This window comes from Sphingomonas sp. DBB INV C78, from assembly GCF_042693015.1.
Lineage (GTDB): Bacteria > Pseudomonadota > Alphaproteobacteria > Sphingomonadales > Sphingomonadaceae > Sphingomonas_E.
In genome coordinates this window covers 2616865-2673122 of record NZ_CP170544.1, presented here as the reverse complement: position 1 = coordinate 2673122, position 56258 = coordinate 2616865, and the positions used below count along the sequence as shown (strand labels likewise).

The 56258-nt window shown below is 64.2% G+C and carries 50 protein-coding genes, 1 tRNA gene and 2 pseudogenes (2 of these 53 only partly in view); 33 read left to right on the top strand and 20 right to left on the bottom strand.

What is annotated here, in order from left to right:
* Both ACFB49_RS12610 and ACFB49_RS12605 read left to right on the top strand, forming a co-directional pair.
* Positions 1-223, top strand: partial view of an SDR family oxidoreductase gene (locus tag ACFB49_RS12610; protein WP_380871507.1) — the 3' portion only. It extends 626 nt beyond the left edge of the window; only the last 223 of its 849 coding nucleotides appear in the window; its start codon lies beyond the left edge, outside the window; the stop codon is at positions 221-223.
* Positions 224-315: 92 nt separating this feature from the next.
* On the top strand, positions 316-1053 hold the full coding sequence (locus ACFB49_RS12605; RefSeq protein ID WP_380871505.1) for a 3'(2'),5'-bisphosphate nucleotidase CysQ: 738 nt from the start codon (positions 316-318) through the stop codon (positions 1051-1053).
* Positions 1054-1294: 241 nt separating this feature from the next.
* Here the strand turns inward: ACFB49_RS12605 and ACFB49_RS12600 are convergent, their stop codons facing one another.
* Complete coding sequence (locus tag ACFB49_RS12600; RefSeq protein WP_380871503.1) at positions 1295-1705, bottom strand: helix-turn-helix domain-containing protein; 411 nt, start codon at positions 1703-1705, stop codon at positions 1295-1297.
* A 67-nt stretch (positions 1706-1772) separates the two neighbouring features.
* On the opposite strand from ACFB49_RS12600, the gene ACFB49_RS12595 reads away from it, so the two are divergent.
* The 4 genes and pseudogenes from ACFB49_RS12595 to ACFB49_RS12580 all read left to right on the top strand — a co-directional run bounded on the left by ACFB49_RS12595 (position 1773) and on the right by ACFB49_RS12580 (position 3580).
* On the top strand, positions 1773-2420 hold the full coding sequence (locus tag ACFB49_RS12595) for a cation transporter (RefSeq protein WP_380871500.1): 648 nt from the start codon (positions 1773-1775) through the stop codon (positions 2418-2420).
* A pseudogene (locus ACFB49_RS12590) lies at positions 2413-2826 on the top strand (TolC family protein); the annotation flags it as partial. The gene ACFB49_RS12595 and the pseudogene ACFB49_RS12590, both read left to right, overlap by 8 nt.
* Positions 2827-2867: 41 nt before the next feature.
* Positions 2868-3401 carry a HEPN domain-containing protein gene (locus ACFB49_RS12585; protein ID WP_380871498.1) on the top strand — a complete coding sequence of 178 codons (534 nt, stop codon included), beginning with the start codon at positions 2868-2870 and terminating at the stop codon, positions 3399-3401.
* Positions 3402-3412: 11 nt separating this feature from the next.
* Positions 3413-3580: a hypothetical protein gene (locus tag ACFB49_RS12580; protein WP_380871496.1), complete on the top strand. Its 168-nt coding sequence runs from the start codon at positions 3413-3415 to the stop codon at positions 3578-3580.
* A gap of 282 nt (positions 3581-3862) precedes the next feature.
* Here ACFB49_RS12580 and ACFB49_RS12575 read toward each other — a convergent pair whose 3' ends face one another.
* The 5 genes and pseudogenes from ACFB49_RS12575 to ACFB49_RS12555 form a co-directional block, all read right to left on the bottom strand.
* The gene (locus ACFB49_RS12575) at positions 3863-4975 is read right to left on the bottom strand and encodes an S-(hydroxymethyl)glutathione dehydrogenase/class III alcohol dehydrogenase (RefSeq protein WP_380871493.1); all 1113 of its coding nucleotides are present in this window, start codon (positions 4973-4975) and stop codon (positions 3863-3865) included.
* Positions 4976-5187: 212 nt separating this feature from the next.
* A pseudogene (locus ACFB49_RS12570) lies at positions 5188-5508 on the bottom strand (GIY-YIG nuclease family protein).
* Positions 5509-5703: 195 nt separating this feature from the next.
* Entirely contained in the window at positions 5704-6561 is an 858-nt protein-coding gene (locus tag ACFB49_RS12565; protein WP_380871491.1) for an SMP-30/gluconolactonase/LRE family protein, read from the bottom strand.
* Between the two features lie 22 nt (positions 6562-6583).
* Positions 6584-8380 carry an IlvD/Edd family dehydratase gene (locus tag ACFB49_RS12560; RefSeq protein WP_380871489.1) on the bottom strand — a complete coding sequence of 599 codons (1797 nt, stop codon included), beginning with the start codon at positions 8378-8380 and terminating at the stop codon, positions 6584-6586.
* Between the two features lie 11 nt (positions 8381-8391).
* Positions 8392-9534: an aldose epimerase family protein gene (locus tag ACFB49_RS12555; RefSeq protein WP_380879954.1), complete on the bottom strand. Its 1143-nt coding sequence runs from the start codon at positions 9532-9534 to the stop codon at positions 8392-8394.
* 131 nt (positions 9535-9665) lie between these two features.
* On the opposite strand from ACFB49_RS12555, the gene ACFB49_RS12550 reads away from it, so the two are divergent.
* The gene (locus ACFB49_RS12550; RefSeq protein ID WP_380871487.1) at positions 9666-10976 is read left to right on the top strand and encodes a sugar MFS transporter; all 1311 of its coding nucleotides are present in this window, start codon (positions 9666-9668) and stop codon (positions 10974-10976) included.
* A gap of 89 nt (positions 10977-11065) precedes the next feature.
* Here ACFB49_RS12550 and ACFB49_RS12545 read toward each other — a convergent pair whose 3' ends face one another.
* On the bottom strand, positions 11066-11833 hold the full coding sequence (locus ACFB49_RS12545) for a FadR/GntR family transcriptional regulator (protein WP_380871485.1): 768 nt from the start codon (positions 11831-11833) through the stop codon (positions 11066-11068).
* Positions 11834-11938: 105 nt separating this feature from the next.
* On the opposite strand from ACFB49_RS12545, the gene ACFB49_RS12540 reads away from it, so the two are divergent.
* From ACFB49_RS12540 to ACFB49_RS12490, 11 genes are all read left to right on the top strand, one after another.
* Positions 11939-13501, top strand: a complete 1563-nt coding sequence (locus ACFB49_RS12540; protein ID WP_380871482.1) for an aldehyde dehydrogenase (NADP(+)) — start codon at positions 11939-11941, stop codon at positions 13499-13501.
* An 86-nt stretch (positions 13502-13587) separates the two neighbouring features.
* Positions 13588-14580 carry an AraD1 family protein gene (araD1, locus tag ACFB49_RS12535; RefSeq protein WP_380871480.1) on the top strand — a complete coding sequence of 331 codons (993 nt, stop codon included), beginning with the start codon at positions 13588-13590 and terminating at the stop codon, positions 14578-14580.
* Positions 14581-14582: 2 nt separating this feature from the next.
* Positions 14583-15509, top strand: coding sequence for a Gfo/Idh/MocA family protein (locus tag ACFB49_RS12530; protein WP_380871479.1), 927 nt, complete (start codon positions 14583-14585; stop codon positions 15507-15509).
* A gap of 19 nt (positions 15510-15528) precedes the next feature.
* Entirely contained in the window at positions 15529-17097 is a 1569-nt protein-coding gene (locus ACFB49_RS12525; protein ID WP_380871477.1) for an alpha-N-arabinofuranosidase, read from the top strand.
* Positions 17097-17984, top strand: coding sequence for a 2-dehydro-3-deoxygalactonokinase (locus tag ACFB49_RS12520; RefSeq protein WP_380871475.1), 888 nt, complete (start codon positions 17097-17099; stop codon positions 17982-17984). The genes ACFB49_RS12525 and ACFB49_RS12520 overlap by 1 nt, the downstream gene beginning before the upstream one ends.
* Positions 17981-18610 (top strand): 2-dehydro-3-deoxy-6-phosphogalactonate aldolase, encoded by a 630-nt coding sequence (locus ACFB49_RS12515; protein WP_380871473.1) that lies wholly within the window; start codon positions 17981-17983, stop codon positions 18608-18610. The genes ACFB49_RS12520 and ACFB49_RS12515 overlap by 4 nt, the downstream gene beginning before the upstream one ends.
* Positions 18611-18635: 25 nt before the next feature.
* Positions 18636-19673: an arabinan endo-1,5-alpha-L-arabinosidase gene (locus ACFB49_RS12510; protein WP_380871471.1), complete on the top strand. Its 1038-nt coding sequence runs from the start codon at positions 18636-18638 to the stop codon at positions 19671-19673.
* Between the two features lie 53 nt (positions 19674-19726).
* The gene (locus ACFB49_RS12505) at positions 19727-21148 is read left to right on the top strand and encodes a family 43 glycosylhydrolase (RefSeq protein WP_380871469.1); all 1422 of its coding nucleotides are present in this window, start codon (positions 19727-19729) and stop codon (positions 21146-21148) included.
* Positions 21149-21465: 317 nt separating this feature from the next.
* Complete coding sequence (locus ACFB49_RS12500; RefSeq protein WP_380871468.1) at positions 21466-24315, top strand: TonB-dependent receptor; 2850 nt, start codon at positions 21466-21468, stop codon at positions 24313-24315.
* 124 nt (positions 24316-24439) lie between these two features.
* Positions 24440-26482: a glycosyl hydrolase family 65 protein gene (locus ACFB49_RS12495; protein WP_380871466.1), complete on the top strand. Its 2043-nt coding sequence runs from the start codon at positions 24440-24442 to the stop codon at positions 26480-26482.
* A 193-nt stretch (positions 26483-26675) separates the two neighbouring features.
* Positions 26676-27095, top strand: a complete 420-nt coding sequence (locus ACFB49_RS12490; RefSeq protein ID WP_380871464.1) for an endonuclease domain-containing protein — start codon at positions 26676-26678, stop codon at positions 27093-27095.
* Positions 27096-27108: 13 nt separating this feature from the next.
* Here ACFB49_RS12490 and ACFB49_RS12485 read toward each other — a convergent pair whose 3' ends face one another.
* A complete protein-coding gene (locus ACFB49_RS12485; RefSeq protein ID WP_380871461.1) occupies positions 27109-27450 on the bottom strand; it encodes a hypothetical protein in 342 nt (113 codons plus the stop codon).
* A 42-nt stretch (positions 27451-27492) separates the two neighbouring features.
* A complete protein-coding gene (locus ACFB49_RS12480) occupies positions 27493-28056 on the bottom strand; it encodes a TIGR02281 family clan AA aspartic protease (RefSeq protein ID WP_380871459.1) in 564 nt (187 codons plus the stop codon).
* A gap of 248 nt (positions 28057-28304) precedes the next feature.
* Here ACFB49_RS12480 and ACFB49_RS12475 point away from each other — a divergent pair, with 248 nt between their 5' ends.
* Positions 28305-30359 (top strand): prolyl oligopeptidase family serine peptidase, encoded by a 2055-nt coding sequence (locus ACFB49_RS12475; RefSeq protein WP_380871457.1) that lies wholly within the window; start codon positions 28305-28307, stop codon positions 30357-30359.
* 10 nt (positions 30360-30369) lie between these two features.
* Entirely contained in the window at positions 30370-33213 is a 2844-nt protein-coding gene (locus tag ACFB49_RS12470; protein ID WP_380871455.1) for a valine--tRNA ligase, read from the top strand.
* Between the two features lie 11 nt (positions 33214-33224).
* Here ACFB49_RS12470 and ACFB49_RS12465 read toward each other — a convergent pair whose 3' ends face one another.
* Positions 33225-33830, bottom strand: coding sequence for a DUF938 domain-containing protein (locus tag ACFB49_RS12465; RefSeq protein ID WP_380871453.1), 606 nt, complete (start codon positions 33828-33830; stop codon positions 33225-33227).
* 124 nt (positions 33831-33954) lie between these two features.
* Between ACFB49_RS12465 and ACFB49_RS12460 the strand changes: the two genes are divergently transcribed.
* The 3 genes from ACFB49_RS12460 (at position 33955) to ACFB49_RS12450 (ending at position 37456) form a co-directional block, all read left to right on the top strand.
* Complete coding sequence (locus ACFB49_RS12460) at positions 33955-34980, top strand: sulfate ABC transporter substrate-binding protein (protein ID WP_380871451.1); 1026 nt, start codon at positions 33955-33957, stop codon at positions 34978-34980.
* Positions 34981-35137: 157 nt separating this feature from the next.
* Positions 35138-36640, top strand: a complete 1503-nt coding sequence (locus tag ACFB49_RS12455) for a porin (RefSeq protein ID WP_380871449.1) — start codon at positions 35138-35140, stop codon at positions 36638-36640.
* A gap of 75 nt (positions 36641-36715) precedes the next feature.
* The gene (locus tag ACFB49_RS12450) at positions 36716-37456 is read left to right on the top strand and encodes an esterase/lipase family protein (RefSeq protein WP_380871447.1); all 741 of its coding nucleotides are present in this window, start codon (positions 36716-36718) and stop codon (positions 37454-37456) included.
* On the opposite strand, the gene ACFB49_RS12445 is transcribed toward ACFB49_RS12450, so the two are convergent.
* Together ACFB49_RS12445 and ACFB49_RS12440 are read right to left on the bottom strand one after the other, a co-directional pair.
* On the bottom strand, positions 37453-37842 hold the full coding sequence (locus ACFB49_RS12445) for an acyl-CoA thioesterase (protein ID WP_380871445.1): 390 nt from the start codon (positions 37840-37842) through the stop codon (positions 37453-37455). The genes ACFB49_RS12450 and ACFB49_RS12445 overlap by 4 nt on opposite strands.
* The gene (locus tag ACFB49_RS12440; RefSeq protein WP_380871443.1) at positions 37842-39890 is read right to left on the bottom strand and encodes a S9 family peptidase; all 2049 of its coding nucleotides are present in this window, start codon (positions 39888-39890) and stop codon (positions 37842-37844) included. The genes ACFB49_RS12445 and ACFB49_RS12440 overlap by 1 nt, the downstream gene beginning before the upstream one ends.
* 74 nt (positions 39891-39964) lie before the next feature.
* On the opposite strand from ACFB49_RS12440, the gene ACFB49_RS12435 reads away from it, so the two are divergent.
* Both ACFB49_RS12435 and ACFB49_RS12430 read left to right on the top strand, forming a co-directional pair.
* Positions 39965-41746, top strand: a complete 1782-nt coding sequence (locus ACFB49_RS12435; protein WP_380871440.1) for an aminopeptidase P family protein — start codon at positions 39965-39967, stop codon at positions 41744-41746.
* A gap of 17 nt (positions 41747-41763) precedes the next feature.
* The gene (locus ACFB49_RS12430) at positions 41764-42372 is read left to right on the top strand and encodes a glutathione peroxidase (protein WP_380871438.1); all 609 of its coding nucleotides are present in this window, start codon (positions 41764-41766) and stop codon (positions 42370-42372) included.
* 10 nt (positions 42373-42382) lie between these two features.
* Here the strand turns inward: ACFB49_RS12430 and ACFB49_RS12425 are convergent, their stop codons facing one another.
* The gene (locus tag ACFB49_RS12425; protein WP_380871435.1) at positions 42383-42517 is read right to left on the bottom strand and encodes a hypothetical protein; all 135 of its coding nucleotides are present in this window, start codon (positions 42515-42517) and stop codon (positions 42383-42385) included.
* 96 nt (positions 42518-42613) lie between these two features.
* On the opposite strand from ACFB49_RS12425, the gene ACFB49_RS12420 reads away from it, so the two are divergent.
* The 3 genes from ACFB49_RS12420 to ACFB49_RS12410 all read left to right on the top strand — a co-directional run bounded on the left by ACFB49_RS12420 (position 42614) and on the right by ACFB49_RS12410 (position 43902).
* Positions 42614-42688 (top strand) — tRNA-Thr (locus ACFB49_RS12420).
* Positions 42689-42951: 263 nt separating this feature from the next.
* Entirely contained in the window at positions 42952-43605 is a 654-nt protein-coding gene (locus ACFB49_RS12415; protein WP_380871433.1) for a peptidylprolyl isomerase, read from the top strand.
* Between the two features lie 21 nt (positions 43606-43626).
* On the top strand, positions 43627-43902 hold the full coding sequence (locus ACFB49_RS12410; RefSeq protein ID WP_380871431.1) for an acylphosphatase: 276 nt from the start codon (positions 43627-43629) through the stop codon (positions 43900-43902).
* Positions 43903-44268: 366 nt separating this feature from the next.
* Here ACFB49_RS12410 and ACFB49_RS12405 read toward each other — a convergent pair whose 3' ends face one another.
* The 3 genes from ACFB49_RS12405 to ACFB49_RS12395 all read right to left on the bottom strand — a co-directional run bounded on the left by ACFB49_RS12405 (position 44269) and on the right by ACFB49_RS12395 (position 45799).
* Entirely contained in the window at positions 44269-44667 is a 399-nt protein-coding gene (locus tag ACFB49_RS12405; protein WP_380871429.1) for a PRC-barrel domain-containing protein, read from the bottom strand.
* Between the two features lie 2 nt (positions 44668-44669).
* Positions 44670-44966 carry a hypothetical protein gene (locus ACFB49_RS12400; protein ID WP_380871427.1) on the bottom strand — a complete coding sequence of 99 codons (297 nt, stop codon included), beginning with the start codon at positions 44964-44966 and terminating at the stop codon, positions 44670-44672.
* A 221-nt stretch (positions 44967-45187) separates the two neighbouring features.
* A complete protein-coding gene (locus ACFB49_RS12395) occupies positions 45188-45799 on the bottom strand; it encodes a TetR/AcrR family transcriptional regulator (RefSeq protein WP_380871425.1) in 612 nt (203 codons plus the stop codon).
* Positions 45800-45923: 124 nt separating this feature from the next.
* On the opposite strand from ACFB49_RS12395, the gene ACFB49_RS12390 reads away from it, so the two are divergent.
* The gene (locus ACFB49_RS12390) at positions 45924-46670 is read left to right on the top strand and encodes an SDR family oxidoreductase (RefSeq protein ID WP_380871423.1); all 747 of its coding nucleotides are present in this window, start codon (positions 45924-45926) and stop codon (positions 46668-46670) included.
* A 45-nt stretch (positions 46671-46715) separates the two neighbouring features.
* Here ACFB49_RS12390 and ACFB49_RS12385 read toward each other — a convergent pair whose 3' ends face one another.
* The 3 genes from ACFB49_RS12385 to ACFB49_RS12375 all read right to left on the bottom strand — a co-directional run bounded on the left by ACFB49_RS12385 (position 46716) and on the right by ACFB49_RS12375 (position 51915).
* Positions 46716-49082 (bottom strand): TonB-dependent receptor, encoded by a 2367-nt coding sequence (locus tag ACFB49_RS12385; RefSeq protein WP_380871421.1) that lies wholly within the window; start codon positions 49080-49082, stop codon positions 46716-46718.
* Positions 49083-49174: 92 nt separating this feature from the next.
* The gene (locus ACFB49_RS12380) at positions 49175-50203 is read right to left on the bottom strand and encodes a metallophosphoesterase family protein (RefSeq protein WP_380879952.1); all 1029 of its coding nucleotides are present in this window, start codon (positions 50201-50203) and stop codon (positions 49175-49177) included.
* A 251-nt stretch (positions 50204-50454) separates the two neighbouring features.
* On the bottom strand, positions 50455-51915 hold the full coding sequence (locus tag ACFB49_RS12375) for a flavin-containing monooxygenase (protein WP_380871419.1): 1461 nt from the start codon (positions 51913-51915) through the stop codon (positions 50455-50457).
* Between the two features lie 171 nt (positions 51916-52086).
* Here ACFB49_RS12375 and ACFB49_RS12370 point away from each other — a divergent pair, with 171 nt between their 5' ends.
* The 4 genes from ACFB49_RS12370 to ACFB49_RS12355 all read left to right on the top strand — a co-directional run bounded on the left by ACFB49_RS12370 (position 52087) and on the right by ACFB49_RS12355 (position 56176).
* Positions 52087-53013 carry a 3-keto-5-aminohexanoate cleavage protein gene (locus ACFB49_RS12370; RefSeq protein WP_380871417.1) on the top strand — a complete coding sequence of 309 codons (927 nt, stop codon included), beginning with the start codon at positions 52087-52089 and terminating at the stop codon, positions 53011-53013.
* Positions 53000-53890 (top strand): HpcH/HpaI aldolase/citrate lyase family protein, encoded by an 891-nt coding sequence (locus ACFB49_RS12365; RefSeq protein ID WP_380871415.1) that lies wholly within the window; start codon positions 53000-53002, stop codon positions 53888-53890. The genes ACFB49_RS12370 and ACFB49_RS12365 overlap by 14 nt, the downstream gene beginning before the upstream one ends.
* Positions 53887-55161, top strand: coding sequence for an acetyl-CoA hydrolase/transferase family protein (locus tag ACFB49_RS12360; RefSeq protein WP_380871414.1), 1275 nt, complete (start codon positions 53887-53889; stop codon positions 55159-55161). The genes ACFB49_RS12365 and ACFB49_RS12360 overlap by 4 nt, the downstream gene beginning before the upstream one ends.
* Positions 55162-55408: 247 nt before the next feature.
* Positions 55409-56176, top strand: a complete 768-nt coding sequence (locus ACFB49_RS12355) for an enoyl-CoA hydratase/isomerase family protein (RefSeq protein ID WP_380871412.1) — start codon at positions 55409-55411, stop codon at positions 56174-56176.
* 10 nt (positions 56177-56186) lie between these two features.
* Here ACFB49_RS12355 and ACFB49_RS12350 read toward each other — a convergent pair whose 3' ends face one another.
* Positions 56187-56258: the end of an outer membrane beta-barrel protein gene (locus tag ACFB49_RS12350; RefSeq protein WP_380871409.1), read on the bottom strand. Its footprint extends 759 nt past the window's final position; only the last 72 of its 831 coding nucleotides appear in the window; its start codon lies beyond the right edge, outside the window; it ends in the stop codon at positions 56187-56189.

Here is a 56258-nt window from a genome sequence, read left to right as displayed (position 1 = left end):
AATGCGGGACTTTACCGAGCAAACCGGAATGGACCCGGATGACTTCGCGCGCTGGGCATTCGCGGGGATCGACGACGGCCAATTCTGGCTGATCATGCAACCGGAGATCTATGGGGCGGCCATCGCCGACCGGACGCGTCGGGCTCTCGAAGGCATCAACCCGCTCCCGGCCCATTATGGGAGCGCGATGGCGGATCCCGATACAAGCAAGGAGGGTCGGTAGATGGGCGTACCCATTCACATAAATTATCGCATCGACACGACGAAGATGACGCCCGAACAGGCGGCCGAACTCATCGTCGAGGAGTTGCTGAAGTGACGGACGTCGAACTCGCCCGCCACATCGCGGAAACCGCCGGCCAGATCCTCGTCACGCTCCAGAAGTCGGGCCTTTTCGAAGGCAAGGCGCTGGGCAAGGCGGGGGACCGCGTCGCCAACGCGTTCATCATGGCGGCGCTGGCCGAACAGCGCCCCGATGATGCCGTGCTTTCGGAAGAGGAGAAGGATAGTTCCGATCGCCTCAGCCGGGAGCGCGTGTGGATCGTCGATCCGCTCGATGGCACCCGCGAATTTGGTGAGGAGCGCACCGATTGGGCGGTCCACATCGCGCTCGCCATCAACGGCAAGGCGGAAATCGGTGCGGTTGCGCTGCCGGGCATTCCGCTGACGCTCTGCACTGAGCGCAAGCTTGATGCGGCTGCGGCGGAAGGCAAATTGCGGATGCTCGTCAGCCGCACCCGTCCCGCCGCGGAGGCGGTGGCGGTCGCGGAAAAGCTGGGCGCTGAGCTGGTCCCGATGGGATCGGCCGGCGCCAAGGCGATGGCGGTCGTCCGCGGCGAAGCGGAGATCTATCTCCACTCCGGCGGCCAATATGAGTGGGATAGCTGCGCGCCGGTCGCGGTGGCGCAGGCGGCGGGCTTCCACGTCAGCCGGATCGACGGCAGCGCGCTCGTCTACAACCAGGCCGACGTCTATCTGCCCGATCTGCTGATCTGCCCGCCACACTATGCGGAGCAGGTGCTCACCCACATTCGGGAGCTACCCGCCGTTTGATGCCGGAAAGGTCATTTGGAATGTCTGCTAGGCGCGGGCGAGGGGCTGAACCTAGGCTATTGGATCCGCAGCCGGGCCAAGCCGCGTTAAGGAAGGCGCGGCTCTCAACTTCGGGCTGCGGCGCCCACTGCCTGCTGCCGCCGCCAAAGCGGACAAATCGCCCGACTTTTGAACTTCCCAATTCCTGCCATCTGTTCATGTGGGACAAGTAGGGAACACCAACTGAAGTTGGGCGCCTGGGTCAGCGCTCCGTGCGCGGCGCTAGCGCTTCCAGAATTCGGCATTCCGAGATCGTCCCGCCCTGACAGGACGAGATTAGCGCCCCGAGTTCACGCCTCAGGGCTGTCAGGTCGGCCAGCTTGCGGTCGATCTCGGCGAGATGTTCGAGCGCCATCACGTCGACCGACCCGCAATCACGCTGCTTCTGGCCGGCGAGGTTCAGAAGGTCGCGCACCTGATCGATCGAGAAGCCAAGATCTCGCGCACGGCGGATGAAGCTCAGCCGGGAAAGCGCATCGGCCCCGTAAGCCCGGTAGTTGCCCTGGGTCCGGCCCGGCGCCTCGAGGAGCCCGATGCGCTCATAATACCGGACCGTCTCAACCTTGGTCTCGGCCGCCTTGGCGAGATGTCCGATCGTTAAGCCTGTCGCCATCGCTTGACCCTGTAGTTGCTACAGGGTGCATATGGCTGTCCGACTCGGAGATTGTCGAGAGGACGATATGGCCTGCACCAGTTGCGCCAGTGACAAGAAGCAGGCGAACAACGATCCGCGATGGCGGCGCGTCCTGTGGATCGCGCTTGCCGTCAACGCCGCAATGTTCGTTGCCGAACTGGCCGCCGGCATTGCTGGCGGATCGAAAGCATTGCAGGCCGATGCGCTCGACTTCCTGGGTGACTCCGCAAACTATGCGATCAGCCTTGGTGTCGCCGGAATGGCGTTGGCGTGGCGTGCCCGCGCGGCATTGCTGAAGGGCGGGACGATCTTCCTGTTCGGGCTCGGTGTGCTGGTCGCGGCGCTCTGGAGCGTCTTTCATGGGACGGTGCCGCATGCGGAAGTCATGGGCTCGGTCGGCTTTGTGGCGTTGCTCGCAAATCTCGCTGTCGCAGCCCTGCTCTATCGCTACCGCATGGGCGACGCGAACATGCGGTCGGTCTGGATCTGCTCACGCAACGACGCGATCGGCAATGTCGCGGTGATGCTTGCCGCGCTCGGTGTGTTCGGCACGGGCAGTGCCTGGCCCGATCTCACCGTCGCCGCGATCATGGCCGGGCTCGGCCTGTGGGGTGGCACCCAGATCATCGCCCAGGCCCGCGCCGAGTTGCGCTCCGCTTCCGCCCCGACGACGGCTCGTGCGCAACATGGGTAAGCGCCGGCTGATCACAGGGCTGTTGGCAGGTTGCGCGATGTTCGTCGCGACACCAGCCGTCGCGCAAGTCGCGCCGGCGTTCCCGGAATTGCTGCGCCGTGCAACTGAATCTGCCCCGCGCCTGTCGGCCAGCGCAGCGGAGATCGATGTGGCGCGCGGCCAGGCCCGGCAAGCCAGAGCGCGACCCAACCCCACCATCAACACCGAAGTCGAAAACTTCGCCGGTGGCAGGCCCTATGATAATTTCGAGCAGGCCGAGACGACGGTTTCGCTGCAGCAACCGATCGAGCTGGGCGGCAAGCGCTCTGCCCGCACCGCGGTCGCGGACGCCGAGGTCCGGACTGCCGACGCGAGAGCCCAACAAAGCCGCGCCGACTTCGCCCGTGACCTGGCGGTGGCCTATGCGACGGCAGAGGCAATGGCCGCCCGCGTGGCCGCTATTTCTTCATGGACATCATGCGCGACGGGATCAGCCTATCTGGCGTGCCCGGCGTCGCTTTCCTCAAGCCCGCGCCGCTGTCGCCCGAACAGGCGCTCAAGGAGACGCAGGACTATTTCGAGGAGTGGTTCGAAAGCGCGGACGAGTTCTACGACGATTTCAGAAGCAATCTCGAGAAAGGGCGATTCAAAAAGGCGGCGTTTGAGCTGCATCAGGCCACCGAACGCTACTATCACTGCCTGTTTCTGGTTCGCACGCTCTACAGCCCCAAAACCCATAATCTGAACCGGCTACGTCAGCAGGCTGAAGGGCTGGAACCGTCGTTGAAGGCGGTGTGGCCGACCGAAACCAAGTTCCAGAAGCGCTGCTATGAGTTGCTGCGCGCGGCCTATGTAACCTCGATCAGCGCAGAAGTGCCGCAGTTCTGCAATGTGGAGGCCGTAAGGGTCGAGTTCCGAACGAGATGTCGCGTTTTCAGTCGCCTCCGCATCTTGTTCGGTGACCTGAACAGACCGGGCAAGACAATGTCCGGCGTTCCTTAGGAAGGCATGCCATGTTTGACGAAATTGACCGGGCGTATTTCCGGTTGAGGGCCGATGAGGAGCGCCGCCGGGCATCTCAGGCAACGAACCAGACCGAAGCACGACGATATCAACAACGAGCAAGCGAGTTTGAAAGCCAGGCAATCGGCCTTGGATATGCGCCACCTTGCGCGCCATGAAGGCTGCGAAAGGTCACAAAGGCAAATCGAACCTGTCGCGCTTGCTCCACCAAGAGTCAGGCAGTAGCCTCATGCTTGAATGGTCGCCGAGCAAATCATGCTCCGAACCCGATTACCAAATAGGATTGGGGGCCGAATTGGGGGCCTTTTCAATGGTTCAAGCTGGATAAATTCGGCATAATCAGTTGATTAGGCTTATCTTTTCGATTCCCGCTACCGCTCCAATTCTCTGATATCTGCAAAGTATGACCCCGGCCGAAACCGGGGCCTGTCGCGCTTTCGTCAATAAACGACGACCGAGCGGATCGACTTGCCCTCGTGCATAAGGTCGAAGCCCTTGTTGATCTCTTCGAGCGTCAGGACGTGGGTGATCATCGGGTCGATCTGGATCTTCTGGTTCATGTACCAGTCGATGATCTTGGGCACATCGGTCCGGCCCTTGGCGCCACCGAAGGCGGTGCCCTTCCAGACGCGGCCGGTGACGAGTTGGAAGGGGCGGGTGGCGATCTCCTTGCCCGCTTCGGCCACGCCGATGATGATGCTCTCGCCCCAGCCGCGGTGGCAGCATTCGAGCGCGGTGCGCATCACCTCGGTATTGCCGGTCGCATCGAAGCTGTAGTCGGCGCCGCCGTCGGTCAGTTCGAGGATCTTCGCGATCGTCTCCTCGCGCGACAGGCCCTTCGAGTTGACGAAATGGGTCATGCCGAACTTGCGGCCCCATTCCTCGCGGTCAGAGTTCAAATCGACGCCGATGATCTTGTCGGCGCCCACCATCCGGGCGCCCTGGATGACGTTGAGGCCGATGCCGCCGAGGCCGAAGACGACGACATTCTCGCCCGCCTGCACCTTGGCGGTGTTGACCACCGCGCCGACGCCGGTGGTGACGCCGCAGCCGACATAGCAGCTCGACTGGAAGGGCGCGTCCTCACGGATCTTGGCGACCGCGATCTCGGGCAGCACGGTGAAGTTCGAGAAGGTCGAGCAGCCCATATAATGGAAGATCGGCTGGCCCTTGTAGCTGAAGCGCGTGGTGCCGTCGGGCATCAGCCCTTTGCCCTGGGTCGCGCGGATCGCGGTACAGAGATTGGTCTTGCCCGAGAGGCAGGACTTACACTGGCGGCATTCGGGCGTGTAGAGCGGGATGACATGGTCGCCGGGTTTCACGCTGGTCACGCCCGCGCCAACCTCGCGGACGATGCCGGCGCCCTCATGGCCCAGGATCGAGGGGAAGATGCCCTCGCTGTCGAAGCCGTCGAGCGTGTAGCTGTCGGTGTGGCAGATGCCCGTTGCCATGATCTCGACCAGAACCTCGCCCGCCTTCGGCCCTTCAAGGTCGACCTCGACGATCTCCAGCGGCTTCTTGGCTTCGAATGCGACGGCGGCGCGCGTCTTCATGGGGGAGTCTCCCGAATTGGTTTCGGGGACGCATATTGCCTTGCCGGCACGGCGGCCAGCCTCAAATCGAAAAGATCAGGCAGCGCGGGCAAATTCCGATGGTGAACCATCGTCGGGTTTTGGGAGACCACATCGGGGCGGCGAATGTCGGCCATGTCGGGGGAAGCGGATATCCGCTCTTCGTCACCCCGGACTTGTTCCGGGGTCCACCGTCACGCGGGCGACGCGGCCAGAGGTTCCAACCCGAACGCTACAGCCAGATCATTCCATGAGGGATTGTCCCGTTCGATCAGGCTCCGTTTTCAGTCCCGCCGCCAGCGCTTGATCTGCTTCTCGCGCAGGATCGCAGCCTCCATCGTGCCTGCCGCCTCCCAATAGACCAGGCATTTGGTGCCATATCGCTTGGCGAAGCCGTCAAACATGCCTTCACGATGCTGGGCGACACGGCGAAGGAGATCGGAGGTTACGCCGACATACAGCGTTCCGTTAAAGGCGCTGGCGAGGATGTAGACGCAAGGCTGTCGCTCGATCATCGACATCAATGAGTGCCGCACGGTGGACCCCGGAACACGTCCGGGGTGACGAGGGGAGTTCGTATCGTCGACGACCTCCGCAAGGTCCGCGTGTCCTGACAGACAGCAATTCGACCAAAAATGTGGATAGCCGCCGTTGCCGCAGCGGCTCGATCTGCCCACACCGCCTAAACCGAAAGTGGGTGTGGCCGTTGTTCAGCCGCCAAAATGGTGCGTGGGGAGGCCGCGCACACCGCCGTCCACTTCATAGAGCGCGCCGTCATAATCGGTCGCCTCCAGCCCGATCGTCGCCGACGTCACGAACATCCGATCGAGCCCTTCGCCGGCGAATGTGATGTTCGTCACCTGCCGCGCGGGGAGCGGAATGGAACGGACGCGTTCACCGTCCGGGGAAAAGCGGCTGATCCTGCTGCCGCCCCAATGCGCCACCCACAAATGCCCTTCGGCATCCACGGTCATGCCGTCGGGATAGCCGTCCGCCTCGCTGAAATGGATGAAGGGCGTGCGATCCGCGATGCTGCCATCCTCCGCGCGACGAAAGCGGTAGATCACCCGCCGGCCGGTATCAGCATGGTAGAGCCAGCGGCCACAATCGGAGAAAGCCGGGCCGTTGGGCACGCGATAGCCGCTGTCCATGCTCACGACGCGAAGATCGGGATCGAGGCGGTAGAGCGACCCGCAATCCTGTTCCTCGGCCATGTCCATCGTGCCGCACCAGATGCGGCCCTGCGCATCGGCCTTGCCGTCGTTCATGCGGTTGCCGGGCAGATGCGGCTCGGGATCGACGATCGGCCGGATCGCGAGGGGATCGAGGTCGATCTCGGCAAACCCGCTCTTGAAGCCGCCGATGAAGCCGCCCTTGGCGCGTTCCACGACCCAGCCTAGCGGTTCCGGCATCGGCCAGCGACGGATGTCTCCGTCCGCTAGCGAAAGCCGGTTGAGCGCGGGCGCCAATATGTCGACCCAATAGACGGCATTGTCGCGTGGCGACCACAGGGTCCCTTCGCCCAGCACATCCTGCACGCCGCGTTCGACGATCTTCCACTCGGCCATGGTCGTACTTTACCGCCCGGGATCAGTGGTTGTCGCGCGGCAGGCCCATGGTCTGGGCGATGCGCTGATACTTTTCCGATCCCTCCAGGATCGCGCCGGTATCCATCTGCCCGACGATCGAGCGCTGGATTTCCTGCCACGGGGTCTGCGACGCCGGATAGGCATAACCACCCGCCGCTTCCAGCGCGCTTCGGCGCTCGGCCAGCTCCGCGTCGGAAATCAGCACGTCCACCGTGCCCTTGTTGAGGTCGATCCGCACGCGATCGCCAGTCTGGAGCAGCGCGAGCCCGCCATTGGCTGCGGCCTCGGGGCTGGCGTTCAGGATCGAAGGGCTGCCGCTGGTGCCCGACTGGCGACCGTCGCCGATGCAGGGCAAAGCGGAAACGCCCTCGGTGATCAGGTAAGCCGGCGGTCGCATGTTCACGACCTCGGCCGCGCCCGGATAGCCGATCGGCCCCGCGCCGCGCATGAACATCAGTGTTTTGGCCGTGATGCCCAGCGCCGGATCGTCGATGCGGTGATGATAATCCTCCGGCCCGTCGAACACGATGGCCGGCCCCTCGAACGCATTGGGGTCGTCGGGGTTGGAAAGATAGCGGTTGCGGAATTCCTCGCTGATGACGCTGGTCTTCATGATCGCGGCGTCGAACAGATTGCCGGAAAGCACCAGGAAGCCGGCTTCTTCCTTCAGCGGCTGATCGAAGCGGCGGATCACGCGCTCATCCTCGATCTCGGCGTCGCGGCAATTGTCGCCCATCGTCTTGCCGTTGACCGTCATCGCGCCTTCGCGGATCAGGCCCTGGCCGATGAGCTGCGCGACCACTGCCGGCACGCCGCCCGCGCGATAATAATCCTCACCCAGATATTCGCCGGCCGGCTGCAGGTTGACGAGCAGCGGCACCTTGTGCCCCTCGGTCTCCCAATCCTTCAGCGGCAGTTCGACGCCGACATGGCGGGCGATCGCGGCGAGGTGGATCGGCGCATTTGTCGATCCGCCGATCGCCGAATTGACGACGATCGCGTTGTGGAACGCCTCCAGCGTCAGGATGTCCGAAGGCTTCAGATCCTCCGCCACCATGTCGACGATGCGCTTGCCGGTCAGATAGGCGACCTCCTGCCGATCGCGATAGGGCGCGGGGATCGCGGCGGAGCCCGGCAGCATCATGCCCAGCGCTTCGGCCAGACTGTTCATCGTCGTCGCCGTGCCCATCGTGTTGCAATAGCCGGTGGACGGCGCCGAGGAGGCGACGAGCTTGATGAAGCCGGCATCGTCGATCTGCCCGGCCGCGAGCATTTGCCGCGCCTTCCAGACGATCGTGCCCGATCCGGTGCGCTCCCCCTTGTGCCAGCCGTTCAACATCGGACCGACCGACAAAGCGATCGCCGGGATGTTGACGGTGGCGGCCGCCATCAGCAGCGCCGGGGTCGTCTTGTCGCAACCCGTGGTCAGCACCACGCCGTCGATCGGATAGCCGTAGAGCGCTTCGACGAGGCCGAGATAAGCGAGGTTGCGGTCGAGCCCCGCGGTCGGGCGCTTGCCGGTTTCCTGGATCGGATGGACCGGGAATTCGAGCGCGATGCCGCCCATCTCGCGAATGCCCTCGCGGATGCGTTCGGCCAGCACCAGATGGTGGCGGTTGCAGGGCGAAAGATCGCTGCCCGTCTGGGCGATGCCGATGATCGGCTTGCCTGAACGCAGTTCCTCCAGGCTCAGGCCGAAGTTCAGGTAACGCTCCAGGTAGAGCGCGGTCATGTCGATATTGTCCGGGTTGTCGAACCAGGCGCGCGAACGGAGCTTGGGGTTGGTCTTGACGGTCATCACTTATCCGATCAGCGGGTCGTGGACAGGCGGTAGATCATCACGTGCCGGTACGGCTTGCCGGGATCGACGCGCGCGGAGATGAAGCTCGGCTGGTTCGGGGCATTGGGGAATTTCTGCGGCTCGAGCGCGATGCCGTCGCCCATGCGGTAGAGATGCCCCTGCTTGCCGACGAACGTGCCGTCGAGGAAATTGCCGGTGTAGAATTGCACGCCCGGCTCGGTGCTCAGCACTTCGAGCACGCGGCCCGATGCCGGGTCTTCCAGCCTGGCGGCGAGTTCGGGCGCCTTGGTGAGGCCCTTGTCGAGCGCGAAATTATGGTCGTAGCCCTGGCCGAAGCGCATCTGCTCGTCGCGGCCATCGCGAATGCCGTCGGCGACCCGGCGGGGTGCACGGAAATCGAACACCGTGCCTTCCACGGCACGCAGTTCGCCGGTCGGGATCAGCTTGGCGTCGACCGGCGTATAGGCCTTGGCCGGGATGGTCAGCAGATGGCCGGTGGCGCCCTCGGTCGATCCTTCGCCCGCGAGGTTGAAGATCGCGTGGTTCGTGATGTTGACGATGGTCGGCTTGTCGGTCTTCGCGTCGAAGGCGATCGTCAGCGCGCCCGCTTCGTCGAGCGAGTAGGTGACGGTCGCATCCAGCTTGCCCGGATAGCCCGAATCGCCGTCGGGGCTGGTATGGGCGAGCACCAGCGTCGCGGTCGGCCCGTTCTTGGCCGAGACCACCTTCCACGCGACCTTGTCGAAGCCCTTGCCGCCGCCGTGCAACGAGTTGGTCTTGTCATTGAGCGGCAACTGGTAGCTCTTGCCGTCCAGTTCGAAGCGGCCGCCGGCGATGCGGTTGGCATAGCGGCCGACCGTCACGCCGAAATAATTGGGGTGCTTTTCATAGGAAGCGAGATCGTCATAGCCGAGCACGACATCGGCCGGCTTGCCGCTGCGATCGGGCGCGACCAGCGATTGCAAGGTTGCGCCATAGGTCAGGATCGTCGCCGAAACGCCGCGGCTGTTCTTGAGCGTGATCGATTCGATCGCGGTGCCGTCGCTCAGCGAACCTGCGGGCGTGCGATTGATTTCAGCCGCAAATGCCATGGTGCCAGACGCCATTGCCAATGCAGTGCAGCTTAGCGCCACGCCTGCCTTGATCCACATTTGCATTCTCACCCTCCCGAATTATGAGCGCCATTGACGCTTGCTTGATGCGCATATAGTCCGACAAATTAAATCAGCGCAACCCGTGTCGACAAGGATCGGAAGCGGGGCCAGTTTTGGAGAAGGGTGGCATGGCCGGACCAATAAGCACGACCGTGAACGCGACCGGGGAGCCGGGCCAGCAGGGCGCAAGCTACGGCCCCGCGCTGACTTTGCTGGCCAGCCTCTTCTTCATGTGGGGCTTCATCACGGTCATCAACAACACGCTGCTGCCCCACCTCAGGAGCGTGTTCGACCTTACCTATACCCAGACAACAATGATCGAGTCGGTCTGGTTCATCGCGTATTTCGTCGCCTCGATTCCCGCGGCGAAGCTGATCGAGCGGATCGGCTACAAGAAGTCGCTGGTGGTCGGCCTCGGCATCATGGCCGCGGGCGCGCTAGGCATGATCCCCGCCGCGCGCATCCCGTCCTATGGCGTCACGCTCGTCGCTCTGTTCGTGATCGCGTGCGGCATCACTTTGCTCCAGGTTGCGGCAAACCCCTATGTCGCGGTGGTCGGCAAGCCTGAAACCGCGTCATCGCGCCTCAATCTGGTGCAGGCGTTCAACTCGCTCGGCACCACGCTCGCGCCTTTGTTCGGCGGCTATCTGATCCTCGGCCGTTCCGCCTCGGGCACCGCGGAGGGCGGGGCGACCGTGCTCACCCAGGCTGAACGGCTGGCCGATGCGCAATCCGTGCAGCTTCCCTATCTGATCGTGGCGGGCGTGCTCGTCGTGCTCGCGATCATCATCGCGCGCTTCCCGTTGCCGGCGATGGGCGTCGCCACGCAGCGCGCCGCCAAGGAGGAGCGCAAGCATCAGTCGCTCTGGCAGCACCGCAATCTTGTCTTCGGTGTGCCGGCGATCTTCATCTATCTCATTGCAGAGATTGGCGTTTCCAACCTCTTCATCAATTTCGTGTCGCAGCCGCATATCGGCAATCTGACGCATGAGCAGGCATCGCATTATCTGTTCCTGCTGTGGGGCGGCATGATGGTCGGTCGCTTCGTGGGTAGCTTCGCGATGCGCAACATTGCGCCCGAACGGGCATTGGCCTTCGCCAGTGTCGGCGCATTTGTCGTGATGCTCGTTGCCGCTTCCACAACTGGCCATGTCGCCATGTGGGCGCTGATTTCGGTGGGCCTGTTCCACTCGATCATGTTCCCGACGATCTTCACGCTCGGCATCCGCGGCCTCGGTCCGTTGACCGAGGAGGGGTCGGGCCTGCTGGTCATGGCGATTGCTGGCGGCGCGCTGGTGATCGTCCAGGGCTGGCTGGCCGACCATTATGGCCTGCAGACGTCGTTCCTGCTGACCGCGGCCTGCGAGCTTTACGTGCTCTTCTATGCGCTGTGGGGCTCGCGCCCGACCCACGCATTGCCCGATCAGCAGATCGGTTGAGCCACCCCCCGTCCGGCCTTCGGGCCGGGCAAAAGAAAGGCCCTGTTCCCGCGGCCGGGAGCAGGGCCTTTTTATGTGGGGCGAGATTGTTAGCCCTGCATCGCGCTCCGCGTATCATCGAGCGCGAGATCGACCAGGACGCGCATCGCCTCGCTGGCGCCATCGGCGTCGCCGGCCGCGATCGCGTCATAGACGCGGACATGATCGGGGATCGGGTTGCGGGGAAGGGCGCGGGACCGCTGCTTGAACTGGGTCGTCCAGTTGACCGCGGCGCCGATGCTCGCGGTCAGCGCCATCAGCGCGTCATTATGGGCGGCGCGCAGGATCGCGTTGTGGAAATCGCGGTCGGCGGCGCGGCCGGCATCGGTGGCGAGCGTGTGGCGCCGCATCGCAGCCAGCGCGTCCTTCATCGTCTTGATGTCGGACTTATCCCGCCGCATCGCTGCCAGTCGCGCGGCAGCAGGCTCGACGATCGAGCGCAGTTCGAACAGGTTGCGGACGAACTCCACGTCCGGTTCGCCGGCAAAGGCCCAGGCCAGCACGTCGGGGTCCAGCAGGTTCCAGCGGTTGCGCGGCAACACGCGGGTTCCGGCCTTGGGCCGGCTTTCGACCAGCCCCTTCGCGGTCAGCACCTGGATCGCCTCGCGATAGGCGCTGCGGGAAATTTCCAGTTCTTCGGCAAAGGCTACCTCGCCGGAAAGCGTGTCGCCCGGCGCATATTCGCCTGACAAGATCGCCGTCCCGAGCTTGTGCGCGACGGCGCCATGCAGCCGCCGGCCCGGACCGCGCGTCTTGGCCGGCGCCTGCGCCTGGCTCTCGCCATCGGTCACGTCATTCCCCACTTTGTTGTTCCCCATCAAATCCCTCCGCGCCGACACTTAACAGCGGCAAGCAGATGGCGAAACGACAAACATTGCCATCTACGAAACGCTGTAATATGTCGGAGTAATAAGGAGAAGCAAATGACCGGTGCCGCCATCTCGATCGACCGCAACGTAAGCGGTGGATTCCATTCTGTTACCGCCGAGACGGGGCAGCCCCAGGGTGAAGCCTTCGCCGTGCATGGTGCCGTCGATGTCGCCGGGGCCTGCGCCGCCGCCGACGCCGCGTTTGACGCCTATCGCGCCACGGACCGCGAAACCCGCGCGCTTTTCCTTGAACGAATCGCCGAAGAGATCCTCGCCATCGGCGACGACCTGATTCTCGCCGCGATGCGCGAAAGCGGCCTACCGCGCGCGCGTCTCGAAGGCGAGCGCGGCCGCACCGTCGGCCAGCTTCGGCTGTTCGCCAATGTCGTCCGCGCGGGTGCGTGGCTCGGCCTGCGCGTCGATCCGGCGCTCCCCGATCGCCAGCCGCTGCCGCGCCCCGACCTTCGCCTCCGCATGATTCCGCTGGGTCCGGTCGCCGTGTTTGGCGCGTCCAACTTCCCGCTCGCTTTCTCCACCGCCGGCGGCGACACCGCCTCGGCACTCGCTGCGGGCTGCCCGGTGGTGGTGAAGGGCCATCCCGCCCATCCGCAGACGGGCGCGCTGGTCGCCGATGCCATCCGCCGCGCGGTCGCGGCTTGCGACTTGCCGGAAGGCGTCTTCTCGCACCTCGTCGGCCCCGGCAATGATCTCGGCGGTGCGCTGGTGCAGGATCCGCGCATCGCCGCTGTCGGCTTCACCGGCTCGCGCGGTGGCGGCCTCGCGCTGCTCAGGCTCGCCCAGACGCGGCCGGTGCCGATCCCCGTCTATGCCGAAATGTCGAGCATCAACCCGGTGCTGCTGATGCCCGAAGCGTTGAAGGCGCGGGGCGCTGCGCTGGGCCAGGCTTTTGCCGGATCGCTCACTATGGGCGCGGGGCAGTTCTGCACCAATCCCGGCCTGGTCCTCGCAGTCGAAGGCGAAGGGCTCGACGCTTTCATCGCTGCTGCCTCCAGTGCGGTCGGCGAGGCAGACGCGCAGGTGATGCTCACCACGGGCATCCACGACGCCTATGAAAAAGGCGCGGCCGCGCTCGTCGGCAGCGCCAATGTCGAAACGCTGGCGCGCGGCAAGGAAGGCAATGGCTGCACCCGCGGCCAGGCCGCCTTGTTCCAGACGACGGCGGAAGCTTTTCTGGCGGACAAGGCGCTCGGCCACGAAGTGTTCGGCGCATCGTCGATCATCGTCCGCTGCCGTGATGAGGATGAGTTGCGTAGCGTTATCGCGGGGCTGGAAGGTCAGTTGACCGCCACGCTCCACATGGACGGCGGCGACGAGGCGATAGCGGGCCGGCTGTTGCCGCTGCTTGAGCGCAAGGTTGGTCGCATCCTCGCCAATGGTTGGCCGACCGGCGTCGAGGTCTGCCACGCGATGGTCCATGGCGGCCCGTTCCCGGCAACCTCGGACGCGCGGACCACTTCGGTCGGCAGCCTCGCGATCGATCGCTTCCTGCGGCCGGTCTCCTACCAGAACCTGTCGGCCGCGTTGCTGCCGGTCGAGCTGCGTGACGAAGCTGGCGGCGCGCCGCGCCTCCTCGACGGCGTGCTCACCATCAACTGATCGACCATGCGGGCCGGCCCGGCTGCCGGCCCGTCGCAATAGTGTGACGGCGCGCGCAACGGCGGCGCCCTGTAGGGAGAGATTTCATGGCATTTCGTCTGCTGCAGCATCGCAGCGCTGAAGGCGTGCGCGCGGTGATTGCCGCCAATGGCGACAGCGCCGCCTTCGTCCCCGGTGTGGCCAGCATTCGCGAGCTTGCCCTGCGTGCCATCGACGAGGGCAAGAGCCTGGCCGACATCGTGGCCGCCGCGGGCAAGGGCGATGCCGTGAACATCGCGGAGGAACTGGCGGCCGGCCGTCTCCTCGCGCCGATGGATCATGATGATGATGCGCACCTGATCCTGAGCGGCACCGGCCTCACCCATCTCGGTTCGGCCGAAGGGCGCGACAAGATGCACCGCGAGGCCGCCGCTGCCGCCACCAAGACCGATTCCATGCGGATGTTCCTGGAAGGGCTGGAAGGCGGCAAGCCCGCCGCCGGCGAGACCGGTCAGCAGCCCGAATGGTTCTACAAGGGCGATGGTTCGCAGCTTGTCGATCCGGGCGCGCCGCTCACCATGCCCGCCTTCGCGCAGGATGGCGGCGAGGAGCCGGAACTGGCCGGCATCTACATCATCGGCCCGGATGGCACGCCCTTCCGCCTTGGCCTCTGCCTCGCCAATGAATTCAGCGACCATGTGACCGAGCGGCACAATTATCTCTGGCTCGCCCATTCCAAGCTGCGCCAGGCCGCGCTCGGGCCGGAACTGCTCGTCGGCGATCTGCCTGACCATGTCGAGGGTGCGAGCCGCATCCTCCGCAATGGCGAAACGCTGTGGGAAAAGCCCTTCCTGTCGGGCGAAGCGAACATGTCGCACAGCTTCGCCAATCTGGAGGCGCACCACTTCAAATATGATCTGTTCCGTCGCCCCGGCGACGTCCATGTTCATTTCTATGGCACGGCGACGCTCTCGTTCACCGATGGCGTGCGGACGGAGGAAGGCGACGTGTTCGAGATCGCGGCCGCTCCCTTCACCTTGCCGCTGCGCAACCCGCTGGCGCGTGCTGACGACGCGGCGGTGGCGGTAAAGGCGCTCTGAGGATGGACCCCGTTCGCATTGCCGTGGTCGGCATGGGCAAGATCGCCCGCGACCAGCATCTGCCTGCCATCGCGGGCAATGGCGCCTTCAGCCTTGCGGCCACGGTCAGCCCGCACGATCCCGGCATGCCGGGCGTGCCGCACCACAAGAGCCTGGAAGCGCTGCTGGAGGAAGGACCGGCGGTGGACGCCGTGGCGCTCTGCACGCCGCCGCAGGTCCGCTATGATCTCGCCGCGATGGCGTTGAAGCGCGGTATCCACGTCTTCCTCGAAAAGCCGCCGGGCGCAACGCTCGCCGAAGTGGCGGCGCTCAGTGCGCGCGCGGACAAGGTTGGCGCCACCCTGTTTGCCGGCTGGCATTCGCGCTTTGCGGCCGGTGTCGCCCCGGCCCGCGCCTGGCTTGCCGAACGCAGGATCGAAAGCGTGCAGGTGATCTGGCGCGAGGACGTTCGTGTCTGGCATCCCGGTCAGGCGTGGATCTGGGAGCCGGGCGGCCTCGGCGTGTTCGATCCCGGCATCAATGCGCTGTCGATCATCACCCACATCCTGCCGCGGCCCTTCTTCCTGAAATCGGCGACGCTCGTCCTGCCGGCCAACCGCGCCGCGCCGATCGCCGCCGACATGGAGTTTCGCGACACTGCCGGCGCACCGATCAGCATGGATCTCGATTGGCGGCAGACCGGCCCGCAGAGCTGGGACATCATCGTCGAAACCGATGCCGGCACGCTCAAGCTCGCCAATGGCGGCGCGGTGCTCTCGATCCCGAGTGGCACGGAGCATAGCGAGGACCATGAATATCCCGGCCTCTACGGCCGGTTCGCCACCTTGATCCGGGGTGGCCGCAGCGATGTCGATACCGATCCGCTGCGCCTGGTGGCCGATGCCTTCCTGCGCGGGCGTCGCGAAATCACCGATCCGTTCCACGATTAAAAGAAACAGGGGAGAGAACATGATTGGAACCCTGCGCCGCGCCGCTGCCGCGCTGCTGCTGTCCGCCGCTGCCGTCACCGCCACCACGGCCGGCCTTGCCGAAACGGTGAAGCCCGTCACCGCGACGATCGACGTTGCCAGGCCCGGCCCGGTCTATGACCGCCGCATCTTCACTCAGTTCGCCGAACATCTCGGCAACGGCATCTATGGCGGCCTGTGGGTCGGCAATGACAAGTCGATCCCCAACACCAACGGCTTCCGCAACGATGTCGTGGCGGCGCTCCGCAACCTCAGCGTTCCCGTTATCCGCTGGCCGGGCGGCTGCTTCGCCGATGAATATCATTGGCGCGAAGGCGTCGGCCCGAAGAACAAGCGTCCGGTGAAGGTCAACACCCATTGGGGCGGCGTGACCGAGCCCAACACGGTGGGCACGCACGAATTCTTCGAACTGCTCCGTCAGGTCGGCGCCGAAGCCTATATCGCCGGCAATGTCGGCAACGGCACCCCGCAGGAAATGGCCGAGTGGGTGGAATATATGACCGCGCCCGCCGGCAGCCTGGCCGAAGAGCGCGGCAAGAACGGCCACAAGGCGCCCTGGGCGGTCCCCTATTTCGGCGTCGGCAACGAGCTGTGGGGCTGTGGCGGCAATATGCGCCCCGAATATGCGGCCGATGTGACGCGCCGTTACGCGACCTTCGTCAAGGCGCCCGCCGGCACCAGGATCATGAAGATCGCCGCCGGCGCCAATGTCGAGGATTATGCCTGGACGGACGCGATGATGCGCATCGCCGCGGGCCAGCTCGATGCCTTGTCGCTCCATTATTATGTCCACCCGGCCGGCGGCTGGCCGCCGCGCGCGCCTGCGGTCGATTTTGACGAATCCGGCTGGGCCGACGCGCTCGCCGGCGCCTTCCGCATGGACGAACTGATCACCAAGCACAGCGCGATCATGGACAAATATGATCCGCAGAAGCGCGTGTGGCTGGCGGTCGACGAATGGGGCGCCTGGTATGCTCAGGATCCGGGCACGCATCCTGGCTTCCTGCGCCAGCAGAACACGCTGCGTGACGCGCTGATCGCGTCCATCCACCTCGATATCTTCGCCAAGCATGCCGATCGCGTGAAGATGACCGCCATCGCCCAGATGGTGAACGTGCTGCAGGCGATGATCCTGACCGAAGGCAAGCAGATGGTACTCACGCCCACCTACCATGTCTTCGAAATGTATAAGCCCTGGCAGGACGCGACGGTGCTGCCGATCGCGATCGACACGCCGTGGTACGGCAAGGACAAGTGGACGATGCCCGCGGTCAGCGGATCTGCGGTGCGGGCCAAGGACGGCAATGTCTATGTCGGCCTGTCCAACCTCGATCCGAATAAACCCAACACCGTGACTGTGAAGCTGGACGGGTTGAACGCGTCGGGCGTCTCCGGCCGCGTGCTCACCGCGCCGGCGATCAACTCGCACAACACGTTTGCAGCACCGGAAGTGGTGAAGCCGGCGCCGTTCACAGGCGCGCGGGTCGATGGCGGCGTGCTCACCGTCGATCTGCCGGCGAAGTCGGTGGTGGTGCTCCAGCTCAAGTGATGGGCGCGGCCATCCTCGGCGATTGGGGGACGACCCGGCTACGGCTGTTCCGCCGCGTCGGCGGGGAGACGGTCGGGCGCATCGACGGCCCCGGCATCGGGGCGCTCGACGCCGCCGCCGCGGACATCCTCGCCGATCGTCTGGCGCCATGGCGGGCCGAGGGCGAACTCGGGCCGGTCATCCTCTGCGGGATGGCCGGCGCGCGCGGCGGACTGGTGGAGACGACCTATGTCGACTGCCCCACCGACGCCGCGGGCTGGCGGGATCGTGCGGTGAAGGTCGCGGTCGGTGGCAGCGAAGTGTCCGTCCTGCCGGGCCTCCGCACCCGCAACGCCGTTGGCGTTCCCGACGTGATGCGGGGCGAGGAGACGCAGATCTTCGGCGCGATCGCGCTCGATCCGGCGCTCGGCCACGGCCGCTGGACCTTCGTGCTGCCGGGCACCCATAGCAAATGGGTGACGGTCGATCATGGCGTCATCCGCGGCTTCCGCACCTATCCTACCGGCGAATTGTTCGCCTTGCTCGCTGATCGCTCGACGTTGGCGGGCGGGGACGACGCCGGCGACGGGATCATGGAGCAGGGTTTCGCGCGCGGCCTGGAGCGCAGCGGCGAAGCGACGCTTGGCGCCTTGTTCGAGGCGCGGGCAGCACGCATGGTCGATGGCCGTTCGGGCGAATGGGCGCGCGGCTATCTCTCCGGCCTGCTGATCGGCGGCGAGGTCGTGGCTGAGGTGGGCGCCGACAATGATGTCGTGCTGATCGGTGATCCGGCGCTGGCCGGCCATTATACGCAGGCTTTGGCGAGGGCCGGCTGCGGTGTTCACGTCATGGATGGCGATGCCTGCGTCCTCGCCGGTCTCGAACTGGCGCAAGGAGAAACGGCATGACGATCGACGAAGTGTTGGCGGCCGGTGCGCCGCCGATCATGGCGATCCTCCGGGGCATTCGTCCCGATGAGGCGGTGGCGATCGCCGGCGCGTTGGTCGATGCCGGCATCCGCCTGATCGAGGTGCCGTTCAACTCGCCCGACCCTGCCCAAAGCATCGCCGCGATGGCCGCTGCGTTCGGCGACCGGGCGGCGATCGGCGGCGGCACGATCCTGACCCCGACGATGGTCAACGCGCTTGCGAAGGCCAACGGTCGCTTCACGGTTTCGCCCAACAGCGATCCCGCCGTGATCGCGCACGCGCTGGCTCGCGGTCTCGAGCCGATGCCGGGCTTCCTGACCCCGACCGAGGCCTTTGCCGCGATCGATGCGGGCGCGCGCCGGCTCAAGCTGTTTCCGGCTTCGGCGTTCGGACCCGCCTATCTCTCCACCCTGCGCGATGTGTTGCCGGTTGGCGTGGCGCTGTGGGCGGTCGGCGGCGTCGGTATCGCCAATCTCGCCGAGTGGCGGGGCAGGGGTGTCGACGGCATCGGCGTCGGCGGCGCGCTTTATCGGCCGGGGGACGATCCCGTGACGGTGGCGGCGCGTGCGGCCGAACTGGTCGCCGCCTGGGCCGCGGCCGGCTGACAGACAAAAATAAGGGAGAGAGGATTTGAGGTTCGCGAAGATCGCGCTGGCAAGCGGCCTTGCCGCGCTGGCGCTGGGTGGCGCTGCCATCGCGCAGCAGGCGGGCACGGCCACGCAAGCCACGCTCAACAGCCGGCTCACGGGCGATCTCACGCCGACGCATGATCCCGTGATTATCCGTGAAGGCGACACCTATCATGTCTTCAGCACCGGCCATGGCCAGCGGCTGATCGAGACGCGGACGTCGCAGGATCTCGTCCACTGGACCGCCGGCGCACCCTTGTTCAACGCGATCCCCGATTGGGCAAAGAAAGCGGTGCCCGGCACCGATGGCATGTGGGCGCCTGACATCAGCTTCGTGAACGGCCGCTACCGGCTCTATTATTCCATCTCGACCTTCGGCTCGAACCGCTCGGCGATCGGCCTGTTCACGTCCAAGACGCTCGATCCGAAATCGCGCGATTATGGCTGGCGCGACGAAGGGTTGGTGGTGGCGTCCACGCCCGCGGACGATTTCAACGCGATCGACCCTAATTTCATCGTCGATCGCGACGGCCGCCACTGGCTGTCGCTCGGCAGCTTCTGGAGCGGCATCAAGCTGTTCGAGCTCGACCCGAAGACCGGCAAGCCGCTGCAGCCGAACGCAAAGCCCGTATCGATCGCGCAGCGGCCGGCGCCCGCCGGCGGCCCCGCCCCGATCGAGGCGCCCTTCATCGTCGATCATGGCGGCTATTACTGGCTGATGGTGTCCTACGACTATTGCTGCAAGGGCGTGAACAGCACCTATTACACCGTCATCGGCCGGTCCAAGTCGATCACCGGCCCCTATCTCGGCAAGGACGGCAGCGCGCTGATGGAGGGCAGGGGGACGATCTTTCTGCGCGCCGATCTGCAGGAGCAGCAGCGCTTCCGCGGCCCCGGTCATGCCGGCTGGCTGCGCGACAAGGACGGCAAGGATTATGTCCTCTACCACGCGTACGACCGCCAGAAGAATGGCGCGCCGACGCTCCGTATCGCCCCCGTCCGCTGGGGCGCGGATGGCTGGCCGGTGGCCGAATATTGATGCGCCGGGCGGCCGGCGCGCCGCCCGATATATGTAGATCGGGAGAAGCCTGAATGATCCTCAACCTGTCCCGCCGTAATTTCATCGCCGGCACTGCCGCGCTTTCCGCCGTTCCCGCGATCGCCCGCGCGACATCGCCCACGGCGCTGCAGCCGATCGCGCAGAACCCGCTCGTCCGGCAGCGCGCCGATGCGCAGGTCTTCCGCCACGATGACGGCTATTATTATCTCACCGGCTCGGTCCCCGAATATGATCGGCTGGTGCTGCGCCGCTCGCGCACGCTGGCGGGGCTCGCGACTGCGGAAGAACGCGTGCTGTGGCGCCACCTCGCGAGCGGGCCGTTGTCGGGCTTCATCTGGGCACCCGAGCTTCACCTGATTGACGGCAAGTGGGTCATGTATTTCGCCGCCGGCCCCAGCGGCGGCGGCGAGGATGTGTTCCGCATCCGCACTTATGCGATCGTCTGCGACGGCGCCGATCCGATGACCGGCAACTGGTCCGTGCTGGGCCAGTTCCAGGCGCCGTGGGACAGCTTCAACCTGGATTCCACCGTCTTCGAACATCGCGGCAAGCGCTATTTCGTCTGGGCGCAGCGCGAGCCGGGGATCGAGACCAATTCCAACCTCTATATCGCGCCGCTCGCGACCCCGCTCACGCTCGGCGCCAAGGCGACGCGGCTGACGGTGCCGACGCTCGATTGGGAGATTCGGGGCTTCAAGGTTGCGGAGGCGCCGGCGATCCTCGCGCGCAATGGCCGCCTGTTCATGAGCTATTCGGCCAGCGCCACCGACGCGCGCTATTGCCTCGGTATGCTCACTGCCGATGCCGATGCCGACATCATGGATGCGGGCGCGTGGACCAAGTCGCCCCAGCCGGTGTTCACCACGTCGGAAGTGACCAAGGTCTATGGCCCCGGCCACAACAGCTTCACCGTGGACGAGGAAGGCCGCGACATCCTCGTCTATCATGGCCGCGATTACCGGGCGATCACGGGCGATCCGCTGTTCGATCCCAACCGTCACACCCGCATCCAGCGGCTCTATTACAAGGCGGACGGCAGCCCCGATTTCGGTATTCCGGTCGGCAACGGCCCACTACCGGATCGCTTCTCGCCCGCCGGCCGCCGCGATGCCTATCTGGCGCACGAAGGTACGCGCGCGCTCGTCGGGCAGGGGGCGCTGCCGTCCACCCAGTTCCGCCAGATGCCCGGCCGGATCAGCGGCAGCGTGACGCTCAGCCCGGTCGATATGCCGGACTATTGCCTCGCTGTCGGACAGGATGGCAGCGTCGGGCTGGAGAAAGCGGAAACCAATGCCGGCTTCCTGCGGCGCGCCAGTTTCGTCCGCCGTCCGGCTCCTGATGGCGCGGTGCGCTTTACCGCGGCAGCACATCCGGATAAGGCGCTTGCGCATCGCGACGGCGCGCTCGTTCTGGGCGCCGGCAATGACGCGAGCACCGCTTGGCTGGTCAGCTAAAGCGAATACCGACTCCATAAGTCCGACTTGTGATGTGATTCACGGCGCCGATATGGTGCCGTGAAGCCACAATCGAGCGCATCTCACACTACCCTAATGCCAATCAAAAGCAGCGTATGGAGCGGTGTTATATCGGTTCAATACACCGATAAAATACACAAAATCAGCATATTAATTCCAAGGCTGAGGATGACGTTCAAACGCCGCTCAGCGGCCCTGTCAGCGCACAAGATTATCCTTGCGCAACCTGCATGTCAGAAATAAGTAGTCGGAGTTAATGAAGGCCGCGATAAGGCGTCGGCCCAGGGGAGGAAGAAATGGCTTTCAAGCCGGTTGTCCTGTGTTCCGTTTCCATTTTCTCGCTGATGGCGGGCAACGCGGCCTATGCCGAAGTCGCTGCTCCAGCGGCACCGGCGGCGGAAGCCGTGCAGGCGGCCGATGCCACCCCCGGCGAGGTCAGCGACGAGGACATTGTCGTCACCGGCGTCAAGGCGTCGATCGTCGGCGCGCTCAACGTCCGCAAGGAATCGGTGCAGATCGTCGACTCGATCGTCGCCGAGGACGTGGGCAAGCTGCCCGACAATAACGTCATCGAGGCGCTTCAGCGTATCACCGGCGTCCAGGTCACCAACCGCGCCGGTGGCGAGGCGGCGGGCGTGTCGATCCGTGGTCTTACCGATCCCCTGACGACGATGAACGGCCGCAACATCTTCACCGCCTCTGGCCAGGCGTTCCAGCTGCAGGATCTGTCCGCCAACCTCATCCGGCAGGTCGACGTCTTCAAGACGCGCGCCGCCGATCAGATCGAAACCGGTCTCGCCGGTCAGATCGACGTGCAGACCCGCCGTCCGTTCGATTTCAACGGCTTTGCCGTCTCGGCTGTCGCCCGCGGCATCTATAACGAGCAGGCCGACACCTATAATCCGAACATCAGCGCGCTCATCAGCGATCGCTGGGAAACGGCCATCGGCGACATCGGTTTCCTGATCAACGGCAGCTATGCGCGCACCAAATATCGCGACATGACCGTCACCGCCGGCGCCTTCGTGCCGTTCGCGACCGAAAATCCGCCTGCCGGCTCGGGCCTCACCCCGCTGGAGCGCATCTTCCCGGGCCCGAACAACGAAAATTGGCAGCCGGGTTCCGATCGCGGCCTCTCCACCGCGCCAGGTTCGACGCTCAACATCAATGGCGTCGACACGCCTTATTATCTGTCGCGCGACGCGGTGTTCGGCTCCGATCTCTACGGCAAGCGTGAGCGCCCGGCCGTCAACGCGGCACTGCAGTGGGCGCCGAACGACAGCTCGGAATATACCGCCGAATTCTTCTACAACGGCTTCCGCGGCACAACCTTCAACAGCCTGCAGTTCAGCTTCGTCGACTGGTGGGGTGATCTGGGTGCCAATCCGGGTTCGACCTTCGAGCTCTATGACGGCACCAACATCATGAGCGGCCGCCGCGTCGGCAGCGTCTATGGCTTCAACAGCGGCGATTACGGCACGAACAAGACCGACAATTTCCTCTATGCGTTGAACGCCAAGTGGGATGTTGGCGATCGCGGCAAGATCGTCGCCGATCTCGCTTATCAGGACAGCACCAACAAGACCTCGTTCATCGCGCTGCGCACCGATCGCGTGGCGGATTCGATCGATACGGTGTTCAACGCCGGCGGCGGCGTGCCCTCCTACCACTTCAACGACGATAGCCTGCTGACCGATCCGTCGCAGTGGAACCTCGCCCAGTTCTACGACAATGCCAACAAGTCGAAGGGCAGCGCGCTGACCTTCACGCTCGACGGCGATTATGAGTGGGACGAAGGCTTCCTCCGCAAGGTCAGCGGCGGCATCCGTTATGACGACCGCAAGGCGGCGGATTCGGTCCGCGGCCAGGAAGCCGGCTCGCTTGGCCGTCCGCTGACGACCCTCGATCCGGCGGCATTCTTCACCAACAAAGGCTTCTTCGACGGCCGCGCCGACGTGCCGACCTCGTGGGTGTTGCCGAGCGGTTCGTGGCTCCATGCGAACGCCGATACGGTCCGCGCGCTCTATCAGTCGGTGAATCCGAACATCAAGCTTTCGGACGATCTGTCGCTGATCAAGGTCTTCGACATCAACGAAGTCACCATGACCGCCTATATCCAGGCGGATGGCGAGGTTTCGATCTTCGGCCGGCCGCTGCAGGTGCAGGTGGGTCTCCGCTACGTCAATGTCGACACCAACACGATCTTCACCGATCGCTATTCGGATCCGCTGGTTTCGACCGCGGGCTCGACTCAGACCGAAAAGCTGCTGCCCAGCTTCACGCTGCGGTACGAGATTGCGGACAATCTGCGCGCGCGCTTCAACTATGGCGAAACGCTGCGTCGTCCGAACTTCACGGATCTCAACCCGAACTATACGCTGGTCGGCGATCTCACCAACGTGGGTTATGGCAGCGGCACCAGCGGCAACGCGAACCTGAAGCCGACGACGTCGAAGAATTTCGACCTTGCGCTCGAATGGTATTTCGAACGCAACAGCGCGATCTACGCCACGCTGTTCCGGCGTGAGATTGATGGCCTGGTCGTGCCGCTCACCTCGCGCGTCACCCTCCCGAACACGGGCCTCAACACCGATACCTTCCTCGTCACCCAGCCGCAGAACGCGTCGAGCGGCGTGCTCAAGGGTCTGGAAGTGGGCCTCACCTACTTCCCGAACTATCTGCCGGGCATCCTCGACGGCCTGGGCGTGCAGGGCAGCCTCACCGTGCTCGACTCCAGCCAGACGATCCCGCTGGACGATGGCCAGGGCAACATCATCGGTGAGACGACCTCGTCCTTCTTCGGCGTGTCGGACTTCTCGTACAACGTCACGCTCGCTTATGAGCGCGGTCCGGTCGGTGCGCGCCTGTCCTATGTCTATCGCGACGGCTTCCTGGCGCAGAACGAAGCGCGCCTGTTCGCCAACCCGATCGGCATCTGGCGCACGCCTGAAAAGAGCCTGGACTTCCAGCTCACCTACAACATCACCGAGGATCTCGGCCTGACCTTCGACGCGGTGAACATCACCAAGGAGAAGCAGCAGACCTACTACAAGTTCGAGGACGTGGGCGGGCCGGACCAGTTCAATCTGGGCACCACGCTCTTGGCGCGGACCTTCGCGCTGGGCGTCCGCTACACGTTCAAGTGAACTGGCAAATGATAACGGCATGAGGCGCAGAACCTGATCTGCGCCCTCTTCGGGCGGTCCCTCCGGCTTTCCTCTCCATGCCGGGCGGGCCGCCCATTTCTTTTGCGGATGGTAAAGAGCGGGAATGAAGCATCGTCTGCCTGTGATGCTAGCCGCGACCATCCTGTCGCTGCTCGCCCCCGTGGCGGCCCCGGCGGCGCCCGCGGCGATGGACAAGGCCGCCATCGCCACCCAACGCTTCGGCAATGACGCGCCCTGGTATCAGGATCGCATTCCCTTCTTCGAATCCGCCGATCCGCGGATCGACGCGGTCTATTATTATCGCTGGTCGCTGTTCCGCGCCCACCAGCGCGATCTTGGTGCCGAGGGCTATATCTCGACCGAGTTTCTGGATGACGTGCCTTGGCAGCGCCATCCCTTCGCCAGCCTCAACGACGCGACAGGCTTCCACCTCGCCGAAGGGCGCTGGCTGAACGACCGGCGCTTTGCCGGCGACTATGTCGACTTCATGTATCGCGGCGGCAACGACCGCCATTTCACCGATCATATGGCGGACTCGGTCTATGGCCGCTTCCTCGTCGATGGCGATCGTGAGGCGGCGCTGCGCCACCTGCCCGTGATGCGCCACATCTATCGCCTGTGGGACGAGAAGTTCGATTTCAGCAAAGGCCTCTATTTCGTCGAGCCGCTGCTGGACGCCACCGAATATACCGTGTCGTCGATCGACGCCTCGGCCGGCAAGGATGGCTTCCGCGGAGGGGATTCCTTCCGCCCCTCGGTCAATTCCTACATGTTCGCCAATGCCCGCGCGCTGGCGAAGCTCGCCGACATGGCCGGCGACAAGGCGATGGCCCGGGAATATGCCGCCCGCGCCGATGCGCTCCGCACCCGCGTGCTCGACGCCTTGTGGAGCCCCGAGCTTGGCCATTTCATCGATCGCTATCAGGTCGATAATGAGCATGTGAAATATTGGTCGCCGATCCGCGCCCGCGAACTGGTCGGCTATCTACCCTGGATGTTCGATCTGCCGCCGGACGACGCCCTGTATGCGGATGCCTGGCGCCACCTCCTCTCGCCCGCATCGCTCGCTGGCAAGGCCGGGATGCGCACGGTCGAGGCGAGCTACGAATATTATATGCGTCAGTACCGCTATCTGGGGCCTGACCCGGAATGTCAGTGGAACGGCCCCATCTGGCCCTATCAGACGACGCAGGTGCTGACCGCCATGGCCAATCTGCTTGATCATTATGATCGTCAGGGGCCGGTGACGCGCAGCGATTATATGCGGCTGCTCCGCCAATATACCGCGCTCCACTATCAGGGTGCCGGAAAGAACGAGCGCCTCGATCTGGAGGAGGATTATCATCCCGAAACCGGCAAGCCGATCGTCGGGCTCGATCGCAGCCATCATTATTTCCACTCGGGCTATGTCGATCTGATCCTCACTGGCCTCGTCGGCATCCGCCCTCGCGCGGATGACGTGCTGGAGGTGAACCCGCTGCTGCCGCAAGCCGGCGATCCCCAGGCGCTCGCCTGGTTCCGCGTGCAGGACGTGCCCTATCATGGCCGCCGGATCGCCGTGACATGGGATCAGGACGGCAGCCACTACGGCCGCGGCCGTGGCCTCTCGATCGAGGTGGACGGCAAGGAAGTGGCCCGCCGCGAAACTCTCGGCCGGCTCACCGCTCCGGTCTCCCGCGCGGCCGCGGCCGCCTATGCACGCCCGATCAACCGCGCCGTCCAGCTCGTCCGCGGCGAATATCCGAAGGGGCAGGCGTCCAGCGGCACCGATCCCGAAAATGTCCATGACGCGATCGACGGGCGGGTCTGGTTCTTCCCCGAACTCCCCAATGGCTGGTCATCGGACGCGGCCGGCGGCGAACAATGGTATGTCGTCGATCTCGGCAAGCCGACCGCCCTCGCACGGGCCGAACTGGCCTTCTTTGCGGACGGCAGGTCCTTTGCCGCACCCCAATCCTGGCGTCTCCAGGTCTGGACAGGCGGCGGCTGGCGCGATCTGCCGGTGCCCGCGGGCAAGCCCGTCGCGAACGGCGTGACGCATGCACAATGGCCGACAACGGAAACCAGCAAGGTCCGCCTGCTGATGAGCCAGCGCCCCGGCCGCGCGACCCGGCTTGTTGAAATCAAGCTGTTCGGCGGCGAGTAGTGGTAGGGGCGAGCAGAGGCCGAGCCAACGTCAGGTTTCCGGCGGCAGTATCAAATGTTGAGATGGCAGATTGTCCGGGATGGCTGTCATCAGTCCCTCTTCCTCCCCTCCCTGAAAGGGAGGGGTTTGGGGGTGGGTTGGCGCGCGAAGCGCGCCTCTCTAACCTCGTCTCATATCGCGGGTGCCCCAGCATATGACAGCCAATGCGCGTGCCCTGCGCAATAGCCAGACCGAAGCCGAACGCCTGATCTGGCGGCGGCTTTCACGCTTTCGGCCGCGCTTCACCCGGCAATTGGTGGTCGATCCCTATATTCTCGATATTGCCTGGCGATCGGTAAAGCTGGCGGTCGAGTTCGATGGTAGCCAGCACCTCGACGCCGAGGACTATGATGCGCGGCGTTCCCAATTTCTCATGGACAATGGCTGGACCATCATCCGCTTCTGGAACGGCGAGGTTTTCGCCAGTCCCGATGGTGTGGCCGAGGCAATCCTCGCAAAGACCGCCGAGTGCCTCGGCGGAACCCACCCCCAGCCCCTCCCTTTCAGGGAGGGGAGAAGAATGTCCGCATTGTCGTCGGGTCTGAACAGACCGCTTTTCTTTCCGATCGAGTGAAAGCGGACGTCCGCTACACCCGGCCGTGCTTGTTCCGGGCGATCAGCTCAGGATCATATGGGCCGACTTTCCTTCGCCTGTTCCGAACGGTAACGATCACAATGCCTATGGCGACAGGGACGATCACAAGTTGCGGGTTCTGGAACAGGCCGGCGCCAGGAGCATAGCTGCTCCACCATGCCAACATGCCGACGATCAATCCAATCCCCACCCCAACATTCATGCTCCATGGTTTTGGCTTCATCGACCCACCTAATTTCAACGGCTTCGCGCCATGATGGAGTGATGACAAAAAGTCCGCAATTAGTAAGTCGTAGAACGCAAGTGAGCGGCTAAGACTGCTGATATCGGTCATTGATCCATCTCCGGCCCACGCCGCCGATTTAGTGTACACCACCTACCGCAGCGTCATCCTGTCATCGGCGATCCGCACCGATCCGATCCGCGACAGAAACGACTGTCCGAGCAGCGATATGTCCAGCCCGTCGTCGATGATCGCGCCGGGCACCTTGGTCGCTTCCATATGGCCCAGGCTGATGCGGTCGATCGTCACCAGCTTGCCGCGCACCTCGCCCGAAGCGCCGCGGCCGACCGCGGTGAACTCGCTGGGGCTGAAGAACAGGCCGACATGGCGGGCATCCTTCGCGGTCAGCGCCACGCCCGTCGCGCCGGTATCGACAAGGAAGCGGACGAGTTGGCCGTTGACCATCGCGTCGACATAGAAATGCCCGTCATTCTTCCGCTCGATCACCACCTCGCGACCGCCATAGCCGTCGCTTGGCGGGGGCGTCGGGGATGCCTGAGCGGCGCGTGACTGTAGCGTGGGTGGCGCGTCCTGTGACGCAACCGCCGCGTCCTGTTGCGTCCCAGGCGCGTCACTGTCGCCTTTCCTTCCATCGGGCAGCAGCCATCCCAGCGTCGCGCCGGCGACGATCGTCAGCAGAAGGATTCGTCCGAACATCCGTCCTCATCTAAGGCGTATGTGCTGCTGGCAGGTTATATGCCTTGGTAAACGGGGGCTTTTCGTCGCTGTCCTACAGATGCGGTTTCGGCATATTCTGTTGCCATGTTCCGCCCCTCCCAACGTGCCTTAACCACCCAATCGGCAGGCATTTTGCGGGAAGTGGAAGGATGCAATGGCAACCCTCAACTTCCTCAACTTCGCCTGGCCGTTGCCGCTCGCCACCCAACTGGCCTATTCCAACGCCCATGAAGATTCTTTCCGCCGCGAGCCTCCTCGCGCTCGCCTCCGCCGTGGCCGCCACCTCAGTTGCCGCCCGCCCGCTCACCGCACAGGACATGGTCGGGCTGTCGCGCCTGTCCGATCCCGTTGTGTCGCCTGATGGCCGCTGGGCCGTCTGGCAGCAGCGCGAGACCGATCTCGACGCCAACAAGGGCCGCAATGATCTGTGGCGGCTCGATCTCAAGGCGAAGAAGGCTGCGCCCGAAAAGCTCGCGGCCGAGCCCGCCGTCAACGAAAGCGCCCCCGCCTTCGCCGCCGATGGCTCGCTCTGGTTCCTTTCCGACAAGTCGGGCGGCAATGAAGTGTGGCGCATCCCCTCCGGTGGTGCGCCTGAGCAGGTGACGAGCGGCAATCGCGGCATTTCCGGCTTCCAGCTTTCGCCCACGGGGGACAAGCTGCTCGTCTGGGCCGACAAGCTGCCCGGCGCGCCCTCGCTCGAACCGCCGATGGTCAAGAAGGATGAGAATGCCGGCTCCGGCCGCGTCTATGACCAGCTCTTCGTCCGCCATTGGGACACATGGGCAGATGGCACCCGCTCGCAGCTCTTCGTGCTGCCGGTCGTGAACGGCAAGGCCGACGGCAATGGCGTGTCGCTGATGGGTGGCCTCGTCGGCGACAGCCCGTCCAAGCCGCAGGGCGGGGGCGAGGAGGTCGCCTGGGCGCCCGACGGCAAGACAGTCTATTTCGCGCTGCGCGAAGCGGGACGCATCGAATCGCTCTCTACCAATCTGGACATCTTCTCGGTGCCCGCCGACGGCTCGGCCAAGCCGACCAACCTGACCGCGGGCAATCAGGGCACCGATAATCTCCCCGCGGTCTCGCCCGACGGCAAGTGGCTCGCCTGGGCGGCTATGGCGCGCGCGGGCTATGAGGCGGACCGGCTCGTCATCCATCTCCGCGAGATCGCGACCGGCCAGACCCGCGTGTTGACGGAAGGCTGGGATCGCTCGGTCGAATCGATCGCATGGGCGCCCAATTCGGCAAGCCTGCTCGTCACCGCCCGCGATCATTTCGACAAACCGATCTTCCAGGTCGATGTCGCCGGCGGCAAGGTCCGCCGCCTGACCGGCGAGGGCTCGGTCAATGCCGTGGCCGTCAATGGCAATGGTGCGATCTACACGCTCGACAACCTGACCGCGCCGGCCGACCTCTACGCGCTCGACGAATATGGCAAGTCGGTAAAGCTCACCTCCGTCAACGCCGCCAGGCTCGCCGGTGTCGACATGCCGGAAGCCACCCGCTTCAGCTTCGCCGGCGCCAATGGCGATACCGTCTGGGCCTATGCGCTGAAGCCGGCCGGCCTCGCGAGGGGCGCGAAGGTGCCGCTGGCTTACATCGTCCATGGCGGCCCGCAGTCGACTCTAGGCAACGCATGGTCCTATCGCTGGAATCCGGCCGTGATGGCTTCCGCCGGCTTCGGCGCGGTGTTCGTCGATTTCCACGGTTCCGTCGGCTACGGCCAGGCCTTCACCGACAGCATCAACAAGGATTGGGGCGGCAAGCCGTTCGAGGACATGAAGAAGGGCGTCGCGGCCACCGCGGCGAAATTCCCGTGGATCGATACCGCCAATGGCTGTGCGCTCGGCGGCTCCTATGGCGGCTATATGATGAACTGGATCGCCGGCAACTGGCCGGACGGGTTCAAGTGCCTCGTCACCCATGCCGGCGTCTTCGATGCCCGAGCCATGGCCTATGAGACCGAGGAACTGTGGTTCGACGAGTGGGAGCATGGTGGCCCCTATTTCGAGAACCCGGCCGAGTTCGAAAAGTGGAACCCCGTCAACCACGTCACCGCGTGGAAGACGCCGATGCTGGTGATCCACGGCGAGAAGGATTTCCGCATCCCCTATACCCAGGGGATCGCCGCCTTCACCGCCCTCCAGCGCCGCGAGATCCCGTCGCGGCTGGTGGTGTTCCCCGACGAGAATCACTGGATCCTGAAGCCGAAGAACAGCCTGCAATGGTATGGCGAAACGCTCGGCTGGATGAAGAAGTGGACGGGTAAGGGGGAGGCTCGCTAAAGCGCCCGCCATGACCGAACTCGCCAAGACCTTCGACCCCGCCGCCATCGAGGCCCGCTGGTACGCCCATTGGGAGACCGAAGGCCGCTTCCGTCCGGAGCGGCCCGATGCCGCGCCTTACACGATCGTCATCCCGCCGCCCAACGTGACGGGCAGCCTGCATATCGGCCATGCGCTCGATAACACTCTTCAGGATATCCTGATCCGGCACGCCCGCCTGCAGGGCAAGGACGCTCTCTGGGTCGTCGGCACCGATCATGCCGGCATCGCCACCCAGATGGTGGTCGAGCGCCAGATGAACGCGAAGGGCGAGAAGCGCACCGATTACAGCCGCGAGGATTTCGTCGCGAAGGTGTGGGAATGGAAGGCCGAGAGCGGCGGCACCATCACCGGCCAACTCCGTCGCCTGGGCGCCTCGTGCGACTGGGCGAACGAGCGCTTCACGATGGACGAGGGCTTCTCGAAGGCGGTCCTCAAGGTGTTCGTCGATCTCTACAATCAGGGGCTCCTGTACCGCGACAAGCGCCTGGTGAACTGGGATCCAGGCCTCAAGACCGCGATCTCCGATCTCGAGGTCGAGACCAAGGAAATTGCCGGCAAGTTCTGGCACTTCGCTTACCCGCTGGAAGATGGCTCCGGCACGATCAACGTCGCCACCACCCGGCCGGAAACCATGCTCGCCGATATGGCCGTCGCGGTGAATCCGGAGGACGAGCGCTACATCGCCCTCATCGGCAAGAAGGTGCGCTTGCCGATCACTGGCCGGCTGATTCCGATCGTCGCCGACACCCATGCCGATCCTGAGCTGGGCTCGGGGGCGGTGAAGATCACGCCGGGGCATGACTTCAACGACTTCGAAGTGGGCAAGCGCGCGGGTTTCCGTGCCGCAGAGATGCTCAACATGCTCGATGCCGATGCGAAGCTGATCCAGACGGCCGATGGGCTGATCCCGGCCGAGTTCCTTGGCATGGATCGCTTCGACGCACGCAAGCTCGTGGTCGAGCGGCTGAAGGAAGCCGGTGTCCTGATCCCGCACGTCGACAAGGACGGCAATGAGCATGACGCGGAGCCCCGCACGATCCAGACGCCTTATGGCGATCGTTCGGGTGTCGTCATCGAGCCGTGGCTGACCGACCAATGGTATGTCGATGCCGAGACGCTCGCAAAGCCCGCGATCGCGGCGGTGCGCGACGGCGACATCCGCGTTGTGCCCGAGACCTGGAAGAAGACCTGGTTCAACTGGCTGGAGAATATTCAGCCCTGGTGCGTCTCGCGCCAGCTCTGGTGGGGCCACCAGATCCCGGCCTGGTATGGTCCCTCAAAGGGCGATGATGGGGCCGTCTCTTTGCGGCAAACAGGTTCGGTTGGGGACGTAAATCTGACGCAGTGCTTTGTCGCTGAGGATGAAATTGCGGCAAAAGATGCTGCTGCCGAATTTTACGGCGTGGCGGCTGACGATATCGTCTTTGTGGAGAATGCGCGGGAAGCAATGTTTAAGTTCTTCTTCCCGGCGGAAGAAGGAGGCGACCTGCCAGAGTTGGCTGGGAAAGTCCCGCTTTGGCGCGACAGCGACGTGCTCGACACCTGGTTCTCCTCCGCGTTGTGGCCGTTCGGCACGCTCGGCTGGCCGGACCAGACCGACAAGCTCGCCAAGCATTATCCTAACGATGTGCTGATCTCGGGCTTCGACATCCTGTTCTTCTGGGATGCCCGCATGGCGATGCAGGGCCTGCACTTCATGAAAGAAGTGCCGTGGAAAACGCTCTACCTCCACGGCCTCGTCCGCGATGCCCAGGGGCAGAAGATGTCCAAGTCCAAGGGCAACACCGTCGATCCGCTGGGGCTGATCGATCAATATGGCGCGGACGCGTTGCGCTTCACGCTGTCGGCGATGGAAAGCCAGGGCCGCGACATCAAGCTCGATGAAAAGCGGGTCGAAGGCTATCGCAACTTCGCGACCAAGCTGTGGAACGCCGCGCGCTTCTGCCAGTCGAACGGCATCGGTGCGTCCGCCCATATCGAGCCGCCAGCGGCCGAGCTTGCCGTCAATCGCTGGATCATCGCCGAAACGGTGAAGACGGTGCAGGCGCTCGACATCGCGCTCGCCGACCTGCGCTTCGATGAAAGCGCCAACACGATCTACCAGTTCACCTGGGCAACCTTCTGCGACTGGTATCTGGAACTCATCAAGCCGCTGTTCGCCGAGGGTGCGGCCGGTGCGGACGAGACCAAGGCTGTCGCCGGCTGGGTGCTCGACCAGATCCTCGTCATGCTCCACCCCTTCATGCCCTTCATCACCGAAGAACTGTGGCACGCGCTGGGCGCGCGTGAATATGACCTGATCCTCGCCAAATGGCCGATGGCCGATGCCCGCGCGATCGACCCGGCGGCGCAGAAGGAGATCGACTGGCTGATCCGGCTGGTGAGCGAAGTGCGCGCTGCGCGCTCCGAACTCAACGTGCCACCGGGCGCGAAGCTGGTGGCGCATGTCCGTGATGCCGGCGCGGAAACGACAGCCCGGCTCGAGGCACAGACGGCTGCGATCGCCCGGCTGGCGCGCATCGCAATCAGCGCCGATCCGGCGCCGGCAGGCGGAGCGGCGCAGGTGGTGGTCGACGAGGCAACCTTCGTCCTGCCACTTGAAGGCGTGATCGACCTCGCGGCCGAAAAGGCTCGTCTCGCCAAGGCGATTGCGGGCGCGGAAAAGGAACGTGATGCGCTCGCCAAGCGGCTCGGCTCGCCGGGCTTTGCCGAAAAGGCCAAACCCGAGGCGGTGGCCAAGGCCCGTGCCGACCATGCCGAGCGTTCGGCAGAGGCCCAACGGTTGGGTGCTGCGCTCGCGCGTTTGGGATGACGGCCTGAGGCTCAGCCCCGCCGGAAGACGACCGTCAGGTTGTTTGCCGGCATTTCAACGACCCGCTTCAGCGCCAAGCCCGCTGGGGCCGCGATCGCCGCAACGTCCGCGAGGTCGCGCAGGCCCCATGCGGGATTGCGGACCTTGAGATCCATGTCGAAGGCGAGGTTGCTGGGCGCGGTTTCCACCTCGGCGCGGATATAAGGGCCGTAAAGGATCAGCGGCGCACCGGCGGGCAGGATGCGCGCCGCGCCCGCCATCAGCCCCAGCGTTGCCGCCCATGGGCTGATATGTACCATGTTGATGCAGATGAGCGCGTCGGCCTGTGCAATAGGCCAGTCGGCCGCCACGGCATCAAGCAGCAGGGGCGGGCGCAGATTGGGGAGGCGTGCGGCCTCCGCCCAGGCGCGGATCGACGTGAGGGCATCCAGATCGGGATCGCTCGGCTGCCAGATCAGGCCGGGCAGTGCGCCGGCGAAATGCACGGCATGTTCGCCGGTGCCGCTCGCAACCTCCAGCACCGTCCCCGATTCGGGTAGCTCGGCGCGAAGTATGGCGAGAATCGGATCGCGATTGCGAGCCGTGGCGGGTGCGTGGCGACGTCGGTCTTCAACCATTCCAGCAGCCTAACGCGAAACGGGTCGTGCCAAGAAGTCCCGCTCGCTTCGGTGAAGCATTTTCTTTATTCTCTACCAAAATGATTGTGTCTAAACGTTTCTCTACCGATGGGGGAGACAAGACGTGAAGAGACGTTATTTGCTTGCCGGCGCACTGGCCGCCGCAGTCGTTGCCATTACTCCGATTGCACCGCTGGCTGCCGAAGGCGCCATCCAACTGCTCAATGTTTCCTACGACCCTACGCGCGAACTCTATCGCGAGATCAACGCTAATTTCGCCAAGCGTTGGCAGGCGCAGACCGGCCAGGCCGTCGCCATCCGCCAGAGCCACGGCGGATCGGGCAAGCAGGCGCGAGCCGTGATCGATGGCTTGCAGGCGGACGTCGTTACGCTCGCACTGGCCTATGACATCGATGAGATTGCCCAGCGCGCCAAGGTGATCGCACCGAACTGGCAGGCGAGGCTGCCCAACAACAGCGCGCCCTATTATTCGACCATCGTTTTCCTGGTTCGCAAGGGCAATCCAAAGAAGATCCAGGATTGGGACGATCTGGCGCGTCCCGGCGTTTCGGTGATCACGCCCAATCCCAAGACGTCCGGTGGTGCGCGCTGGAACTATCTGGCGGCCTGGGGCTATGCCAAGGCGAAGTTCGGCGGGTCGGACCTCAAGGCCAAGCAGTTTCTGACCCAGATCTTCCACAATGTGCCTGTATTGGATTCGGGCGCACGCGGCTCGACCACGACTTTCGTGCAGCGCGGTCAGGGTGATGTGCTGCTCGCTTGGGAAAATGAAGCCTTCCTGGCGGTGAACCAACTCGGCAAGGGGAAGTTCGACATCGTCGTGCCCTCCATCTCGATCCTGGCGGAACCGAATGTCGCGGTGGTCGATAAGGTCGTCGACAAGCGCGGCACCCGTAAGGTCGCCGAAGCCTATTTGCGCTACCTCTACACGCCGGAAGCGCAGGAGATCATCGCCCACAACTATTATCGTCCGCGCAATCCGCAGGTTGCGGCGAAATATGCCAATCGCTTCCCCAAGACGGCCCTGCTGACCATCGATCGCAACTTCGGCGGCTGGCAGCGCGCACAGGCATCGCACTTCAACGATGGCGGACTGTTCGACCAGATCTTCGAGGACGCGAAACGATAAGCGTTGCTGCGGCCGTCCGGGCGCGGCTGTGCTTCAAACAAAGATTGGCGGCCAATTTGGCGCGCCTGGGCCACGTTTCATCTACAAGACAACAAAATGTAACAATTCAGTCATGGGATGGCGACAGCGGGCCGACTGAGATCAAAGGGGAATTCGAATGCGGAAATTTCTGTTGGCCGGCGTCGCGGCCATCGCACTGGCACCTGCTGGCGTCCGTGCGCAATCGACGGAGGGGGCGATCCCTGATCAGGTTCAGGGCTACGGAGAATCTTCAGGTCTCGACACGCTAGTTCCGGCGACAGACGCTGCCGCGTCGACCGGCGTTGCCAAGACAGGTGATCCGGTCCTCGACCGCCTGAACGAGTTGGAAGCCAAGGTTGCCAAGCTCGAAGCGCGCAACAAGGAACTTGAGGATCAGGCGACGGCCACCGCCGACCGCGTCGAAAAGGTCGAGGTCCGCGCGGCCAAGGGCGTCCAGATCAACGCTCCCGCGCCGACCTTCGCGGATGTGGGCGGCAACTTCACCTTCAAGCCGCGCGGTACGCTGCAGATCGACTATGCGGGCTATAATGAGCGCGCCGGCGCCTATGACTATAGCAACGGCACGGACATTCGCCGCGCCCGCTTCGGTTTCGATGGCACAGCGTTCAAGGCGTTCAAGTGGCGCATTGAAGCCGAATATGTGAAGGGCGCGGTCAACCTGCTCGATGCCTATGTGTCCTACGGATACAAGAACTGGCTGCTGACGGTGGGCCAGCAGAAGGCGCCCTATGGCCTCGAAGCCAACACCTCCGACAGCTTCAATACCTTCCTCGAACGCGGCATGTTCACCAACGCCTTCGGGGCGGTGGCGGCCGAGCGTCGCGTAGGCGCGACGGTTGCGTATCAGAGCGACACGTTCAACGCGACGGTGGGTGTGTTCGGCACCGGCGAGGCTGTTCAGCGCAGTTCCGTGACGCCCGATGAGGGCTACAGCCTCAACGGTCGCGTGACGTGGGAGCCCTTGTTCGACACCGGCAAGGTCATCCATGTCGGCGCCTCGGCCTTCCTGGCCACCAATTTCGACGGCAACACGCTCGACATCAGCGATCGTCCCAATGTTCGTGTCGACGGCGGCCGGATTGTCCGTGCCCAGATCACCGGCACTGCGCCGGCCGGTGGCCCGCAGACCGGTGCCAAGGATGCGACCTATATCGGCGCCGAGGCGGCCGCAATCTTCGGGCCCTTCTCGGTCCAGGGGGAATATGGCCATCTGAGCATCGACCGCTACGGCAATGTCTCGACGGTCGATTTCGACGGCTTCTACGCCTTCGCAAGCTACTTCCTGACCGGCGAAAGCCGGGTCATCAAGAATGGCGTGATTGACCGGCAGAAGCCGATCAAGGATTTCAACCCGCTGACCGGCGATTGGGGCGCCTGGGAAATCGCGCTGCGCTACGACAATCTGGACGTGACCGACACCGGCCTCTCGCCGCTCAAGCGCGAGGCGGAGACCTTCACGGCAGCTCTCAACTGGTATCTCAACCCGCATACCAAGCTGCTGTTCAACTATATCCGCTTCAAGGGTCTCAATTCGCCGCTGGTGGTGGCGCCGGTTGCGACCAACGGCACCACCGCGAAGGGCGACGCCTTCGCGACCCGGCTGCACTTCGACTTCTGATCGGCAAGGCCCGTTCCTTCATGGGACGGGCCTCCCTTTTTCAGGCACTTGTTCAGCCTTCCGCAACTTCAGGCGATGCACTACGTTGTCATCGCCATGTCACAGACGCTTCATCATCCCGTCACAGCGCCGGCCGCCGACAGCGGCGTGCCCCCGCTGCTGCGCTTTCTGGCGGAAGGCCAGGCGCTGGTCTCGCGCCCCTTCACCGCCCAGGCCGCGCGCCGGATCGCCGCGACCCATCAAGGAGACGGCCGCGCGGTGATGGTGATCCCCGGCTTCATGGCGCGGGACATCTTCACGCTGCGACTGCGCAAGATGCTCGAGATCGCCGGTTATTCGCCGCACGGCTGGGGCCTGGGCATGAATCGGGGCGCCACCTCGGATCTTCTGGAGCGCCTCTCGGACCGACTAGACCGGATCGCCACTCGCGAAGGCACGCCGATTTCGATCATCGGCTGGAGCCTCGGCGGTCTTTATGCGCGCGAGCTTGCCAAGCTCCGTCCCGATCTGGTTGATCGCGTCATCACGCTCGGCAGCCCCTTTTCCGGCGATCCGCGCGCCAACCGCGCGTGGAAGCTTTACGAGTTCGTCAATCGCCATCCGGTTGATCGGCCGCCGCTGGAGGTTGAACTGTCCCGCAAGCCGCCGATGAAGACCTTTGCCTTGTGGTCGGCAAATGACGGCATCGTCGCGCCGGCCTGCGCGCGCGGGCTGCCGCACGAAACGGACAGTCATGTTCAGGTCGATTGCCGGCACATGGACTTCGTGTCCTCGCCGGCCGCCATTCGCGCCATTTTGGATGCATTGAAGGCCTAAGCCAGAAACGGCTCCGCGACCTCTTTCGGCACGCGCAGCGGCTTGCCTGTCGCTTTGTCGATGATCGCCCATGTGGTGCGGGCGCGGACATGCGGCTTGCCGTCCTCCCCGACGAATTCCACCATGCGATCGAAGCGCGCGCCCTTTGGCGGATCGGGAATCCAGGTGTGCGCGGTGGCGCTCTCGCCGGGGCCGAGGGCACGCAGATAATCGATCTCGTGCCGGGTCACGACCCAGATATAGGCATCGACATGGGCCGGATCGGCCACGGCAACCCAATGCGCCGTGGCCACATCCTGAATCCACCGCACCCATACCGCATTGTTCACATGGCCGAGTTCGTCGATGTCCTCGGACTGCGCGGTGAAGGCGAGGGTGAAGGTCATCAGCTTGCGCCCACCTGCGTCAGGATGAAGGCGTAGGCTTCGGCATCTTCGTGGAGGCTTTCGAACCGGCCGGATTTGCCGCCATGACCCGCGCCCATATTGGTCTTGAGCAGCAGCGTCTTGTCATTGGTTTTCGTGGCCCGCAGCTTTGCCGCCCACTTGGCCGGCTCCCAATAAGTGACACGCGGATCGTTGAGGCCGCCGGTGATCAGCATCGGCGGGTAGGCTTGCGCGCTGACATTGTCATAGGGGCTATAGCTCAGGATCAGATCGAACGCGGCCGGATCGGTGATCGGGTTGCCCCATTCGGGCCATTCGCCGGGCGTCAGCGGCAGCGTGTCGTCCAGCATGGTATTGAGCACATCGACGAAAGGCACGTCGGCCACCACCGCCCCCCAGAGCTGCGGATCGGTATTCGTGACGACGCCCATCAGCTCCCCGCCGGCCGAGCCGCCGTTGATCGCGATATTGCCGGCCTTGGTGAAATCGGCGGCGATCAGCCCCTTCGCCGCGTCGACGAAGTCGTGGAAGGTGTTCCAGCGCTTCTCCGCCTTGCCGTCGAGATACCAGCGATAGCCGAGATCGTCGCCGCCGCGGATATGGGCGATCGCAAAGGCGAAGCCGCGGTCGAGCATGCTCAGCCTGAGCGTTGAGAAGCTTGGCGGATAGGCGAAGCCATAGGCGCCATAGGCGTAGAGATAGAGCTTGCCCTCGCCATTCTTCACGAAATCGCGGCGATAGACGACGGAGACGGGCACCTTGGTCCCGTCGCGCGCGTCGACCATCAGGCGTTCCGTGGCGTAGAGCGACGGATCATAGCCTGAAGGAATCTCCTGCACCTTGAGCGTGGTGAGCGTGCCCGCCGCCGGATCGAAATCGAACACGGTATTCGGCGTCACCATCGAGCTGTAGACGAGCCGATAGGCCGGAGGATCGAACTCGGGGTTGGCCGCCAGGCTCGCGGTATAGCTGGCCTCCGGGAAGGGAATGCGGCTTTCCTCGCCGTCATAGGTGCGCAGCCGGATCTGATCGAGGCCGTCCTCCCGCTCCTGAATGACGAGATGCTTCGCGAAGCTGGTGACGCTGCGCAGATAATGGCGGTCCGATCCGGCAATCACCTCGGTCCAGTCGCCCGGATTGTCCGGTGTCGCCTTGGCCAGCCGGAAATTCACATGCTCGTCATTGGTGAGGATCCACAGCCTGCCATGGGCGCTGTCGACCGAATATTGGCGCTTCACCTTGCGCGGGCTGACCAACAGCGGCACCGCGGCCGGATCGGCAGTGGGCAGCAGGCGGACCTCGCTGGTTTCATGGTCGCCGGTCGCGACGACGATCCATTGGCGATCCTGGGTGTGGCCGAGCGCGACGCGGAAGCCCTCATCGCTTTCCTCATACAGCGTCACATCGCTTACGGGGTCGCTCCCCAGAATGTGCAGACGGGCGCGATAGGTGCGCCAATTGTCATTCACCTCGGTATAGGCGAGCGCCTTCGAATCTGCGCTCCACACCACCGCGCCATTGGCGACGACGGTCACGGTCTCGATATCCTCGCCAGTCGCCAGATCGCGGATACGGAGCGTGAAGCGTTCCGCGCCATTATCGTCGGCCGACCATGCGGCGAGGCGCCCATCGGGACTTACCTCCAGCGCCTGTAGCCGGAAATATTCCTTGCCCTCGGCTTCCGCGGGTTCATCAAGGATGAGCTGTTCGTCGCCGCCGGATGCTGGTTTGCGATACCATAACCGATATTGCGCGCCGGGTTTGAACGCCCACCAATAGACCCAATCGCCGTCCCGCTGCGGCACGCCGGCATCGTCTTCCTTGATGCGGCCCTTCATCTCCTGGAACAGCGTGTCGATCAGCTCCGCATGAGGCTGCATAGCCGCTTCGAACCAGGCGTTCTCCTCGTTGAGGTAGGAGAGGATCTCCGCATCGTCGACCTTGGGGTAAGTGGGATCGCGAAGCCACGCATAGGGATCTTCCACCGACCGCCCATGAAAGGAAAAACTGTGCGGTTTCAACGCTGCGATGGGCGGTTGGGCGGTCATCAACATCCTCTTAACTAGCATCAGGCGGCCGGACGGCCTATTTAGGCAGCTTAGAGATAGAAGGCCCGGTGTTGATGTCCACCTACGAAGATAGATTGAAGGCGCTCCGTGAGGAGCTGGCGAAGCGGAAGCTGGACGGGTTCGTGGTTCCGCTGACCGATGAGCATATGAGCGAATATGTGGGCGCTTATGCTCAGCGGCTCGCATGGCTGACGGGTTTCCAGGGTTCTGCCGGATCGGCAGTCGTCCTGCCGGCCGAAGCCGCGATATTCGTGGACGGGCGCTATACGCTCCAGGTGCGCGAGCAGGTCGACGGGGCGCACTGGAGCTACCAGTCGGTCCCGCAGACCAGCATCGCCGAATGGCTGAAGGAGCATGCGCCACAGGGTGGACGGATCGGCTATGATCCCTGGCTTCACACCCGCGGTTGGGTGAAGGCGGCACGCGCCGCGCTCGCCGAAAAGGGCGCCGAGCTGGTGGCCGTCGATACCAATCCGGTCGATGCCGTGTGGCCGGACCGCCCGGATCCCTCCAAGGCGCGGCTGATCGTTCACGCGGACACGGTGGCTGGTAAGTCTTCAGCGGCCAAGCGGCAGGATGTTGCGGATTGGCTTGCCGCAAGAAAGGCCGATGCCGTCGTCGTCTCGGCGCTCGATTCGCTTGCCTGGCTGCTCAATGTTCGCGGCGAGGATGTCGAGCGCACGCCGGTTGCACTGGCTTATGCCATAGTCCAGTCAGACGGCACCGCCGACCTGTTCGTGGCCCCAGAAAAGCTCGGCGATGATGTCGCCAAGCATCTTGGGAACGCCGTCCGCCGTCACCCGCGCAATGCCTTTGCCGGCTTCCTGTCCGAACTCGGCGGCAAGACCGTTGCAGTCGATCCGGAACGTGCTGTCGCCGCGATCTTCGAAACGCTCGACACGGCTGGTGCGAAAGTGGTGGAGGCGCGCGATCCGACGGTCCTCGCCAAGGCAGTGAAGAATGAAGCCGAGGTCAGCGGACACCGTTCCGCTCAGCTTCGCGACGGTGCGGCGCTGGTGCGCTTCCTGCATTGGCTCTCGGTTGAAGCGCCCAAGGGCGGGCTGACCGAGCTTGCCGCATCCGACAAGCTGGAAGAGTTCCGCCGCGGCACTGGCCTGCTTCGCGATCTTTCGTTCGACACGATCTCGGGTGCCGGCCCCAACGGCGCGGTGGTCCATTATCGCGTGACCGAGCAAACCAATCGCACGATCGAACTCAACTCGCTCTTCCTGGTCGATTCGGGCGGACAGTATGAGGACGGGACGACCGACGTGACCCGCACGGTCGCCGTCGGCATGCCGACTGCGGAAATGAAGGATCGCTTCACCCGCGTGCTGCGCGGCCATGTCGCGCTTGCCCGTGCCGTCTTCCCGGTGGGAACACGGGGCGGCCAGCTCGATGTCCTCGCCCGCCAGTTCCTGTGGGAAGCTGGCGTCGATTACGCCCACGGCACCGGCCACGGCGTCGGCAGCTATCTTTCGGTTCATGAAGGGCCGCAGCGGATCGCGACCTTCGGCGGCGGTGACGAGCCGCTGCAGGCCGGAATGTTCCTGTCCAACGAACCGGGCTATTACAAGTCCGGCGAATATGGCATCCGTATCGAGAATCTTGTTCTTGTAGAGGCGCGTGAAATAGCGGGCGCGGAACGCGAGATGCTGGGCTTCGAGACGCTCACCTTCGCTCCCATCGACCGCGAGCTGATCGACGTGGGCGTGCTTTCGCCCGCGGAACGCGCCTGGATCGACGGCTATCATGCCGCGGTTCGCGAACGTATCGGCCCGCAACTCGAAGGCGAGGCAAAGGCGTGGCTCGACAGCGTCACGCGGCCCCTGTGATCGAGGGACGGACGATTATGCGAAACAAGTGGACCCTGGGCGCCGCCGCGGCGATCACCGTAAGTGCGATGGGGGCGGTGGTTTATGCCCAGTTTCCCAGCGTTCCCGATACGCCGCCGATGGCGACCAACGAGGCAGCCAAACGCGTCGCCTGGGATTTCAAGCTGACCGCGATCGACGGCGCGCCGATGCCAATGTCGAAGTTCAAGGGCGAGGTGGTGTTGCTGGTCAACACCGCCAGCATGTGCGGCTTCACCCCCCAATATGAAGGCCTGCAGAAGGTGCAGGACACCTATGCCAAGCAGGGCTTCACGGTGCTGGGTGTGCCTTCGGGCAACTTTAAGGGCCAGGAATATGGCTCGAATGGCGAGATTGCCGCTTTCTGCAAATCGAAGGCGGTGAAGTTCCCGCTTGCGGAAAAATCCGATGTTGTGGGGCCGTCGGCGCTGCCGATCTATCGTTGGGCAGCCACCAAGCTGGGCGCGCAGAATACGCCGAAGTGGAATTTCCACAAATATCTGATCGGCCGGGACGGCAGGCTGATCGCGGCCTTTGGCACGCGCACCCCGCCGACCGACCCTAAGGTCACCTCCGCGATCGAGGCGGCGTTGAAGACCAAGGCCTGATCGGACGCACTTAATCCGTCTTGTCTTCAACCGGCGCGTCGACCTTGCGGTCGTCGCGTTCGCGTTCCTGCGCCTTGCGACGGCGCAGGTTGGCGCGCAGCGCCTCCGCCAGCCGTTGCGCGCGTTCGGGATTATCCTTGGACATCTTTTTCCTCTGGAGGCGAAGTTCCGTGTCGGCAAGCCTTGACGCGGGTTCGCGCATTCTCCATAGGCGCGCCTCTAACGCGGTTCCGACCGTCGTGCTGCCGTAGCTCAGTGGTAGAGCGCATCCTTGGTAAGGCTGAGGTCGCGAGTTCAATCCTCGCCGGCAGCACCATTTTTCTCTCAGTTTCGAAAAGAGTGAGACGACCCTTCGGGGGCCGTTGCGACGCCTGTCGCGGGCAAAAATAGACGGCGGCAGCTTGGGGCTACCGCCGTCAGTAAGGAAGGCCCCCCAGCACTTCCTTGGGTCGCAGGGTGGCTCTAGCAGCGCAGGGTGCGGCTGGCGGTGATGTGAGTCACACGGCCAACATTTTGTATGTCGCTTCCGATGGCGAAGAACGCGTGGTCGGTGCCGGTGGCGGACGATAGGTTGGCGCCATGTTGAATCGATTCGCACCCCTTTCGCTTGTCTCGCTTGCGGTCCTGATCGTCGTCGCCCCGGCTTCGGCGCAGTCCGAAGCGCCGCCACCGCCGGCACCAGCGAGTGAGGCTCCCGCGCCGAAACCAGCCACGGTGAAGGTCAGCCTGCAAACCAGCGAAGGGCTGATCATATTGGAACTGGAGAAGGAGCGGGCGCCGATCACGACCGCCAATTTCCTGCGATATGTCGATCAGAAGCGGTGGGATGGCGCCAACTTCTACCGCTCGGCCAAGGTGGCACCCGGCTTCGGGCTTATCCAGGGGGGCGTGCGTAACAACCCGTCGAAGGTGTTGCCGCCGATCGCGCACGAGCCGACGACGCAGACGCATCTGACCCATGACGAGGGTGCGATCTCGATGGCGCGCGCTGCGCCCGGTTCGGCCGCGGGGGACTTCTTCATCACGATCGGATCGATCCCGTCGATGGATGCGACACCCGATCAGCCGGGCGACAATCTCGGTTTCGCGGTGTTCGGGCATGTCGTGCAGGGGATGGATCTCGTCCACCGCATCCTTGATGCGCCGACGTCGCCGACCGAGGGGGAGGGCGCCATGAAGGGGCAGATCCTGCTCGTGCCGGTGCGCATCATCACCGCGCGACGGATGGACTGAACCTGCCCGCAGGAGGCGGCGATGATCTATCGCAAGCTCAGAATCCGGGGGCGCGTTCAGGGCGTCTATTATCGCGGTTGGTCTGTAGAGACGGCGCGCTCGCTGGGTCTGAGCGGCTGGGTTCGCAATCGCCGCGACGGCAGTGTTGAGGCGCTGGTGGCGGGCGAAGTGGAAGTGGTGGCGCGCTTTGTCGAACTGTGCCGGAGGGGGCCCGCGGCTGCCCGCGTCGAAAACATTGAGGAAGTAGATGTCGCCGCGGAGCCGTTGGATGGCTTTCGGCAATTGCCCACGGAGTAGGCGCCGAGTCGCAGTCGTTCGCCGTCGTGTCCGAAACGACTACCTCCTTGCAGGTGAAGCGCTTGTCGGTTCGACTTCGGTTCGCCGCAGGCGCCTTTCAATAGATCTGTGGTTGCCTACTATGGCTGCACAGGGGCCTCGCGACGGAGGGCTTTGGTGTGGCCGGAATGACTGCCGAATTCTGCGACCTGCGCGCATTGGAGGAGTTGAATGCGTCCGAGCGCGCCACTTGCCCGGAGGCGGCCGCGGCCCACCGACAACTGGCACGGGAGTTTGCGATTAAGGCGCAATTGCTTCGCGCGGACGAGCAAACAGAGGCGGCTCCTCAGGGAGTGTTCCGGTGGGAGTCAAGCGCGCTCGGTTAGATCACCAATAGGGTACCGATCCATAAGGCCCGTAATAGCCGAAAATCTGCTCGCCATAATTGATGTGGCTGGGGCCGCCGAGTTCGGCGAGTTCGTACCGATCGTAATGCGGGGCGGCCAGTAGCGTCGCGCGATCGAGCGGAACCACATATCCGCCGCGTTCGGGATCATAATCGAGTAGAGACCAGGGAATGGGGTGGAATTTTTCCCCGATCCCCAGAAAGCCGCCGAACGACATCACCACGTAGATCACTCGACCGCTGACGCGCTCGATCGAAAGGTCATAGACATGGCCGATCTTTTCACCGGTCGTGCTGAACACTTGGGTGTCCAGCACGCGGTTCGAGAGGATCAGGCGATGGTCGCTATCTTCCGGCGGCGTGTCCGCTGGCTCCGTCATCTTCAGTCCCTCACATAGACTCGGCGACCGCGATTATCGACATAATAGCGGTTGCCGTCACGATCGCGATGATAGCTGCGATCCTTGTCGGCTGTGATGGCACCGATCGCGGCACCGCCCACCGCGCCGACGGCAGCACCCTCGCCGACGCTGAGGCCGGGGATCACGGCGCCGGCCACGGCACCACCGGCGCCGCCGATCGCCGCGCCGCGGCCAGCCCCGCGCAGGGTGGGATCGCTGGTGGTACAGGCACTGACCGAACCAATCAGAAGCAACGCTACAACCATATTCCGGGGCATGACAAACCTCATCCTACGATACTGATATCGGGACTAACGCCTGTGTTTCGAGAAGGTTCGATGGGGCTGAAACCCAGAAACCGGAAAGCCCCGTCGCGATCGGCGGCGGGGCTCCCTGAGGTCTTGGTAGAGACACTCGTTTACACTCAATCATGCGATCTGAGTGCAATCCAACAACAAGCGGGGGCCGATCCGGTTCCGCCAATGTTGGAAATATCCTTTCAGTCGGTGGCGACGATGCCGTGGAGGACGATGCGGGTGATATCGTCGATCAGGGCATCTGTGGCGGGGGTCGAGCCGATCAGCAGGCGGGACAGCACGGCACCGATCGTGACGTCGTAGAAGGCGTCTGGATCGACATCGGCGCGGATCATGCCCTTTGCCTTGCCTTCGTCGACGATGCGCTTCATGTCGCGCCGCGCGGCGGATTCGATGGGATGCTGCAATTCGCGGCGGAGCGCGGGATCGCGCTGGATGGCGGCGAAGAGGCCGAGGCTCGCGGCGCTGATGTCGGCCAACTGGTAACGATGATAGACCTGCGCGACGAGTGCGCGGACTTCGCCGGCAATGCCTTCGCGTGCGGTGACGTCGATGAAATGCACGTCCTCGCTCTCATTGGCGATGCTGCTGAGCAGATGCGCCTTCGTGGGCCAGCGCCGATAGATGGTGGCGCGGGTGACGCCGGTCACCTGCGCGATCGCGTCGAAGGTCAGCGCTTCGATCCCGCCCTCCCGGAGCAGCCGCCGGCCGGCCGCCACGATCGTCGCGTCCGTCTCCGGCTTGCGCGGACGGCCACGTCCGCGGGGCGGCGCGGGCGGTGGAGAGGCCGTCATCCAAGATCCTTGAGCATCATCGTCGCGATCCTATGCACGGGGTATCGTTATTCGTCATCCGGCGAATTGCCCGTTGCGGCTCCTTTGGCCTAACAGACCAGACATGGAGAATGCCTTGCCCCCGATGCCATCTCGCCCCGCGGCGCTCGTTACAGGCGCAGGGCGGCGCATAGGCCGCGCCATCGTGCTCAAGCTCGCCACAGCGGGCTGGGACGTCGCGATACATTGCGGGCATGCCGTGGACGAGGCGAGGGCGGTCGCGCAAGAAGCGGAGGCGCTGGGCGTCTGGACCGTGGTGCTGCCGGCCGAACTTTCGGACGAGGCCGCCGTGCGCAGCATCATTCCCGCTGCGACGGAGACGCTCGGCCGATTGAGCTTGCTGGTCAACAACGCATCGGCCTTCGACGATGATCGGTTCGGTGGGCTCGACCGGGGGCAATGGGATCATCATTTCGCTGTCAACCTGCGGGCGCCGATCGTGCTGGCCGAAGCCTTTGCCGCGCAGGCCGAGGCGGGCGCCGCGATCGTCAATCTGCTGGACCAAAGGGTGCTGCGTCCCAATCCTACCTATTTTTCCTATGCGCTCACCAAATCGGCGCTGTCGACGGCAACGCAGATGATGGCGCAGGCGCTGGCTCCCGCGATCCGCGTCAATGCGGTCGCGCCCGGCCCCGTGCTGGCAAATTGCCATCAGCAGGGCGACGAGTTCGAACGGGAGGTTGCCGGCACGCTGCTGGGCCGATCGAGCCCTCCCGAAGAGATTGCCGATGCGGTGCTGTTCTTGGCGACCGCTCCGTCGGTGACGGGGCAGGTTATCGCGGTAGATTCCGGGCAGCATCTCGGTTGGCAGACACCGGATCAACTGATCTGAAAGTTCAGGCCGGCGCACGCTGAAAGTGCGCCGGCCCTGGACGGATTAGAACTTCACCTGAAGATCGATGCCGTAGGTGCGGCCCATATCGGGGACGATCACCTGGTTGATGACGGTCGGGCCGAAGGTGGCGCGATCGACGTCGAACAGGTTCTTGCCCCAGGCCGAGATACCGATCTCGGTGCCGCCGATCGGCAGGTTGGCGATGCCGATGCGGGCGTCGGTCAGGATGAACTTCTTCGAATAAGCCAGCTCATCGACGGCATCATTGCCGGTCGGGAAGGCCGTGAGCGGCGTACCCGAGCGGTAGCGGTTGTCGATGTTGACGTAAAAATTGCCGCCGCTGGGCAGTTCGTAGAAATCATACTGGCCGCCGAAACGTGCCGTCCATTTCGGTGTGTAGATGACGTTGATTATGTCGGAAACGTCCGCGCCGTTCTGGAGATATTCCTGATACTTGACGTTGGTGTAGCTGAAGTTCGCGTCGATCGTCAGGCCATCGACCGGCACCGCCTGGAATTCGCCTTCAAGGCCCCAGATGCGAGCCTTGCCGGCATTTTCGAAGCGCTGCACGCCGCCGACGAAGGTCTGGATCTGGAGATCCTTATAGTCCGAATAATAAGCCGCGAAATTGGCGCGCAGGCGGTTGTCGAACAGCTGCGACTTCAGGCCGAGTTCGTAGGAGACCAGCGATTCCGGCCCGTAAGGCTGGGCGCCGAGAATGCCGCCGGCGACATAGCCGCTGGCGATCTTCGCATAGGTGGTGATGTCGTCATTGGGCTTGTAGGTGATGATGCCCGTGTAGTTCAGCTTCTCATAGCTGGTCTTGTAGGTTCGACCGGGTTCAAGACCGCCGCCTTGCGATGCTTCGGTGACGCTGATCAAGTCGGTCGCGCGATCGTCGATCGTGTAACGAAGGCCCAGCGCGAAATCGAGCTTGTCGTTGGCGTGCCAGGTGAGCTGGCCATAGCCCGCCATGGAGTCGTTGACCGCGCGCGTTTCGGTGACGCCGCTGCCGAAGACATTGTCGAACGGCGTGGGAATGACGACGCCGTTGGCGATCGGCTGGAAGATGCCGAGCACGTCGGTCGCCGGCGAATTTTCGTGGAAGTAGAAGACGCCGGAGGTGAGATCGAAGCTATCCCAGTTGAAGATGAACTGGGCTTCCTGGCTGAACTGCTTCTGCTTGGTCTCACGCGCCGTCATCAGCGTGAAGAAGCTGTCGTTCGGTCCGGGGGCGTTGGCGGGATCGAAGATGCCCGCGATATTGCCGGCGAGAAGGTTGCCCAACTGCGCCGCCGTGAACTTCAGGCCACCCGACGAACCGAGATCGTAGATGTTCGGCTTCTGGTGGAACTTGCGATAGGCGGTGATGCTCTTGACCGTCAGGATGTCGCTGACACCCCATTCCACGGTGACGTTATGGCCTTCGACGGTGAGTGGTTCGACGCTGGTCGCGTTGGCGACGGCGTCGAGCCGCTTGCTGCCAAGGTTGGTGATGCCACCAAAAGCGGGCTGGAAGGCGAGGATCGCACCAGCAAGCGCGCCGGTCGCGTCGCCCGTCGGGCCGAGCAACTGCACGGCGCGGCCGGTCGTCTTGCTGTCGGTATAATCGAAGCGATAGTCGATCGTCAGATCATCGGAAGCCTGGAGCCGCGCGGCGACCTGGACGGCGTCGACATTCTTGTAGCCGAGCTTGTTGGCATATTTCAGCACGCCGAATTCCGGCCGGCGCAAGCGCAGGTCGATCGTCTTGCCGCCGATCAGATTGTCGGTGTCGCCGTCGAACTGATCATGCAGGTAGGAGATCTTGACGCTGAGCGGTCCGAGTGCGGGCAGATCGAGCACGGTGCGCGCGCGGAACGCATCATAATTGCCATAAGAAATCTGCTGACGGACGCCGAACTCGCCGCTGGGCGCGGCCGAGATGAGGCTGATCGCGCCGCCGGTCGAGTTGCGGCCGAACAGCGTGCCCTGCGGACCGCGCAGCACTTCGACGCGGGCCAGATCGGCGAGGTCGAAGATCGCGCCGACCGAGCGGCCGATATAGACGCCATCGAGATAGATGCCGACCTTGGGATCGACCGCGTTGTTCGACGTGCCCGAGGTGATGCCGCGCACCTGCACGGTCGGGATCGAGGCGATACCCTGCGTCGTGATCTGAAGGCTGGGCGCATAGCCGCTCAAATTCTGGACGTTGACGACGCGGGCATTGTCCAGTGCTTCCGATCCCAGTGCGGTGACGGCGACGGGGACGTTCTGAAGATTTTCCTCGCGGCGCTGCGCGGTGACGACGATGTCTTCCAGGCCGCCGGCGGCGTCGGTCGCCCCTTGGTCGGCGGCGTCCTGGGCATGAGCGGGCGCCGCGGTAAGCGCGAGCGCGGATACAGCCGCCAGATAGGTAAATTTCATATGTGATCCTCTCCTGAAGCCAATTGATGGACGCCGGTTCTTCCGGCTTGTTGTGATGTTCGGATGCGACGTGTTCTGGTTGCGAGGTTCGGTCAGCGCGCGAGCGTCTGGCCGCTCTGGCCCGTGCGATCGAGCAGGCCGTTGAGCTTGATGAGGGCGACGTCGGGCTCCTTGTCACGGAGCGTCACCCAGGCGATGTGATCCATTTCGCCCGGGCCGTGCTGATGCGAGATCGCGCCGGCGGTGCCCATGCTGATATAATCGCGGCCGTTGCGCAGTTCGTGCGCGTAATAATGATTGTGGCCGGCGATGACGGTGTAGGGGCGGCCCTGCAGCGCCTGTTCGATCTTCGCGAATTCCGCGGAATCGAGCTTCCAGGCGGGCTTGTGCATCAGCACGAAGGTCCAGCGGACCTGGCTGTGATCGGCGAGCGTCTTGAGCGCGAAATCGACCTGTTTCTGGCTGAAGCGGGCGAGCGAAAGCGCCGCCATTTCGGGATCGGTGGTGTTGCCCTTGGCGCGATCGGCATTCACGCCGCCGAGATATTGGGCGAGCGCCTTTTCGGTTGCGACCGGATCTTTCTTCATCCCCGCGGCCATCTGGCGGAACTGTGCCCCCATCGCCGCCGGCATATCGCGGGGCGGATCTTCGGTATCGAGCACCAGGAACAGGACGTTCTTGTAGACGAATTGATAATAGGGTTCGCCGCGCTTGGCCTTCCAGGCGGACAGCATCATCTCATTACCGAGATCATGATTGCCGGCGACATAGATAAAGGGCGCGCGGAGTTTGCCGATGGCGCTTTCCATCTCGCCCCATTCGCGCGCGAGTTCGGCGGCGTCGCCGGTATAGCCCTCGATCAGATCGCCCACATTGATCAGGAATTCGGGCTGCAGCAGATCGACTTGCGCGATGGCTTGTTCGAACACGCCGGGCCGTGCGAGACCGGTGCGGTCACCGATCACCGCGAAGCGCAGAGCCTGCGGATACTCCTTCGGGGCCTTGGTCCACGGCGTCTGGGCGCCGCTAACGCCGCCTTGGAAGCCGCCGTCGGCGGGGGCAGCCACTGCCGCGGATGCGGCGAGCGTGCCAGAAACAGCCAATATACGCAAAACGGCCATCATGGAAAAATGGCGGAACGCTTTGCGCAACACTCTCCGGGGTTCGAACATGCAAATGCTCGCTCTTTATTATTGGACCTCGTGTATCGTAATTCGCCGATCAAGCGCGAGAGGCTGTTTGCGGCTGTCGCGCGAGCGGTCGTGAAATCGGAAATGAGTCGCTTAAAAAGAAATGTGCCGGCCGGGCCGGGGGCAAAAAAATGCCCCTCCCCGTGAGGGGAGAGGCAGGGAGGAAGGAGGGGTCGGGCAGCTCAGGCTGCGAGATCGAAATCCTCAAGTTTGGGGGCGTCCATTGCCTCGGTGAAGGCGTCGTAGCTCCAGGGCCAGCTGGCCGGCACGCCTTCGGCGTCGAGATACCAGCTGGTGCAGCCGGACGCGAAGATTGTGCCCTTGGCCGCCGCGATTCGCCGTTCTTCATAATCGGCGAAGGCTTCGCGGCTGGCGCTTGCCGCACGGATCTCGCCCGCGGCGACGCGGTCGATCAACTGCTCGATATAGGTCATCTGCTTTTCGGCGATGTCGATCAGCGAGAAGTTGCCGACCGGGCCGGTGGGGCCGTTGAGCAGGAAGAGATTAGGAAAATCGGGCACCGAGACCGCCAGATAGGCGCTCGGCCGCTTGGCCCAGACATCATTGAGCGCGGTGCCGCCGCGGCCGATCAGGTTGATCGGGCGGACGAAGCGATCGGCATGGAAGCCGGTGGCGAGGATCAGCACGTCGAGTTCGTGGAGGTTGCCGCCGCGATCGCGCACGCCGGCGGGTTCGATCCGTTCGATGCCGGCGGTCACCACATCGACGTCCGGCCGCTGGACCTTTTCGTAATAATCCCAGGAAAAGATCAGCCGCTTGCAGGCCGCGCGATAATTAGGGCGCAGCTTTTCGCGCAGCACGGGATCGGCGACGGCGGTTTCGAGATGGTTCGCCACCGCCCATTCGATCTGGTGGATCTCCTCCGACTCCATGTCGTTGATCGCGCGGGAAAAGCGGCGGACATTCGCCTCATATTCGGGGTTGTAGCGGATATCGTCGATCAGTTGCGGATCGGCGCGGAAGGCGGCGCGCTGCTCATCCGAATAATATTGATTGTCGACCGGCATGATCCATTGCGGCGAGCGCTGGAAATGGACGGTCTTTGCCGCGACACCGGCCAGCGCGGAGACGATCTGCACGCCGGTCGATCCGTTGCCGATGATACCGACGCGCTTGCCGGAGAGATCGACGCCATCCTGCCAGCGGGCGCTGTGGAAGGCCGTGCCGGTGAAGCTTTCCAGCCCTTCGATCTCGGGCATCTTGGGGTGGTGGAGCACGCCGGTGGCGGCGATGACGAGATCGGCGTCGAGCTTCAGGCCCGACTTGGTTTCGATTGCCCACTGGGTGGTGGCGTCGTCCCAGCGGGCCTCGGCCACTTCCTGGTCGAAGCGGATGAGGGGGGTGACGCCATAATCGTCGGCGACCTTTTCGAAGTAACGCTGGATTTCCGGGCCGGGCGAGAGGTAGCGGCTCCAATCGGCATTGGGCGCGAAGCTATAGGTGTAGGCGTGCGCGGGCACGTCGCAGTGCAGGCCGGCATAGCGGTTTTCCCGCCAGGTGCCGCCGACGCGGGCGGCCTTTTCCAGGACCGTCACGTCGTGGCCCATTTCCTTCAGGCGGATCGCGGCGAGAATCCCCGCCATGCCCGCGCCGATCACCACCGCCTTCAATGTCTTCGCCATTGCCGTCGCATCCTCGATCCTGATGATGCGAAAATGCCGCCGCGCCGTCCTGTTCGCTACGTCCAAATGGATGCGGTCCAAACGGACGGGCTGGACTTAATAGTGAATGCTGTTCATTTTACGTTGCGATACTCGGGCGACCAAGCCTGCGCGATATGTTCGGAGGATGTCATGGCGAACAAGGTCATCATCACCTGCGCGGTGACGGGATCGATCCACACCCCATCCATGTCGCCGCATCTGCCGGTAACGCCGACGGAAATCGCCGATGCGGCGCTGGCCGCGGCGGAGGCTGGGGCGGCGATCGTCCACCTCCACGCCCGCAACCCGGAAGATGGCCGGCCCGACCAGACGCCCGAGGCGTTCGAGCCCTTCCTGCGCATCATCAAGCAGCGATCGGACGTGGTGGTGAACCTGACGACGGGCGGATCGCCCTTCATGCCGATCGAGGAAAGGCTGCGACCGGCAACGGTGTGGCAGCCGGAAATCGCGTCGCTCAACATGGGATCGATGAACTTCGGCCTGTTCCCGATGCTGAAGCGATACAAGGCGTTCAAGCATGACTGGGAACCGCAGATGCTGGAAAACAGCCGCGACCTGGTGTTCCGCAACTCGTTCAAGGACATCGAATTTGCGCTGCGGACGCTGAACGAGACCGGCGCGCGCTACGAATTCGAATGCTACGACACCAGCCACCTCTACAACCTCCATTACTTCTTCACCGAAGGGCTGGTGAAGGCGCCCTTGTTCATCCAGACCTGCTTCGGCCTACTGGGCGGCATCGGCCCGCATCCCGACGATGTGATGCACATGAAGCGCACCGCCGACCGGCTGTTCGGCGACAATTATCGCTGGTCGGTGCTGGGCGCGGGGCGCAGCCAGATGCCGATCGCGGCGATGGCGGCGGCGATGGGCGGCAATGTCCGCGTCGGGCTGGAGGATAATCTGTGGGGCGGTTCCGGCAGGCTCGCCCAATCCAATGCCGAGCAGGTGACGACTGTCAGAAAAATTCTCGAAGGGCTTGGCCTGGAGGTCGCGACGCCTGATGAAGCGCGACATATCTTGGCTTTGAAGGGTGGAGACAATGTCGGCTTTTGAACGGGCGGCGGGCGCGCGGTCCTGGCTTTTCATTCCGGGCGACAGCGAGAAGAAACTGGCCAAGGGCGTCGGCACAGCGGCCGACATCCTGCTGATCGACCTTGAGGATGCGGTGGCGGAAAGCGCCAAGCCTGCTGCGCGTGCGACGGTGGCGGAATTCCTGCGTACCAACCAGGATCAACGGGATCGGCTGTGGGTGCGGATCAACCCGCTGCAAGGGCCGCACGCACTGCATGACCTTGCCGCGATCGTCGACGCCCGGCCGGGTGGTGTGATGCTGCCCAAGCCGCGCGGGCGCGCGGATGTCGAGACGCTCGACCATTATCTGACCGCGCTGGAAGTGGCGGCGGGGGATGCGCCAGGCACGATCGCCGTCATCATTGTCGCGACCGAGACACCGCAGGGCATGCTGGCGACCGGCAGCTATGAAGGCGTGCCGAGGCTCGCGGCGATGACCTGGGGGGCGGAGGACATCGCCACCGCCATTGGCGCGATCGCAAACCGGAATGCGGATGGCGCTTACGAATTCCCTTATCAGCTCGCGCGCACCTTCTGCCTCGTTGGCGCAGCGGCCGCGAGCGTGCCGGCGATCGAGACGATCCATGGCGATTTCCGGGACGAGGCGGGGCTGGAAGCCGTAGCGAACGAGGTGCGGCGCGCCGGTTTCCGGGGCATGCTCGCCATCCACCCCGCGCAGGTGGACATCATCAATCGTGCCTTCACGCCCAGTGAAGCAGAGGTTGCCGCGGCCCGCGAGATCGTGGAGCTGTTCGCCGCCAATCCGGGCGCGGGGACGATCGGCCACAAGGGCGAGATGCTCGATCTGCCGCACCTCACGCGCGCCAAGGCGGTGCTGGCGCGCGTGGCGGCTACATGACCGAAGCGCTACGGGCCGACGCGCTGGACCTGAGCCGCCTCGTGCGGCCGGGCGACCATATCGTCTGGGGCCAGGCCTGCGGTGAGCCCGCCACGCTGATCGAGGCGTTGATCGCGCAACGCGCCGGGCTCGGCGGCGTATCGGCCTTCGCAGGATCGAGCTTTTCCGGGCTGCTGACGCCCGAGATCGCGGACCATATCGCGCTTTCGAGCATGGGGGCGATCGGATCGCTGCGGTCGCTGACCAAGGCGGGCGCGCTGGGCATCATTCCCTGCCATGTCGGCCAGATCGCCGGGATGATCGAGGCGGGACTGATCGGCTGCGACATTGCCTTCGTGCAGGTGAGCCCGGCGGACGCACAAGGCAATCACAGCTACGGCCTGATCAATGATTATGTGCAGGCGGCCGTCGCGAAGGCGCGGGTGGTGGTGGCGGAGGTCAACGACCAGATCCCCTTCACCCATTGCGACGCGCTGCTGCCGCGCGACCGGATCGACTATCTGATCGAAGTGTCGCGGTCGCCAGTCGAGGTTAAACCTGCCGCGATCGGCGAGGGCGATCTGACGATCGCGCGCCATGCGGCAGCCTATATCGGCGACGGTGCGGTGATCCAGATCGGCATCGGCGCGGTGCCCGATGCGATCACCCAATTGATCCATGACCGGCGCGATCTTGGCGTCCATTCGGGGATGATCGGCGATGGCCTGGTCGATCTGGTCGAAAAGGGCGTCGTCACCAATAAGCTAAAGCCGTTCGAGGCCGGCGTATCGGTGACGGGCGCCTTGATCGGGACAAGACGGCTCTATGACTTTGCGCATCGCAATGCCGCGGTGGGGATGCGATCGTCGAAGCTGACCCATGCAGATGCGGTGCTGACAGCGATACCCCGGCTTGTCACGATCAATTCGGCCGTGGAGGTCGACCTGACGGGGCAGATCAATGCCGAACAGACCGGGCCGGCCTATATCGGCGGCACCGGCGGGCAGGTGGATTATGTGCGGGCGGGCAGCCGATCCGAAGGGGGGCGATCGATCATCGCGCTGCCGGCGACAGCGGCGGGCGGCAAGGCGAGCCGGATCGTACCGGCCCTATCTGGACCGGTGACGACCGCGCGGAGCGAGGCGGATGTGATCGTCACCGAATATGGCGCGGCGGAACTCAAGGGGCAGACATTGGCCGAACGGGCGCGGCGGTTGACCGCGATTGCGCATCCTGATTTCCGCGAGGAACTGGACCGTGCGGCGTTCGAGATCGCGAGCAGGGGGTTTTGATGGTTCACGCGAAGCGGCGAAGGCGCGAAGATTTTTGGTTCGCGCAGAGGCGCGGAGAGCGCAGAGATGTCCGGGTGCGCGCGAAGCGCCGGAACTGCTCTGACCGAAGCGCGGTCTGGGCCTCCGAAAGTGGGATAGTCGCTGGCGCGACGAGGCCAAGTCTCTGCGTCCTCGGCGTCTCTGCGCGAACCATTTCCTGCTTCGCGCCTTCGCGGCTTCGCGTGAACCAGATCATTCGGAGCCAAGCATGACCGACGCAGTCCTGTTCGATGCCCGGCCGGATGGCATCGCCGTCATCACCATCAACCGGCCCGATGCGCGCAACGTATTGGGGCGCGAGGTGCGCGAAGGGTTGTTCGCGGCCTGGGAACGGTTCGAGGCGGATGGCGGTTTGCGCGTCGCGATCCTGACGGCCGCGGGTGACAAGGCCTTTTGCGCAGGCGGCGATCTGAAGGAGATGGCCGAACTGAAGCTGACCGTGCCGCCGCGCGGCATGTTCCCGGTGCCTGGCGACAATGTGGAGGTGACGAAGCCGACGATCGCGGCCGTGAATGGCGTCGCCTTCGCGGGCGGCTGGCTGCTGGCGCAATCCTGCGATCTCTGCGTCGCCAGCACGGCGGCGCGCTTTGCCATTACCGAGGTGAAGGTGGGCCGCGGATCGCCCTGGGCGGCGCCGTTGATCCATATGATCCCACAGCGGATCATGATGGAGATCGTCTTGACCGGAAAGCCGATCACGGCGCAGCGCGCCTATGAAATCGGGCTGGTCAACCGGCTGGCCGAGCCGGAACGACTGCTCGACGAGGCATTGGTGCTGGCCGCAGAGATCATCGAGGGCGCGCCTTTATCGGTGATGGCGGGCAAGGAAACAGTTATGCTGGCGACCGAGATGGGTCGCACCGCCGCGCTTCGCGCCGCTCGCCATGTCTGGGAGCGCGCCTATCGCAGCGCCGACGCGCAGGAAGGCCCGCGCGCCTTTGCCGAGAAGCGCAAGCCCGAGTGGCGGGGGGAGTAGGGGCGGCGACCTAGAACCCAACCTGGAGGAAGATCGACGGGCCGCTGAACTCATAGGACACGCGGCCCTGCCAGTTCTCCTT

What these genes read in the sequence shown, in the direction of transcription:
- ACFB49_RS12600 (WP_380871503.1), bottom strand. Translation starts at nt 1,705, where the DNA reads ATGGCGACAGGCTTAACGATCGGACATCTCGCCAAGGCGGCCGAGACC.
- ACFB49_RS12595 (WP_380871500.1), top strand. Translation starts at nt 1,773, where the DNA reads ATGGCCTGCACCAGTTGCGCCAGTGACAAGAAGCAGGCGAACAACGAT.
- ACFB49_RS12585 (WP_380871498.1), top strand. Translation starts at nt 2,868, where the DNA reads ATGGACATCATGCGCGACGGGATCAGCCTATCTGGCGTGCCCGGCGTC.
- ACFB49_RS12580 (WP_380871496.1), top strand. Translation starts at nt 3,413, where the DNA reads ATGTTTGACGAAATTGACCGGGCGTATTTCCGGTTGAGGGCCGATGAG.
- ACFB49_RS12575 (WP_380871493.1), bottom strand. Translation starts at nt 4,975, where the DNA reads ATGAAGACGCGCGCCGCCGTCGCATTCGAAGCCAAGAAGCCGCTGGAG.
- ACFB49_RS12565 (WP_380871491.1), bottom strand. Translation starts at nt 6,561, where the DNA reads ATGGCCGAGTGGAAGATCGTCGAACGCGGCGTGCAGGATGTGCTGGGC.
- ACFB49_RS12560 (WP_380871489.1), bottom strand. Translation starts at nt 8,380, where the DNA reads ATGACCGTCAAGACCAACCCCAAGCTCCGTTCGCGCGCCTGGTTCGAC.
- ACFB49_RS12555 (WP_380879954.1), bottom strand. Translation starts at nt 9,534, where the DNA reads ATGTGGATCAAGGCAGGCGTGGCGCTAAGCTGCACTGCATTGGCAATG.
- ACFB49_RS12550 (WP_380871487.1), top strand. Translation starts at nt 9,666, where the DNA reads ATGGCCGGACCAATAAGCACGACCGTGAACGCGACCGGGGAGCCGGGC.
- ACFB49_RS12545 (WP_380871485.1), bottom strand. Translation starts at nt 11,833, where the DNA reads ATGGGGAACAACAAAGTGGGGAATGACGTGACCGATGGCGAGAGCCAG.
- ACFB49_RS12540 (WP_380871482.1), top strand. Translation starts at nt 11,939, where the DNA reads ATGACCGGTGCCGCCATCTCGATCGACCGCAACGTAAGCGGTGGATTC.
- araD1 (WP_380871480.1), top strand. Translation starts at nt 13,588, where the DNA reads ATGGCATTTCGTCTGCTGCAGCATCGCAGCGCTGAAGGCGTGCGCGCG.
- ACFB49_RS12530 (WP_380871479.1), top strand. Translation starts at nt 14,583, where the DNA reads ATGGACCCCGTTCGCATTGCCGTGGTCGGCATGGGCAAGATCGCCCGC.
- ACFB49_RS12525 (WP_380871477.1), top strand. Translation starts at nt 15,529, where the DNA reads ATGATTGGAACCCTGCGCCGCGCCGCTGCCGCGCTGCTGCTGTCCGCC.
- ACFB49_RS12520 (WP_380871475.1), top strand. Translation starts at nt 17,097, where the DNA reads ATGGGCGCGGCCATCCTCGGCGATTGGGGGACGACCCGGCTACGGCTG.
- ACFB49_RS12515 (WP_380871473.1), top strand. Translation starts at nt 17,981, where the DNA reads ATGACGATCGACGAAGTGTTGGCGGCCGGTGCGCCGCCGATCATGGCG.
- ACFB49_RS12505 (WP_380871469.1), top strand. Translation starts at nt 19,727, where the DNA reads ATGATCCTCAACCTGTCCCGCCGTAATTTCATCGCCGGCACTGCCGCG.
- ACFB49_RS12500 (WP_380871468.1), top strand. Translation starts at nt 21,466, where the DNA reads ATGGCTTTCAAGCCGGTTGTCCTGTGTTCCGTTTCCATTTTCTCGCTG.
- ACFB49_RS12495 (WP_380871466.1), top strand. Translation starts at nt 24,440, where the DNA reads ATGAAGCATCGTCTGCCTGTGATGCTAGCCGCGACCATCCTGTCGCTG.
- ACFB49_RS12490 (WP_380871464.1), top strand. Translation starts at nt 26,676, where the DNA reads ATGACAGCCAATGCGCGTGCCCTGCGCAATAGCCAGACCGAAGCCGAA.
- ACFB49_RS12485 (WP_380871461.1), bottom strand. Translation starts at nt 27,450, where the DNA reads ATGACCGATATCAGCAGTCTTAGCCGCTCACTTGCGTTCTACGACTTA.
- ACFB49_RS12480 (WP_380871459.1), bottom strand. Translation starts at nt 28,056, where the DNA reads ATGTTCGGACGAATCCTTCTGCTGACGATCGTCGCCGGCGCGACGCTG.
- ACFB49_RS12475 (WP_380871457.1), top strand. Translation starts at nt 28,305, where the DNA reads ATGAAGATTCTTTCCGCCGCGAGCCTCCTCGCGCTCGCCTCCGCCGTG.
- ACFB49_RS12470 (WP_380871455.1), top strand. Translation starts at nt 30,370, where the DNA reads ATGACCGAACTCGCCAAGACCTTCGACCCCGCCGCCATCGAGGCCCGC.
- ACFB49_RS12465 (WP_380871453.1), bottom strand. Translation starts at nt 33,830, where the DNA reads ATGGTTGAAGACCGACGTCGCCACGCACCCGCCACGGCTCGCAATCGC.
- ACFB49_RS12455 (WP_380871449.1), top strand. Translation starts at nt 35,138, where the DNA reads ATGCGGAAATTTCTGTTGGCCGGCGTCGCGGCCATCGCACTGGCACCT.
- ACFB49_RS12450 (WP_380871447.1), top strand. Translation starts at nt 36,716, where the DNA reads ATGCACTACGTTGTCATCGCCATGTCACAGACGCTTCATCATCCCGTC.
- ACFB49_RS12445 (WP_380871445.1), bottom strand. Translation starts at nt 37,842, where the DNA reads ATGACCTTCACCCTCGCCTTCACCGCGCAGTCCGAGGACATCGACGAA.
- ACFB49_RS12440 (WP_380871443.1), bottom strand. Translation starts at nt 39,890, where the DNA reads ATGACCGCCCAACCGCCCATCGCAGCGTTGAAACCGCACAGTTTTTCC.
- ACFB49_RS12435 (WP_380871440.1), top strand. Translation starts at nt 39,965, where the DNA reads ATGTCCACCTACGAAGATAGATTGAAGGCGCTCCGTGAGGAGCTGGCG.
- ACFB49_RS12430 (WP_380871438.1), top strand. Translation starts at nt 41,764, where the DNA reads ATGCGAAACAAGTGGACCCTGGGCGCCGCCGCGGCGATCACCGTAAGT.
- ACFB49_RS12425 (WP_380871435.1), bottom strand. Translation starts at nt 42,517, where the DNA reads ATGTCCAAGGATAATCCCGAACGCGCGCAACGGCTGGCGGAGGCGCTG.
- ACFB49_RS12415 (WP_380871433.1), top strand. Translation starts at nt 42,952, where the DNA reads ATGTTGAATCGATTCGCACCCCTTTCGCTTGTCTCGCTTGCGGTCCTG.
- ACFB49_RS12410 (WP_380871431.1), top strand. Translation starts at nt 43,627, where the DNA reads ATGATCTATCGCAAGCTCAGAATCCGGGGGCGCGTTCAGGGCGTCTAT.
- ACFB49_RS12405 (WP_380871429.1), bottom strand. Translation starts at nt 44,667, where the DNA reads ATGACGGAGCCAGCGGACACGCCGCCGGAAGATAGCGACCATCGCCTG.
- ACFB49_RS12400 (WP_380871427.1), bottom strand. Translation starts at nt 44,966, where the DNA reads ATGCCCCGGAATATGGTTGTAGCGTTGCTTCTGATTGGTTCGGTCAGT.
- ACFB49_RS12395 (WP_380871425.1), bottom strand. Translation starts at nt 45,799, where the DNA reads ATGACGGCCTCTCCACCGCCCGCGCCGCCCCGCGGACGTGGCCGTCCG.
- ACFB49_RS12390 (WP_380871423.1), top strand. Translation starts at nt 45,924, where the DNA reads ATGCCATCTCGCCCCGCGGCGCTCGTTACAGGCGCAGGGCGGCGCATA.
- ACFB49_RS12385 (WP_380871421.1), bottom strand. Translation starts at nt 49,082, where the DNA reads ATGAAATTTACCTATCTGGCGGCTGTATCCGCGCTCGCGCTTACCGCG.
- ACFB49_RS12380 (WP_380879952.1), bottom strand. Translation starts at nt 50,203, where the DNA reads ATGGCCGTTTTGCGTATATTGGCTGTTTCTGGCACGCTCGCCGCATCC.
- ACFB49_RS12375 (WP_380871419.1), bottom strand. Translation starts at nt 51,915, where the DNA reads ATGGCGAAGACATTGAAGGCGGTGGTGATCGGCGCGGGCATGGCGGGG.
- ACFB49_RS12370 (WP_380871417.1), top strand. Translation starts at nt 52,087, where the DNA reads ATGGCGAACAAGGTCATCATCACCTGCGCGGTGACGGGATCGATCCAC.
- ACFB49_RS12365 (WP_380871415.1), top strand. Translation starts at nt 53,000, where the DNA reads ATGTCGGCTTTTGAACGGGCGGCGGGCGCGCGGTCCTGGCTTTTCATT.
- ACFB49_RS12360 (WP_380871414.1), top strand. Translation starts at nt 53,887, where the DNA reads ATGACCGAAGCGCTACGGGCCGACGCGCTGGACCTGAGCCGCCTCGTG.
- ACFB49_RS12355 (WP_380871412.1), top strand. Translation starts at nt 55,409, where the DNA reads ATGACCGACGCAGTCCTGTTCGATGCCCGGCCGGATGGCATCGCCGTC.